We start from the raw sequence: 57,671 nt of genomic DNA, 5'->3' as shown, positions 1-57,671 counted from the left end.
AAGGCGGCCGGCAAGCCGGCTTGACTAGCAGCCGCTGGCTCGTCAATCCGCCACTTGCGAAATCACGGCATCAAGATTGTTTTCATTGAGCCAGCACGGCTCTTATGGGCCGCTGCCGTGCGCCTGGCGCTTGGCTGCCCGAAAGTCCCAGGGGGCAATCGGAGTGGCATCTCTCCAAAGACCTCGGTGGTTCAAGCGAGCGTCTGCTTCCGCCGCTGCGTACGAGACCTGCTGTTCGGCTGATTGCTCCCGCGCGTAAGCGGTGTAGTGCCACGCCATCCCGGCTCGCACTTGCTCGAGTCCGGCGTCGACCGCGCCGACCATGACCAAGCCGACTACACGCCCGTAGCGGTCCTTCTTGTGCCAGTGCACCTCCACCGGCTTGCCCATGACGAGCGAGGCGAGATGCGCTTTGGACCGATTGCCGAACGCCTGGGACTTCTCCGGTGCATCAATCCCCGCAACCCGAATCTTGTGCTGCACGAACGACGAGTCCAGGACGGTGACCGTGTCTCCATCCGCCAGGCCGACAACTCGGCCAAGCAAGACTGAATCCGCGATTGCTGCCTGGCAGACCAGCGCCGCAAGAGCGGTGGTGATTGCGTGTGCAAATAGGCGCTTATGGCCTATGGCTGCCTCGCGTAAGGACGCATTGCGCATTTGCGACAGGATGTTACGATGAACTGCGCATAGTCTGCCACCCGAACTGGCGGCAGGTAGTACGTGGTCCGCAGGGCAGGGAGGGAGAGACGAATGGGCCTGACCTTTTCCAAGAGCGTCCGGTTCGGCGCCGTTCGCTTCAACATCTCAGGCTCCGGCATAGGTATGTCGGTCGGCATCCCCGGCCTGCGCATCGGCACAGGCCCCCGTGGTGCCTATATCAGCGGCGGCGTGGGTGGGTTTCGATACCGCCGCAGCCTCAATGACGCACGCCGAGCGCAACCAGCTCGCCTGCAGCCGCAGCCCGCGTTGCCTGGGCACAGTCAGGCGGAGCCGTCGCCCATCATCATCAGTACGCAGGAGCACGACACCCTGAACGTGCTGGAACTGACAGACAGCGACAGTGACGGTCTGCTCCAATCCATGAACGAGCAGCGGCGCAAGACGCCTCTGTGGCCATTCGTAGCCGGCGCGCTCTTTCTCTTGTGGTTCCCCCTTACGAGCGCCACCAAGACGTGGCCCGGGTTCGTTCATCTTTGCATCGCCGCCGTGTTCGCCGCCGTCGTGGGCTGGGTGTACTGGCGGGACAAGATGCGCAAACTCACGGTGCTCTTTTTTGAGCCTGACGCGGCAACTTCGGAGTATTTCGACGCGCTTACACAGGCTCTGTCCAGCGCTGCCTCCATGCGAAAGGTGAGGGCAGTCGTCAGCACCTCTCAATACGCGGACCGCAAATACTCTGCTGGCGCGAGCGAAGGTCTGAGATTCTCCGGTGCCTCGCTGCAGCTCGGGCAAGGGCCTGGGGTCATGGCCAACGTGCAGGTACCCGTACTGAAGACCGGCCGCACGACACTCGCGTTTTATCCTGACCGAGTGCTCGCCTTTCAAGGCAACTCAGTCGGCGCAGTGTCGTACGACACGCTTGTGGCCCAGGAAGAGCGCAGCCGCTTCATCGAGAGTGAGGCGGTGCCTTCAGACGCGAACGTCATCGACCACACTTGGCAGTACGTCAATCGCAATGGCGGGCCGGACCGGCGGTTCAAGAACAACCGCCAACTGCCTATCTGCGCGTACAGCCAATTGAATCTGTCCACGCCTAGCGGGCTGGACATTCGTCTCCTTGGCTCGCGTGAGCGAGGTTTCGCTCCGCTTGCCGGCGCTTTGGCTCAGATGGCCTGAGCCGACGGGACATGGAGCACCTGTGCGCTGACGCACGAAGGAAGTAGAAAGTGGAAGCAAAGCATCAGGTGCCAAGGTGGCAGCGCGACTTTGAGCGGTTTTTGCCGCTCAAGAGTCAGTTTGTCCTCTCTGGAAACGTGCGCGACCTTCAGGTCGTAGAGATTCAGCCCGGGGTGGTGACGGCACAAGCGTTGAACCAATGCGTCGCAGCGGCGCTCAAGCGCGCGGGGTATTCGCAGACGCTGCTGTTCCAGCCGCTCGCTGGCTTCAGCGTCATCTCTTCGCCTGGCGCGCCTGCCGATGGAGGGCAAGCGCTCCTGAATGAACTTGGCTTAGCGCCTGACGCAGGGCAGGGGCGAGCGGGAGCGGAATTGCTCGCCGGCGGGTTGTCGCAGGTCGTGAGGCGCCAAGGCGAGCCCATCGCGCTGGTGGTCGACTTTGCGGCACGTCTTCTGACCCGGCCGACCGACCCTACGGCTGCCGAGCACCACCTATTCACGCAAGCGCTGCTCCTTTCCCAGCAGGCCACGCCCCGCCCCGCCGGAGCTGACCGCAAGCCGTTCTTCAACACTGTCATTTGGATTGTGGAGAAGGAAGGGGACCTGCCGGACTGGTTCATCGTGGGTAACCCGCGCCTTCGGCACATCCCAGTTCCCAAGCCGGACAACCGTGCCAGGCGCTCTCTAGCGCCTGGGCTGCTGAAGCCTCTAGCTGGTGCCGCGCAGGCTAGCCCTGAGACTCTGAAGAAAGCGCAGGACGACTTCGTCGACGGCACCGAAGGCATGCTGCTTGCGGACGTCTACGCCATCTCCGTTCTTGCCCGAGTCGAAGGCGTTAGCGTCGACAAGATTGCGGACGCGGTGCGCCGCTACAAGGTCGGCGTCACCGAAGACCCGTGGCTGCAAATCGACCGCGAGAAAATCAAGAACGCCGAAAGCTTCATCCGCCAGCGCGTCAAGGGTCAGCCGGATGCTGTCGTGCACATGCTGGACATCGTCAAGCGGGCAGTCACTGGCGTTGGAGCTGGCCGCAGGGGTGGACGCCCACGTGGCGTGGCATTCCTGGCCGGACCTACTGGTGTTGGCAAGACCGAACTGGCGAAGACCGTCACGAGCTTGCTCTTCGGCGATGAGAGCGCCTACATCCGCTTCGACATGTCTGAGTTCAGCGCGGAGCATGCCGACCAGCGACTGCTTGGAGCTCCTCCCGGCTACATCGGCTACGACGCCGGCGGCGAGCTGACAAACGCTATCCGCGAGAAGCCGTTCAGCGTTGTTCTCTTCGACGAGATTGAGAAGGCTCACCCAAGGGTGCTGGACAAGTTCCTGCAGATTCTCGACGACGGCGTCTTGACCTCAGGCCGGGGCGACCGCGTGTATTTCTCCGAAGCGCTCATCGTCTTTACCTCGAACTTGGGTATCTACAAGCTCACCGAGTCGGGCGAGCGAGAGCTGAACGTAGCGCCGAGCGAGCCCTATACGGTGGTCAAGCAGAAGGTCGAGGCAGAAATCGAGCGCCACTTCAAATTCGTCTTGAACCGCCCCGAGATTCTCAACCGCATGGGCGAGAACATCATCGTCTTCGACTTCATCCGCGAGGACATCGCGGACCAAATCTTCGAGCAGATGGTCAACAGCACCCTAGACGACCTGCGCTCCCAGGAACTGCGCGTCACCATGACGCGAGAGGCTAAAGACAGCCTCAAGGCGTTGTGCCTGGCCGACCTCTCCAACGGCGGCCGAGGCATCCGCAATCAGGTGGAGGCAAACCTTCTGAACCCTCTGGCAAGGGCGCTGTTCGACGCCGATGCGGTGCCTGGTAAAAGCTACTTCGTCACGGCCTTGCAAGCCGGGCAGCTCACCTTGGAAGTTGGCGAGTGATGCACATCTCGCTGTCGCGCGCGCACTTTCCGGTCACCACGCTCGGTCCCGGCCGGCGCGTCGGCATCTGGCTGCAGGGGTGCTCCATTCGCTGCCCGGGCTGCATCTCGTCGGACACCTGGGCCACTAAGGCGCCGCAGACCACTGTTCGCGAGCTGCTCGAGCGAGTCCACCCGTGGCTGCAGGAGTGCGACGGCGTGACTATCTCTGGCGGAGAGCCATTCGAGCAGCCGGACGCCCTGGAGCAACTGCTGCGCGGCGTTCGCGCACTGACCGCTACGAGCGTACTTGTCTATAGCGGGAAGTCTTTCGCACAGTTGACGCAAGAGCCCAGCGTGCGCGAGGGCCTTATCGACTGCCTGATTTCTGAACCCTTCGACCAGAGCGCACCCCAGACGAAGTACCTCATGGGAAGTGATAACCAGCGCATGAACCTTCTCACCCCATTGGGGCGTGAGGTCTTCGGGCCCCTCATTCGCGTGAGTGGAGATGCCGACCGCCGTCTCGACGTGATGTTCGACGAGGACGGAGCAGTTTGGCTGGCAGGCATCCCAAGCCGCGGTGACATGGCGCGCCTGCAGCTTCTTCTGGAAGGCGAGGGCACCTACTTGCGCACGACGGAGGCACGGGCATGACTGAGCTCGTTCGCTACTGTCCCAGCTGCCACACGGAGCGTTCCGTCGCCGAGGTCACCTGTGAAGGCGAGGTCGGTGGGCACAGCTGTGACTTTCCGCTGCTCGAAGTCCAGATTACGCCAGCCGGATGGCGGCCTGCGACAGTCGTTCCCGCGCAGTCGAACGGCGCACCGGCCGCGCCCGCGGCCCTACTTTGCACGAATGGCCATCCGCTTGAGCCAGGTGACTTCATCTGCAGCACTTGCGGGGCGGATGCAGCCACCCCCGAGCCTGCGCAACCCGACTTCGTGGACACGCAGCCGGGCGCGACTGAGACCATCATCGCCGGCTGGCGCGTGCTGCGGGAGGTCAGCTCTACCGCGGGCCGCAGAGACAGGTACCTGGTACAGGAGGAAGCTGGCGAGCGCGAAGCCATCCTGACGCTCTACCACCATGGCTGGGAGCCCGACCCCACCGTCTATGACGCGCTGCGGCGAGTCTCGCTTGAGCACGTGCCACAGATTCTGGCCACCGGGCGCTGGCAAGACAGGGCGTACGAAGTTGCCGAGTCGCTCACCGGCGGAACCTTGGCGGACCTAGGCATCGTCGCCACGGATTCAGAGTCCGTGCGACGTATCGCTTATGAGCTCGGAAAGGCGCTGGATGCGTTGGCGGAGGTTGGCCTGAGGCACCGCGACATTCGCCCAGGCACGCTGCTGGTTCGCAACCGCAATCCTGTGGACTTGGTCATCGGAGGCTTCGGCTCGGCACGCCTGTCCGAGTACGACCTGGACATCGTCTCGCCGTTGGAGGTGACGCGCTACACAGCACCAGAGGCAGTCGCCGGCGGCGTCGCCGCCGCTTCGGACTGGTGGAGCCTCGGAATCGTTCTGCTCGAGCAGGTCACCGGTGGGAAATGCTTCGAAGGCATCGACCAGCAGGCATTTCTCATTCACGTCCTCGCCAACGGCGTTCCCATCCCGTCCGACGTCCCATCGGATGTCGCACTGCTCCTGCGCGGGCTGCTCGCTCGCGACCGGCACAAACGTTGGAGGTGGAAGGAGGTTCAGGCTTGGCTGGACGGACAGTCGCCAGAGGCTCCTGAGGCTGCAGGTGAGGGGGGAGCCAGCACCGGCCCTTCCATCACGCTCGGTGGCAAGAAGTACGCCAGTCTCAGCTCCTACTCGTTTGCTGCCGCTTCGGCGCTGCTCTGGGAGGAAGCTCGGGAACAGCTGCTGCGAGGAGTCATTACCGACTGGGCGCAGGCTCGTAGCGCGCCGGCAGCCCAAATCGCGGCGTTGCGTCGCATCGTCAAAGACGAGTCCATCTCAGACGACTGGCGGCTGCTGCTGGCGCTGAAGGTCCTGAACCCGGACATGCCGCCCGTCCTCAAGGGCCATATCGTCAGCCCGAAGTGGCTGCTGGAGAACCCTCTCGAAGGCTACGAGCTCATTTGCGGACCCGTGCCAGACCTTCTCCATGAATTGGAGCAAGACAACTGGCTTCTGCGCCTCAAGGTACGAGTTGCGACGGTCAGGGAACGGGCGGAGCACCTGAACATCGACCTGGACGAGGACACGTTGCGGGTCTACCTGCTGAGCACGTCAAGAGCTAAGTTGAGCGCTGAGTGGAACACGCGCCGGCGAGTCTTCCCAGATTCGGAGCACTTGGGCCTGCTGAACCTTCTGGAGCGCCGCAGCCTCGCCGAGGAGGACCTCATCGTCGTCCTGAGCGCTGCACCCACACAGTTCCGCTCGTGCGATGCCATAGTCGAAGAAGCCCGCCAGCTCGCCCTCAGCGGCGGCATTCCGACGTTTGATGCCATCTCGGCAGCGGACACCGTAACCTGGCCTCGAGGAGAGATTCTCGAGGCGGTGACCGAACGCATCGAGGGCTTCGCCAAGTGCGGCTACCCGGTCGTCAACGAGTGGGCTGACCGGTACCGGTTGGACAGGCGCATGCCGCTGTCACAAGCGCTCGTGCTGCTGTCTGTGCCGGAGGAGCAGTGGCAGGAGCCGCACAGGCAGCAGTACGTGTCGCACCTGCTGTCGTTCTTCGAGAAGAAGGTCGTGAACACTGTCATGCGTGGCCCCCTGGTACGCATGACTATCGGCAAGAGCACTCCCCGGGTCGACCTGCGTGAACTGCATACGAAACGGATGGACGCCGGCGGGCTGCTGGACCACCTGCTCAAGCGCAATGCGACGTCCTTGACCCTTGACCCGTCGGCTCTTGACCCGATGTCGACGACCGGGTTCAGGCTTCAAGCGCTGGACCGAAGCAGTGAGCTGTACAAGCGCGACACGGGTATTGACGGCATGTACCTGGGGTTCCCGTTCCTCCTCACCAAGGAGAACAAGTCCGGAGCTAGAACCCGCATTGCACCGGTCCTGCTGTGGCCAGTGCGCGTGCGCCACGAAGTCGGCGCGCGCAACAACGTCCAGGTGTCCTTCGACAGCGAACGGGAAGAGGTTCGGCTGAACCCGGCTCTGGAGACGCTTGTCGGCCAGGAGACCGTCAAGAAGTGGGCCAAAGTGACCGAGGAGCTCCTCGGGCGCTCCGCCCTGCGGGCCGCGGATGTCATTGACGCCTTTGGCACGCTCGCGACCCCTCGCTCGCGAGAGCTCTCGCCTTTGCCGAATCCCAAGATTGACGTGCCGGCCAACAGCATGCAGCTGGAATGCGCTGCGGTGCTGTTCCACATGACCTTCATGGGGCAGGCCATTGGCGAAGAAATCCGCAATCTCAAGTCGCTCCCGCCGGCGGGCACTGGGCTGGAAACCGCACTTCGCCTGCGCACGGGCGAGGCTCCAGCGGCGGCGGCATCCGCCCGGCCGAAAGAGCTTGAGCGCTATTTCACCGTGTTCAGCGACCCTTCTCAGGAGTCGGCCGTGCTGCAGGCCAGGCTGGCCCCCGGCTTGCTGGTGGAGGGCCCGCCCGGGACCGGCAAGAGCCAGACCATCGTGAACATGGTGGGCGATGCCATCGGGCGCGGCAAGAGCGTCCTTATCGTCTGCCAGAAGCACGCCGCGCTCGAAGTCGTCCACAAGCGTCTGGTGGCCGAGGGTCTTGGCGAACGCGTCGTGATGGTCAATGACGTTAACAAGGACCGCCAGCCCATCATCCGGGCCATCCGAGAGCAGCTCGAGTCTGTAGTTCGCCGTCCAACAGATGCCGCGGCGCAGATTCAACGCAAGAGAGAGGCTGTTGCCGCTCGCATTGAGTCCAATGAAGCGACTCTGGACAAGCACCACGCCGCTTTGCACCAGGTGGACGAGGCTGTCGGCTTGAGCTACCGCGTCCTCCTGGGCGAACTCATCAAACTCGAGCAGGCTGTCAGCACTCCGGAGGTGCCGGCGCTTCGGGCGATGCTCCAGCGCCTGAATATCGGCCAGCTCGCGACACTCGAGGAAGAAGTCGCGCCGGCGGTGCGTCATTGGCTGCCAGCCAAGTACGAGAACAGCGCTCTTTCAGCGCTGCAGCCGTTCGCCGCGGACTTGGCCACCTTGAACGACTTCCGTGAGGCGTTTGACCGTTTCGCCGCGGCTGAGGGCAGCCGGCACGAGGTGCTCACCACCCGGCCGTCGAGCTTTGAGGTGGACGACCCCAAGCCGCACCGCACCTGGCTCTCCTCTTACGGGAACGAGTTCCTCACGCTGCCTGAGGAGCAGCGCGCACTGCTTGCCAAGTGGCTACCCCTGTTCCGCGGAGCAGGCAATGCGGACCCCCTGGGACTTCGCATCATTGACGACTTGCGAAAGCTGCGGGACGCGCTCTCAAGCTGCCGCAGCCAAGACAATGACGCGAAGCTCTCGAGTGTCCTCACCCGCATGCCGGACGAAGCGCTCGAGACCCTGCGAGCCTTGACCACGGAAGCAATCGAGCCTTTGAGCTTCTTCGGTCGATTGAACATCTTGCGCATGCTCCGCAAGGGCAAGGTGTCCAAGTTCCTACAGTCGGCAGGGGACATGGCGACCCAGGAGCGGATGGTCAAGCTTCTCGCCGCAGTGCGCCTTGAGCAGGCATGGCGTCCACACCGCAAGACGGCGGGACAGCTGATGGCGCAGCTTTCCCTGCCCGAACTGGACTTAGACGCGGGGCCAACAATGCTGCCGGCGGTCTCCAAGACGCTGACGTCCCTTCAGGGCGTTGCAACCCATGCGGCCCACCTGCAGGCAGCGCCTTGGGCCAGCCGAATGGATGCCGCGGCGCAGACTGGGAATCGCGACGCGTTCCTGAAGCTCTTCGCGGAGTTCGACTCCGCGTTTGCCCGACATGAGGTGCGCACCGCCAGTCTGCTTGCCCTAAACGACCTTAAGCCCTGGATGCAGTTCTCATGGCTGCAGGAATGCCAACAGGCCGTCATCCGCAATGAAGGCAACGGTCAGCGGGTCACACCCATCGGTGCTGCCATGCCAACGCTTGCTGCCTACCAGCTGTTCCGCGGTCGCGCGGCCAAGCTGTCGCAGCAGGCTATCCAGGTGTTCGCGACGTTGCGAACAAAGGAAGGGGTGCTCACGGCGGTGCCAGCGGCTGACTTGGAGGACGTTGCGCGGCGCATCTTGAACCGCGAGGCACGCCTGGCGTGGAAGCAGGCGATGGAGCAGAGCACTCCTGAGCTCTCTATGGAGCGGCGCGAGCTTGCCCAGAAAGTCTCAGTGCTTGAGCAGCTGGACAAGGAAATGCGGCTCCTGAATCGCCAACTGCTTCAGGTGAACTTCGACTTGGCGGCCATTCGGCCCGTGCGTGAGTGGGAAGACATCACCCGGCTGATTGGGGCGCGAGCTCGCCGGCTTCGCGAATTCATCGAGCTGGGAACGGGCCTAGGCCTGATGAAGCTGCGTCCTGTGTGGCTGATGAACCCGGACGTCGCAAGCCGTGTGCTACCGCTCAAGCCGGGCCTCTTCGACACTGTCATCTACGACGAAGCCTCGCAGATGCCGGTGGAGTTCGCCTTGCCCACACTATTTCGCGGCAAGGTCACTGTGGTCAGCGGGGATGAGAAGCAGATGCCGCCCACGGCGTTCTTCGCCAGTAAGGTGGAGAGCGACGAAGGGCATGTTTTCGACGGCGAACTGCCAGATGAGGACGCGACGGCCGAGGAGAAGGACGCGTTCGAGGAGACCTGGAACCGGCGTGAAATCAAGGATTGCCCGGACCTGCTGCAACTTGCTCGCTCGAACCTGCCGAACTCCCGCTTGCAGATTCACTACCGGTCTTCCTACCGGGAGCTCATTGGTTACTCGAACGCGGCTTTCTACGCGAACGACCTGAGTGTGCCCGTGCGGCACCCGGAAGAAATCGTGCGTGCCGAGCGTCCTATCGAGCTCGTGCGTGTCGACGGCGTCTACACGGAGCAGACCAACCCCGAGGAGGCGCAGAAGGTTGTTGAAATCCTGGCGCAGCTCTGGAGCGCTCCGCAAGGACAACGCCCATCCGTTGGCATCGTAACGTTCAACCGCAAACAGGCTGACCTCATCGAGGACGCCCTTGAGGCACGAGCCGAGGAGGACGCTGCCTTCCGTGCAGCGTACACGCAGGAGAGCGAGCGCTACGAAGACGGGGAGGACATGAGCGTCTTCGTCAAGAACGTCGAGAACGTGCAGGGTGACGAGCGCGATGTCATCGTGTTCTCCTCCACCTTTGGACGCAACGCCCAAGGCTCATTCCTGCGGTTCTTCGGGGTGCTTGGTCAGAAGGGCGGAGAGCGGCGCTTGAACGTAGCCGTGACGCGCTCGCGCAAGAAGGTCTACATGGTCACGTCCATGCCCATCCCGGAAATCAGCGACCTGCTGAGCACCCGCCGTGCGCCGGCGACGCCGCGAGACTTCCTGCAAGGCTACATGGAGTACGCCAGGCTCATCTCCTCCGGGGAGTTTGACTCCGCGAAGGCGCTCCTTGCGCGAATCACTGCGCGCAGAGGCGACGTAGTGCGAGCGGGGTCGCGCGGGGAGAGCGCAGACGATGCGTTTTATCGCTCCGTCGGCGACTACCTGCGCTCACTAGGCTACGAGGTCAAAGCCTCAGAGGACGCCGATGCATTCGGCCTGGATTACGCCATCGAGCACCCCGAGACCGGCCTCTTCGCCATCGGCATCGAGTGTGATTCGCCAAGGCATCCGCTGCTCGCCCACGCGAGAGCGCGGGAAGTGTGGCGACCGCAGGTTCTTCAGCGCTCGCTGCCCGTACTGCACAGGGTGTCCTGCCATGGCTGGTTCCATGACGGGGAGCAGGAGAGGGTTAGGCTGCTGAACGCCGTGAAGATGGCGCTCGATGTGAGGCAAGCTGCATGAGTGGTCCGAAGGTTGTTCGAGTCGTCACGAGGGAAGAGCTTGTGGCCGCAGGCACGGCGCTATTGGCTCGTCTTGATGCGGCCGTCGCTCAGTGGACGCGTGACTGCGGCAATTTGCTCAAGCCGGCGGACGTGGAAGTGACCACGAAGCGCCGCAACGAGTTGGCCGCAATTCTGGCGGCCGACCGATTTGGTGAGTTTGGGCAAGCAGCCGCCAAGGAAATCGACTTCCTAGAGGCTGATGCCAGCCAGCGCCGGGAGCGAGCCGCGCAGGCCCGCGCCATGGAGCGCATGCGCCAGGCGCGCGGTCAAGAGTTGGCCAAGACTCTCCTGCGGGCAGGAGGGAATTTAGCGCCGCAATTGCGCACAGAGCTCGAGAAGGCGTCAGCAGGACAACTCTCCGTTGCTGCGATGGACACCGCGCTGTCCCAAGCGCGCCAGGCACTCTTCCAGGTCGCTCCGGAAGCTGCTACTCCCGCGCAGAACGCTCTCGCTCAGCGACTCGGCGCAGCGGAAAGCGAGTCGTCGTTCGAGGCATGGAGTGCCAAAGCAGCCAAGCCCGATGTGCGGCTGCAGTCCGCGTTCAGTCAACTGGAGGAGCTCGACTCCTTGGGCTTCGCGGCAGAAGCGGGAACACTGGAGGCACAGCTTCGCGCGGCGCAGGCGCTTGAGGAGGGAGCCACCCGCGACATGCGTCTGGACACATTGGTGTTAGCGCTGCGCAAGGCCAAGGACGGTGCTCTGGCAAAGGTGAAGCTTCTGAGGCAAGTCGAACTCGTTCGCGCAGAGCTTTCTGCAGCTGCTGGGCAGACGGAAGCCATGACCAAGCTTGGAAGCGCCAGTGTTCACCTCAGCGAGGAGCAATTGCAGGCGCTCACCGAGCTTGGACGTGAGGAGCTTGGCAAGGCGCAGGCCGCTGCGGCTGCGGCTGCCCGTCGCAAGGCAGTTCTGGACGGCTTGCAAAGGCTTGGCTATCAGGTGCAGGACGGCCTGTCGACTCTGACGCCAGAATCAGGCCGCCTGGTGGTTCGCCGCCCTAGTGATAGCACCTACGGTGTCGAGCTTGTCACAGGCGCCAATCAGAAGGTGCAGGTGCGCACCGTCGCATTTGAGCCAGGCCGGGACTCTTCTCAGGACGTCGCCGAAGAGCAGAGGTGGTGCGGTGATTTTGGGAAGCTGCAGGCCGACCTGAAAGCAAGTGGTTGCGAGGTGGTGGTGGAACGAGCAATGGGTGTGGGGACGACTGCCGTGCGTGTCATAGAGGCACAGCAGGCCCGAAGTCGCGACCGTGGCACCCAAAGGCCTAGCGCAGCAAGCTGACCGCCGCCTCAGACCTCTGATGCACGAAGGTGCTGCGCTGCCTCCATCACTGCTGCCGCGTCTAGGTCGACCAGCGCGCGGGCGATTGGCCCCTAAGCCTTGGCTCGGTGCGCTGAACCACTCGGCGATATACCACCCGTTGTGGATTGGAGCCAAGTGGCGTACCACAACGCTCACAGAGGCCTTGAAGCTTGTGACGTCAGTGTCGAACTGAAATCTCGGCAGCCATGCTTCGCCTGAACAGAAGAACGACACTAGCTCGCCGTCGCCAAGCCACTCGCGCACCGACAGCGCGCCAGCGCCGCAGAGAGCCGCCCGGGCGTACACCTCGGATGCCCGACTCAGTCCGCCAAGGGGTCTGTACGCGTTGAGCAGTGCGACAACCGAAGGTGCTCCATCAGGCACGGTGCATCGGGCGAGCCTCGAGCATTCGTGGCGCGGCACCGAGACTATGCGGTCCGCGCCCGGCGCTTGGCGGCGACCGAACTCGCGGTGAACGGCAACACTCCGGCGGCCTGCAAAGCTGTTGCCGATGGCCTTCGCAAGGCATACCCCAGCTATGGAATCCCGGGCGGCTAGCCCGACATGATTGATGTGTCTGTAGACGGGCTCTGGAGCTCGCCGCCCCAGGGCAGATGCCGACGAGATGACAGGCTGAGCCCAGTTGGCTTCTGGTACGTAGTGTAGCGTGTAGCGCAACACAATACAGGTCGGCTAAACTGGGCCCATGTCGAGCGTCCAGCACCCAGGCGTCTTCATTAAAGATGAGGTTCTCGCGCCGCGCGGGCTGACGGTCTCTTCCGCGGCAAAGGTGCTTGCTGTCGGGCGGCCGGCGTTCTCTGCAGTTTTGAACGGGCGCGCGTCCGTGTCTGCAGCGATGGCGAAGCGGCTTGAGGTGGCTTTCGGCGTGAGCGCGCAGAAGCTGCTGGAATTGCAGTCGGAGTTTGACGCGGCTAACGAAACTGCGACTCAGACTGCAGCCACGGCCAAGCGCTGGGTCGTGCCGCTCCAGCAGCACACCGCCTCCGAAATCGAGCGGTGGGCCTCGCGCAACCTAAAGGCTCGGAGCCGCTTTCCCGTCCTCTTGCGCACGCTGGTGAACTCCACATGTGCGGTCAACCGCGTGGACTTCCCTGGCAACGACGACGCAGAGCGCGCGGGGTGGGACGGATGGACCGAATCGGCGACTCCAACGCCTTGGATTCCGTCCGGCAAGGCTGGCTGGGAACTAGGCACGACGGAGAAGGTGCGCCAGAAGGCGGACCAGGACTACGACAAGAGCGTCAAGGCCCACACACCTTCAGAACTTGCAGACATCACCTTCATCTTCGTCACGCCGAGGCACTGGCCTGGCAAGTTGGAGTGGGTTCGCGAGCGCAAGGCCGAGAGAAAGTGGAGAGACGTTCGCGCGTATGACTCCTCTGACCTCGAGCAATGGGTCGAGCAGTCTGTTCCGGCCCAGGTCTGGCTTGCTTCAGAGCTGAACAAGGCCGCCGATGGCGCGATGTCGCTTGACGATGCTTGGCGGGAGTGGGCTGATGTGACCGCCCCGCCAATGCCGGCGTCGCTCTTTGACTCCGCGCTCGGCAAGGCCCAAGCCGACATGGTCGCCTGGCTGAAAGCCTCACCGGACAAGCCTTACATCCTGGCAAGCGACTCGACGGAGGAGGCCATGGCGTTTCTCGCCACAGTGTTCCAAGGGCCTCAGGAGGAGCTGGCCGCGGCAAGGGGCCGCGCAGTCGTCTTCAAGCAGCCAGGCGTGTTCCCTCGGCTGGGTGAAAGTTTGAAAGGGGCAGTCGTGGTGGCCGCTACACGGGAGGTGGAGCGGGAGCTAGCGCCGTTCATTCGGACCCTTCACGCGATAGTCATCCAACCGCGCAACGCGACGAACGCCACCGCAAAGGTGACGCTGGAGCCGCTAGCCGGTGAGGCGTTCCGCAAGGCGTTCGAGGGCAGCGAACTCGGGGCGGACCAAGTGCAGCGACTTGCAAGAGAGTCTGGTCGGTCGCTGACTGTGTTGAGGCGCCGCCTTGCGGACAGTCCGGCAATCAGAACGCCTCGGTGGGCAGACGAGCAGCAGCGCATGACTGCTCTTGCGCCACTGGTCTTGGCGGGAACCTGGAACTCCAACAACAAAGCCGACACCGCGCAACTGTGCGAGTTGGCGGGTGAAGCGGACTACGAGCTGCTCGAGCGCCGTGTCTCAGAAGCTGCTTCGCTACAGGACCCGCCGTTCTGGATGGTGTCCACATACCGTGGCGTGACCTCCAAGATTGACTTCCTGTTCGCTGCGCCGGGCGCGTTCACGCGGCAGCTGCTCACCCGGTTCTTGCAAACGGCCAAGAAGGTGCTGTCCGAGGATGACCCGCGCCTGGATTTGCCGGATGACGAGCGCTGGGCGGCGGCCATTCACAACAAGGCGCGCGCCTACTCGCACGCTCTGCGCGACAGCATTGCCGAGACTCTGGTCCTGCTGGCACTACACGGCGAGCACCTGTTTCATGCCGCCACCGGATTCGACGGCAAAGCGGAGGCCGACCAGCTGGTGCGCGAGCTACTGACGCCGCTGACGCCGAGGCGCTTGGAGGCAAATGCGCGCGACCTGATGGCGTACGCCGAAGCAGCACCTGACGTCTTCCTGAGTGTTTTGGAGAAAGACGTCAAGCAGGCGCAGCCGGCCAGCTTTGCGCTGCTGCGACCGGCAGGCACCATGTTCGGCGGATGTCCTCGCTCTGAACTCCTTTGGGCACTGGAAGGCCTTGCTTGGAGCGAGAGCACCTTGCATCGCAGCGCGCTCATTCTGGCCAAGCTTGCCACCGTCGAAATCAAGGACAACTGGAGCAACAAGCCGATTGCGACGCTGACGTCCATCTTCCGTCCGTGGATGCCTCAGACAGCTGCCGACCACGATGCGCGGGTCAATGTTCTGAAACTCATCATCCAGCGAGAACCTGAGGTGGCGTGGAGACTCCTGATGTCCCTGCTGCCACGCGGTCCTCAGGTGGGACACTACAACCACAAGCCGCGCTGGCGGAACGAAGGCTACGGTTACGGAGAGCCGATTCCTAAGAGAGGGCCGGTTGCGAGTTTCATGACGGCCGTTGCGGACTTGGCGCTTGACTGGCCGGAAGGCTACGACGAATCGAGGCTGTGCGACCTACTCGAGGCTAGCGCTGTTATGGATACGGCGTACCTGGAGAAAATCTGGGGTCACGTGGAGCGCTGGGCTCCCACTGCTGGCGACGCGCAGCGCGCGGTGGTCCGCGAGAAGATTCGTGTGACCATGTTCGGCCGTCGAGCGAAGCTCGATGGAGGCAAGCGAGCCGACTGGGGCAAGCGCCAGCAAGGCGCGAAGAGCGCTTACGAACTGCTGCTACCCACCGACTTGGTCTCGAAGCACGCGTGGCTATTTAAGGACATTTGGCTCCACGATTTCGGCATCGAGGGTGAGGAGCCGGATTTTCAGGCGCGAGATGCACGCTTGCGCCAACTGCGTAGCGCGGCGCTGGCCGAAATCTACGCCGCACTTGGCCTAGACGGCCTTCTTAGCGCGGCCAAAGGCGGCAAAGCGGCCCGCGTGGTTGGCGCGATTGCGGCCGAGCATGTTCTCGACGAGCCGCAGCTGCAGGCACTCGTCGCTCTGACCATCCAATCCGACGCCGTCGGCTCTGCTGAAAAAGAAGTCGTGTCTGGCGCGCTGACTGCATTGCCGGCGCAAGGTCGAGAGCAAGTACTCGTCGCGTTACGGCAGGCGTTGCCGGTAGCCACGTACTGCGAGGTGCTCAAGCTTTGCTCATTTACACGCGAAACTTGGCTGCGCGTTGACCAACTGCCCGAGACTGAGCGGCAGCGCTACTGGCAGGAAATCAGCCCTTGGTACGCTCAAGAAGAAGAGGCCGAGGAAGCAGTTCAGCGCTTGGCCGAAGCAGGGCGTCCGCGCGCTGCGTTCGCTGTCACGCAGCACCACCTCAAACGACTTGAACCCGCAGTCTTGTACGGGCTGCTGTCCCAAATCGCACGTGCTCCAGAGCCCGAGCCTGGCGGCTACCAGCTGGAGCAGCACTCTCTGATAGACGCCTTCGAACGGCTCAATGCCGCTACCGAGCTGTCTGTGGAGGAGAAGGCATTCCTTGAGTTCGCCTATATCGAGGCGCTTTGGGTAATGCGTGATGGTGGGCGCGACACGCACCTTGTACCGAACCTCGAACGCTATCTGGAGGACCACCCTGAGTTTTACGTCCAGGCGCTTGCGTGGGCGTTCAAGAGGCGCGACGAAGGCGTCGACCCGGAGGAGCTCCGGGCGCCGCCTGGCGCTGCGACGTCGAATCTCGCTTTGCGCTGCTACAAGCTCCTGGAGTCGATGACAAGGCTGCCTGCGTACAGAGGAGCGTCGGCTCCCACGTATGACAACCTCAGCGCCTGGATTTCCCAAGTGCGTGCTCGCGCCGCGGAAATCGCACGTCTCGAGGTTGCTGACATGACACTGGGCAAGCTCCTATCGGCTGCGCCCGCCGGCGATGACGGTGTCTGGCCAGGCGACCTGGCACGGCGAGCCATCGAAGAGATTGGTACCGAGGATGTTGCCGAAGGAGTTCGAGTCGCTGCCTTCAACTCTAGGGGAGTGATTTGGCGGGGCCGCGGAGGAGACCAGGAGCGCGAACTCGCCGCGAAGTACCGCACCTGGGCTCAGGCTCTACGCTACACGCATCCGTTTGTCTCTTCTGAGGTGCTCGAGGCCCTGGCCGACAACTATGACCGCATGGCGAAGCGCGAAGACGAGCAGGAGGTGCTTCGCGAGCGGGTGAGGGACTAGCGGCACTCGCCTTGCTCGGGAAGCGCAGGGATGCGGTGCCCTGCCTCCTTCAGTTACAGGGAGCGCCGCAAGTGCAAGCTGGCCGCGGCCGCCGCGGCATTGACCTGGGCAGGCTGGTCATACGTAGGCTCCTGGTTGGCTGCAAAGCTGGTGTGCGGCCAATCGGAGCCCCACACCAGCTTCTCTCCGAAAAGCTTGACCCATGCGCCGGCTGCAGAGAGCTTCTCTAGCTCCGACCGATAGGTGTGTCCGCGCGCCGCTTCTTCTGTCATCCCTGCCAGGTGGTTCAGGACAAAAGGCAGTCGGCATCGCACCTGCATCTGAGCTACTCGTTGCAGGTCGTCTGCGTGGATGTACCACTGCACATGCCATCTCAGAGCGCTGAGCGTGAGACACGCCTGTGTACGATGGCCTGGGGGCAGAAGGGAAGGCCGCATTGCTGTCCGCGGCCGCACAGCAGCTCCCGGTCAAGCACGTGGGCAAACCGGCCGACATCGCTTCGGCAATCCTGATGCTCATGGGCAACGAGTTCGCCACCGGCACTGTCATCGACATCGACGGCGGCGGGATTCTTACCTGACGCCGCGCCTAGCGGTCAGACCGAAGCCGGGCTGCTTCTGAGCAGCGGGTCCCCGTAGACCATCATTGCCAGCGACCTTTGCGGTTGGTACGCGTGCAGTGAGGCTACATGTCGGTTGGCAGCATGGCAGGCTTCGAGCGCGCTCTTGCCGGCGGCCCACGCATCCAGGAACGCTGGGAGCCACCAGCCTGGTACCAGAGACTCCAGCGGCCAAGGTGACGCGATGACGGTTCTGCATCCCCTGTCCAGAAGCATCTTGGGCAAACCCACCGTGGTGCTCATGTTGGGGTGACTGTCGACTCTGCCGCCGCTGCAGACAAAGAGGATTGCGAGCTCGACGCCAGTCAAGGCGTTGGCCAGGTGCAGGGGAGACTCCTTCAGCGTTCCCTCGTCGACCACACGATGGATAAAACGGCCCTCTGCGCCAAGCTGCCCGTGCGCCGTAACGATGGCCATCTGCGCGCCCTGGAAGTCTTCAGGAAGTTCTGCGGCAGTGTTCAGCGCGACCGCATGCTGCGCAAGCGTGGCCTGTGTCATCAGGTGTACGGCTTGCATGGCATCAAGCGCACCGGTGTTACCGCCGCCCGACAGCCAGGCCAGGCGGCGTCCATCACCTCCTGACGGACGCTGGCGGACGGCTGCGAGCCAGGACAGTGATGGAACCATCGCCAGCGCTGTGTCGTAGCCGGCGAGTTCTCGGTTCTTGAGAACCAGGTTGAAGGTCAATTGAGCGAGTTCAGGCTCGGCCACAACCAACACACGGTCAGCCGCGGGCAAAGGGACGTCGATTGACTTCATCGAGGCGTAGAACTCCGAGTCGTCCTCTTCCTTCCATCTCTGGGAGCGCTCGTCGAACTTCTTCTCTCCAGGAGAGATGTCGCCGTACTTGTATGGGTAGGTGCGCGACCAAGCTTGCAAGCGAGCCTTGGCCGTTTGCGCCCCAACAGCTGGCCTCACGACATTCGCCGCTCCCGGCGCGGCGCAAGCCGTTATGACTTCGCCCTCATCGTCGAACGCCACCATCAGAACGGCCACGTTCTCGTTCTTGACAAGGTCGGCTGCGAAGTCCAGCGGCCACGCCGCCGTGAGCGCGGCAGCGTTACCTGGTGGCTTGACACCGCGCTCGGCTAGAAGCTCGCATCCAAGGAACGCGACATGTACTGGCAGTTCCGGGGTGGCCGGGCGCAGCAAGCGGTGGGCGGCGATTTGCACTGCAGTCGCATCGTTCGGGGCGTCGGATGCGTAGCGTGAGCCTCCAGCCCAGTTGTGCAGCTCGACCAAGTCCTGCAGCGCCGGTCTGGCTGTTGAAAGTGCTCGCAGGTATGTCGCCATCTCAGCGTCGAACTCACCCAACGCGCGTTGCTTGAGCTCGACTGCCTCCTGTGGAACCGTGCCGCCGGCAAGCTCCACATAGGCAGCGAGTTGCCCGAAGAGAAAGGCCGATGCGAAAAGCTCATCTGACAGCCTGATGGCTTCTTCAAGGAGGTCATGAGCCTCCTGCAGCATTGAAAGCAATGCTGCCTGATTCGTGCGGCGGGCCTGCTTCAGGCGCAGTGTGAGTCCGATGACGCCAAGCCTGTTGCGCTGAGGGTCGGTCATCCCGATTGCTTCTTGGAGCTGCCGATACTTCTCCAAAAGGGGCGCGGCCTGGTCGACGAACCCGATGTCTCGAATGGCCCGGAACTGCGTGTAGACCTCATAGGCGAGGTCAGACTTGGGAAGTTCGGCCTGAGTGGCGCTGGCGCAGATGATGCCTATAAGGGCGTCCGGAGTACTTGCCGCGCGCAGATAGATGTCGGCATAGGCGCCCCACGCCAGGCGCCTGCGAGCCGGCGAGTCGCCAGCCACCTGCAGTATCGACTCAGCTAGGTCTCGGGCGCGCTGGTTGTCACCAAGAAGGGAGTACCGGCCCGCCAAGGCGCGCAGCGCATGAATGTCGCATGTCTCACCAGGAACATGCCGTGCCACTGCTGGCAGCAAGGTAGCCTGGAAATCCAAGCCTTGAAGCTCGGCTGAGCTATTCTGTTCGAAAAGCTCTTGCTCCAAACTCTCCGCCAGCAGGCGCGCCAAGCCAGCGGCGTTCGTCCCGACGACGTCGGCCGGCAGAGACCTGCGCATATCGAAGACCTTGTTTTGCGCGTGCCACGCGCCGAACCGGTTGAGGAAGTCCTTGAACTCACTTTCCTCCGCTAGGGCCGGCTTGACGGCTTCCGCCGTCGATTTCGCGTCTGGGCGCACGACGTCGAGCGCCAGGGCGATGAGCAACGTGTAACCGACGCTCCCTGACCGCTCAACCTCCAGCGTATTCAGCAGCGTCCCTCGCGTCCAACCATCATCAGGATGGTCGGCCAGATGCATCAGGACAGCTTCAATAGGTATGCGATAGACATCCAGCTGCTCGCGGCCGACTGCATCGACCAGCAAGAGAGATTGCATCACCCGCAGGGTTAGCTGCGCTGCTGCACGCGAGAAGCGGCTATCCGGTATCAGCTCACTGGCGAGCACCCACGCCGCGGCGGCCGCCTCGACAGCTTCCGCGTGTCGCGCGAAGCAGATGCACGCGAGCTCGCGCTGTTCAGGCCAATTGTTCTCGACGTGGCGAAGTGGCTGTGAGTAGTCAAACTCAACACCGCGACCAACTTGTCCAGCGATGTAGTCGTGGACTGGCAAGAACCCGATGCGCGAGATGGCGCTCGCTTTCTGCGGGTTCTTCGCCAAAGCGCAGATTTGCAGCAGTCGCTGCTCACAGTCTAGGTGCAACGTGGAACTGCCGCCAAAGAGCGTCGTGAGTCGGTTCCACGCACGCTCGACGAGCTCGGAGTCCATCGACTGCGTTGCGATGCGCAGTGCCTCCCGTAGTTCGCGTTCATCCGTCAGCGCATCCAGGCTTGCGGCTATAAGCTCACTGGCCGTCTTGCTGTCATCTCCCTTGAGGCAGATGCCAGCCCACTGGACCGCGGCGCCACCTGTGACCGTCATCTCCTGGCGCAGTTCGCGCACGAGGGCGGCAGCCTGCTCGTGGTCGCCTCCGTATGCGGCGATTTGCATGCGCGCCTGCTTCTTCTCCAGCGCCGGCAGGTTCTCTGCTTCCAGTTCGGTCAACGCTTGCGCTGTCCGCCCGGATGCCGCCGCGGTCGTCCAAACGGCGAGCTTGTCCACGACTTTATCCTGGGTCTTCTGGCGCAAGCCGTAGACGTTGAAGTTCTCCGCGCTCAATAGAAGCTGACTGTTCGCGTCCGTTGAGGGGGCACTCTCTGCAGTCGTCATCAGAATGAAGCAGCCTCTCTCATTAGCGACTGCAGTGAGCCGGCGTGCGAGTTCAGCGGTGTGTGACACCCATGCGTCTTCGTGAAGCCGGATTCTCGGTTGGTCTTGCGTTCTGGACTGCGCTGGGTCTCTGTAGATGGTTGCGTATGGCAAGAAGACGAACTGGGTCTCTCCTGCTTTCTCGATGGCAAGAGCTACGCTCGCAACCGAAGCTTCGGCCATCCGAAAAAACTTGAACTTGTCGCGCAGCTCCGAGCGTTCTCGCTCGTCGACCGTTCGGCCTCGAACTTCAGATATTCCAGTCAGCAGGAGTTCGAAGGTCTCTTCCTCGGATTGCGCCCAGACTAGCTCCGGCGGCGCGATGAAGGTGAGAGTCTTGTAGAAAAGTTGCTTGTCTTTGGGGTCGACCAGCATGAAGGCGGCGACCGCGCAACGCCGTAGCACGACTTGCTGACTGGGATGGATGAGAAGTAGGGCTGACCCGGGAGCCGGTATGTATTTGTCGTTGAAAACGCCTGCGGGATTGAAGTCCTCGAGCTGTCGCACCACGTCTGGCATTGCCGCGTCTCCCCGTCCTTTTCTGAGCACCAGACTTTAACTGGCGCAAGTTCGGTCATCGGTCGCAAGAAGAGGTTCTGTCTCGTATAGGTGGGCCAACACTTATCGGCTTTCCGATAGCAAAGTCGTGTACGCTGGCACATCCACTATCCGCCAAGGTAATGCCGCGGAAGGCTCCCGACCTCCAAGACTTCGCATTCATTGAGGACGCAGCTGCTTCAGCAGCCGCAGGTGCAGCCACCTCTGTGCCGAGCGAGGACCTGAGCTTGGGCCCGTATGTCGAAGCTCTCGTACTGCGCAAGACCATCGGCGCTCTGTCCTTTGACAGGCGCGGCGGTGAGCGGCATGAACTGCTCTCCAAGGCGGCTAAGAACGATGTGGCAGCTGCATACTCACCTGGCCTGGGCGCCTTCTTCCTCGGCGAAGCTGGAGTCAAGGCGGCGAACAACTCCCTGCTGTTCGGTGAGTCACTTGCTCGCGCGGTGTCTGAAGCCGGCCTGACGGGAGCTGCGAGTTCTCTGCTCAAGGGCGCCACGGTCGAATTGCTTACGAACGTGCACGAGCACGCAGGGCCAAACGCCCGTGGCATCGGCCTGTATGAGGTCTTCGAGGGTGGGGTCGCGGTGTGCGTTGCTGACGCCGGGCAGGGCATCGTGGCAGGCTATGTGTCGGCCAACCCGGGTTTGTCCGGCCTGACCGCGGAGCAGGCACTCATCAAAGCGCTTGTGGAGCACAAGTCTCGCCTGCCTGACCAAGGGCGCGGCACCGGATACAAGACAGTCGCGAATGCGATGAGGTCGCTTGACGCCACCTTGAGAGTGCGCAGTGGTGATGCCAGCCTGGAGATTGAGGGCCACCCCGACGATGCGGAGTGGCTATCCCGCGAACAAGTCGAACTGCGAGGCTTCGTCGTCAGTCTCGCACTGCGCTGGGCCTGAAGCAGCCAGGGCAAGGAATTCGAGCTCACCCTGGGCAGGCCGCTGCAGCGTGCCCATGTGCAGGGCTGCCTTCAGGCTGGTGTTGTGTGTGAGCAGCTCTCGCATCTGCGCCGCACTTGCGGTTCGGTGCTTGCGGGCGCGCAGCGCCCCAGAGTGCTCGAGGGTCAGGCGCTGCCTCTTGACCGTCTTGAAGTACGGGTCAGAGTCGATGGTAACCACCTGGGCGAAGTAGTTCTTCAGCTCGTCTTCGAAGCTCTGGCCGCCCCGCCGCACGAGCACGAGGTCTCTGCGACCACTGAGCTGGACGAACCGAATGAGTCGCTGCACGTACCGCGCGCCGTCTTCCAGAGGCTTTGCCCCAGTGAGGAACTCGAATGCCACAGCCTTGAGATTGACTTGGCGCTTGGCGAACTCGGCCCAACGCTCGAAGTCATGGTCCGTGCGGCCGTTCAAGTGCAGCGCTGTCGGCAGACCTGCATTCACCATGTGGTACCAAGTCCACGCGATGCGTTTGATGGCGTGCAGGTTGTCGTGACGCGGAACGTCGGCGTACGTGCTGTAGTTCGGACTTGTGGCGAAGATGACGCCGGCCCTGTGCATCAGGGCGAAAGCTTTCTTCCACTCGGGCAGGCGCCAGATGCGCTCGACCTTGGGGTCGCGTTCCACGCCACTTGCAATCCAGCCTTTGATTGGCTGAGCGCCGAAGGACCTGCGCAGCTCCGCAGCGTTCTTCGCCCGGTCAAGTTGTCTGCCTCCGCGCAACGCCATGGAGAGCGGAAAGGCGACGTGGTTCAAGTCGCGAATCGCGCGCTTGCCAACCACGTTGCCCTCCCACAGAGGAATGAAGCCGGGAAGGGGCGGCAGTGGTACTGCAGGCGCCAGAGGGATGTCGTCCAGCTCAAAGCCACCCACCTCCCACACTCGATGCGCGTACCGCACGGGCGCTTTCGGGCAGACCGTGTGGCAGCGTTCGGGGTCTTCGCACCTGCACATGGACATGCAGCTTATTGCGTCCGCGCCACCATTGGCTGTGTGCAGTCCACCGCAGGTGGGCCTGTCCAGGCACGTACCGCAGCCCAATAGCGGCTGGCCGCTGCTCTGGTCCTTGATTGCCCAGACTTGCTGATGGTGGCGCGGCTCGAGCATCAGTCCTCCAGTTGCAGTTCCACGCTATTGGTTTGGCAGTTCACGCGCCGAACCTTCCCCGGAGCGACGTTGTGGTGCTCTTTCAGCGTGGCCACCAGGGCTGCGGACGGCCGTTCGACCGTTGCGACCTGATGCACCCCGTCGCTTGCCACAACCTTGCCGCCTTGGATGAGCCGCAGCAGAACCGGCTGCTGCGGCACAAGCGACAGCTGCGGCTCGCTCTTGGCCCTGATGACGCGGCGCACCTTGGGAGCAGGAGCGAACATGTCGTTCGCAGCGTTTGCCAGGTTGCGGCGCCAGGCCTTCTCGTGCCGCTCGCGCTTGTTCCGCAGGAAATCAGTTCCCATACGCCAGTCCTTTCACCGTGAGGGAGTACAGCTTGGTTTTTCCCACCTTGCGTTCCTGCAGCAGGCGCAGCGAGGCGAGGTTAGACAGCCTGTTGTTCCAGGCCGTGACGCCGGCAGCCGATTCCGCGGCTTGGCTTGCAGTTTTGGCATCGGCCTCTTCGAGCTGGGAGACCACCTCTAAGGTCTCGCGCTGAGTGGGCTCTAGCGTGCCGATAACGAAAGCGCCCGTCAGACTTCCTTGCTCGTCGGTGGAGGCAACGACGACGGGTTGCTTCAATGCTTCTGCAGCGAACCTCAGTTCGTCCAAGGTTGCAGCATTGACGTTCACGAAGACGGGGAGGGCGCCCGCTTGCGAGATGACCTCGCTGAGCTTCAGGAGGCTTTCGCGGGCTGCACTTGCTGTCACCAGCTCCATTCCGGACATGTCCAGCAGGAGAGCCGGCGCATCAACCCGCGTGGGCGCAGCTTTGCCCAGCCGCTCGAGTGCAGCACGCCCGGCCGCGATGCCCAGCAGCTCTGCCGCACCGAGCACGCTTTTGAGGTGGAGACTTGGAAGATTCATCGTTCACTCATTTGTCTGAGTGAGTGAATTGTAGTGCCGCACGGCGCCTCGTCAAGCGCTGTGCATGGTGTCCCTATTCAAGGGACAATCGTCCCTACTTAGAGGACACTTGTCCCTACCAAATGGACAGAAATCGAGCTCAGTCCCTATAATGTGGACAAACATCCCCACCTTAGGGACATGAGCTCCGCCGACTTCCTCTTTACTCCGACCGTCCAGAAGGTGCTTGGCGCTGTGCTGTCGCAGCCAGAGAGGTCATTCACCTTGCGGGAACTGCTAGAGCTGGCGGCAAGCGGCCGGGGCGGAGCGCAGCTGCAGGTTGAACGTCTTCTGGATGCTGGTGTGCTCATCGAAGAGCCGCGCAGAGGGCGGCAGAGGAGCATCCGGGCCAATAAGGAGTTCTTCCTGTACCCAGAGCTCTTGAGCATCGTGCGCAAGTCATTTGGGGTGAAGGAGCCCTTGGTTCGAGCTCTCCAGCCATTCGAGGACGACATCGAAGAGGCCTTTGTCTTCGGCTCAGTCGCTTCCGGCGAGGACAGCTCCAGGAGCGACATTGATGTCGCCGTGATTGGTCACGCTCCGTACGGCGAGCTCCTGAGTGCTCTTCACGCAGTGGAGAAGGACCTTGGCCGGCCAGTCCACTTGAATCTGTACGACCCCGAGGAATGGCGCGAACTCGTTGCTTCGGACCCTGTGGTCTCAAAGATTGCCAAGAGCCAGAAGCTGGAGCTCATGAAGCATGCCGAGACCGCCTGAATACGAGAACCTCATTCGCACAGGCGCATTCGGGCCCGTCACGCGAACCGACGGTGCCGTCGAAGGCTTCCTGAAGAATGCACGCGAGGACTTGGAAGTCGCCAAGGGCATCGACGTCGCACGTGCCAAGCAGAGGTTCACACTCGCATACGAAGGCTTCTACGGCCTGGTGCAGGCGGTCCTCGAGTTCTACGAGGTGCGCACAAAGGATTCTGGCCGGCAGTTGGCCATCCAGCGCGTCGCCGCCGACCTCAAGCTCAATCCCGACCAGCAGCGTCTGGTCAGCCAGGCGCACGCGCGTCGCAACGAGACGATTTACCGGTCGCCGTTCCCGCCCATCTCGCGTGCAGAGGCGCTCGCGATGATTGAGATTCTCGAGAAGGCGCTTCCGGTTGCCCACGCTCTCACGGGCGTTGCAGCGCCGGCTTGAGCTCCGGTACTCCGCATCGCGGCAGCGTAGGACACGCGCGTGAACGAATTCGACCTGCTGAAGAACGCACTTTCCGAAGCCAAGTATGTGCCGCATGAGCATCTGCCAGTCGGCCCGGAGGAGCTTCATGCCACTGGACTCGCCTTCGCGCGCGTGGATGAGGTTGGGAGCCTGGGCTTCACACCGGCTGGACGCACCTGTATCCACCGCCTCGCGTCGGTCCTCCACGAACGAGACGAGCGCTTTCGACGAGGGGCGTCTCTCGCCGCCTTTCGCGAAAAGGTAGCGAGCGCCGCGCTGGATTACTACGACCAGCGCGCCAACCTTGCTCACGCTGACGTCGCCGGTCTGAAGAACAAGCTGGAGCAGTGGTTCCAAGGCCACACGAAAGCAGAAACGCACCTTGTCCCATGCGCTCTGCTCCCACAGGACGCGCGCTCCTTTGATGTTGGGCCAGTGCGCTTCATCAGCGCTGGGCAACTTGAGGCCGAGGGAATCAAGACCGCGGCCTTCGGCGATTGGCTCTCGAACTTTGCAAACTCCAGGAATGCGCGGTGGTTCGCACGTGTGGAGGTGCGTGGAGAAGACGCGAGGCGCAGGGAGCTTGCCAATGCCGCTGTCGACCTTGCGTTGGCGAGCCTACACCTAGTACTACCCCTGGACCCTCCGATGCACAGGGTCTCAAACCGTGCGGTGCCAGATTGGGTCATGAGCTTCACGCTGGACGACAGCGGTGAGGTCTGGCCGGGGCAAACCACAAGCAACACTCCGGCCGACGCGCTCTCGAGCGAGTACTTCGACCAGGCGATTGATGCCAACGCGACGCTGCTGAAGTCCTGCGGCGCCCGGATTCAGGCATTCCTCTCAGTCGACGAAGCCCTCGATGGCATGTCGCATGCCTGGTGCGACGCAGCTTACTGGTATTTCGAGGCGGCAAGCGACGAGCTCGACACCGCGGCACTTGCCAAGCTCGAGGCTTGTCTTGAGAACCTCACTTCCAGCACCAAAGGACACAAGAGCAACAGCCGGCTGCGGGGTCTGGTGCAGAGGGTGCTCGGCGTGCCACTTACAAGGCCTCTTTCCAACAACGCGCCTCTTACCTATGGCGGCTTCGTGGAGGAGCTTGTCGAAGCGCGCTCACGCGTGCTGCATGGCACGGCATCAACTCTGACTGGAGGCGCCAAGCTGACACGTGCTGAAGCAACCAAAGAAGCGGCTCGCTTGTTGAAGGCAACGAGTTGTCTGATGGACCGCTACCGCGAGGTCTGCCCCGCCTCCGACCTCTCGCTGGACGCATTCCAGGACTGGACCCATCGCGAGCGAGAGAAAGCAAGAGCAGCAGCGCAGCAGAACACGCCGCCCCACGAGCCCGCCCCGGGCGAGACGTTGGCCAATGATGGTGGCGCATGAATGACTTGAAGACTCTTAGAGAGCAGGTGCCAGCAACATCGCTGCAGCGTGTGCACGAGGAGCTTGCGCGCCACCGGCTCCCCGAAACGCCTTTACAGAGGCTCCAGCATGAAGTGCAGCGGTACGAGTCGGCGACCACCGCTGTGCAGCGTGCATCGCAGCAACGGGAAGCGTCTTGGGTCGCCAAGTCGTTTGGCCTGCATCTGCCCGGCGCGGAAAGCTTCAAGCCTGTGAGCTCCGCCTCTGAGGTGCGCCAACTCGTCGAGAAGTCACTCGAGCGTACAAGCCCAGAGCAACTGCAAGCCTGGGCGCGGCAGATTCGCGAACGGCCGCAGTACTACGAGCGCCTCATCGAAACGGTTGTAGGGCCCAGGCTCGCCACAACCCTCGTACAGCAGTTCATCAAGATTCCGGACGCTGAGGAGGGGGCTCTCCCCACGGCATCTGCGGCCACAGCTCACGCGGCTCTATTCGTCTTGGACGCGCCTACCTTGGAGGGCGCTTACCGAGCGTTGGCGAAAGTCTTGAGCAGCCTAGACCCCGTCCAGCAGCTCTTCCTCACCGTGTTCATCGGTCCGCTCCTCGTGGGTCTGGTGTACGCATTCGTGAACCCGATTGCCGAACACTGGTTGAAGAAGAAGTGGCTCGATGACGATAGCCCGCAAGGTCGCAAGAAGAGGGCGAGGCAAGAGGCGGTAGCAGCCGTCGGGGGGACCTCCGTCCTGGCCGAGTTCAGGATGGTCAGCACCCAGAACTTGGTGGTCCGCGCCTCGGCCGCCGCCAAGGGCAAGAAAGTCGCGGCGCTTTCGTTCGGGACCGCTATACGCGTGCTGCGTCGCGCCGGCGCGTTCACGCTCATCGAATGGAGCAGTGGTGACGGGAGCGTTACTGGCTGGGTCTACACGCGCTATCTGAAGCGCTTCGACTAGCGACGCGCCTGGTCACTCCTCCCGGGCCGGCAGCAGTCCATAGGCTTCGAATTCCGCAGGCCGCAGCACCTTGGCCTCGAGCAGCACGCGCCGGTACAGCGCAATGAACTGACCGACGGCGCCCCACCTCTTGGACGCAGGTTTGTTCGTCAAGAGGGCAGCCAGGCACCACAGAAGGCGCGTGAGGTCTCGCTCCACGATGGCCCGAATCTCTGCCAAGGTCTCGCCCATGAGGTACGACTGGCCGTCCTCAGCGTAGAGGAGCTTGTTGCGGTAATCGGCCCGCTGCGTGATGAAGGTCTTAACCCTGTTCTCCCCGTCGTCGGGCAGTCGCGCGAAGAAGTCGTCATAGAGATGCTGGACAACCTCGTCATCAGACGCTTCGTCCCTGCTGATGGAGACGTCCAGCGGGTTGACGTCGATGAGGAACTTCCCGTCGTGCGCAAACAATGTCAGCACTGCTTTTCCGTCCTTCACAGCAGGAACAACTCGCCAGGTCGTGACGCCTTCCAGGCCCGCCGGGGCCAGTCCATTCTTCAGGAAGTCTTCGAAGACGGTCGCCATCTCGGAGAGAACCGGCGTGAACGCAAGCTTCACCAGGTGGTTCTTCTTCTTGCTGACGAAGTCGCGATGCTCAGGGAAGTGGTCCGCGTTCAGCTTCAGCAGCTCGAAGATGGCCACGACCAGTTCCTCCTCTGCGGCGATGAGCCGGATGACGCCCATCTCTTCGTCGAACCCCTCCAGTCGGATTGCTTTCTGCAGGTGATGCGCCGCCTTGGCAACCCGGGTCTGCACCTTGAGCGGCGCAGAGCTGAGGATTGCTACGACAACGTCCTCACCGACCAAACGCTCCAGCTCTGAGGTGTCGATGGTGATGAGTTCGTTGTCGGGCTCGGTCATGGTTCTCTTCGTCAGGGGCGGCCGGAAGCGTGCCGCAGGTACATAGGTGGCTCCTGGTGCCAATGTACTCGGGGCATCAGCGCGGGCGAGGAAGGGCGACGCCCATGGTTCTGCGCTCTCTGGCCGGCCAGAGCCAGTTCGACGGCGTGAATGCCGGCCAGGTTCTCCTAGAAGTCGCCCGGTGCAGCATTGAGCAGGTCCGAAAGGGAGGAGAGACCCGTAAAGGCGCTCAGGTAAGAATCGTTGTCTCCCTGGCTTCGTAGGTACTTAAAAGACGGCGCTCTCAACGGTTTACGGTCGTCGCATTGAGTGCAAAGGCGCGCCTAAAGCCTGCATGGGAAAGACGTCGGCACTTTAGCGTTGACCTTCCTCTCTCCTCTGAAGGCTGCTTCACGGTATAGGACTGTAGAACCAACCCAGAACGTTCTCTCTTAAAGAGTGCGCTATCTAAACAACCTACAGTGGAAGAATGCAAGCTTCTAAAATGAGGCGAATACATGCAAAGCGTTTTAGACTAGCTAAGAGCTTTAGAGGGCGGTAGATTGCATCGCGGTTGAAGACTGCGCCGAGAAATCAGACACTACCTAGCACTGGGCAATCAGTAGATACGGCCCACGAACTGAAAGGAGCGTCTGAATGAGCGAGCGCAATGGTGCGGGAGTGACTCTCCCCAAGGCTCCCGGAGAGCTGTACAGGTGGGCTGGCCACCCCAAGCCGGCACCTTGGCCGAAGCAGCAGGCTTCTACGTTGCTTTTCCTCGTGCGCACCACGGGCATGCGGCTCGGAGAAGTCCTGAGTCTCAGGACGGTGCCGGTTGGCCCCCTGAGGAATGACTGGCTTCGCATCCGTCGCAGTGCCCACCAGCACCACGGCTGATGAAGACGGAATCAGCCGCTCGAGAAGACGCCGTTCTCCCGCTCTGGGTCATCAAGCGCACGCAGGACGCCGAGGGTGATTCGACGAGCCCGCTACCAGTTGGGTTCTCGTACATCATCGACGAGCTCAGCGGTCAGCTGTTCGAACCCGGGCTGCTCTTTTTGGCGACCACACAAACCAACAGAGATGGCGGGTTCAAGAAGAACACCGTCGACGCCTACGCGAGCGACCTGCTCGATTGGACGCGGTACCTAACCCGCCGCCGCGTGCCCTGGAACAAGGCGACTTGGGAAGACCTCGCGCTGTACGTCTCAAGCATGGACAGGTTCGTCTCTCCCCATCATGGCCGGTACTACACCGAACGCACGAAGACTCGGCGCCTTGTGCCCATCACGGCCATGTACAAGTGGGCGCCGCAACATATTCCGGCGTTGTGTGAGCACTCGCCGTACGGAACGCTCTTCGACGCGAGGAAGGCGGCCGAGTTTCTGGACGAGCGGCGAAGAAGCAGGCGCAGCAAGGTGCCTGTTACCAGAGACGACGCCGACGACGAGGAAATCCCCCTGTACATGAACGAGAACGAGGTCAAGGAGACGTTGAAGGCAATGGGCCCTGAGCCGCGTGCCTCTGGCTGTGATGAGGACGAAGAATCGGCCACGTCCTCGATTGGCCATCTGGGAATGGAGTTGGGTTTGCAAGCCGGCCTGCGGGTCAGCGAGGTCGTGGGGTTGCAGGTGCGCTTGTTCAAGCGGTACTTGAACCAGAAACTCATCCCGGGCGCGTTCTACCGTGTGGGCAAGTTCCGGCGCAAAGGCGGCGAGCGTAAAACTGTACGCATGCACGGCGTGTTGGTGCAGAAGGTCGTCAACTACATCAAGTGTGAACGCGCTGAGGTGATGCGTGGCGTGCAGGCGGACCACGGCGTGCTCCTCGTGCACAAAACGGGGCAACACCGAGGTGAGCCGCTTCGCACAGGAACCTTGCAGCGGCGCTTCGCGAAGGCTTGTATGGCCGCCCAGGTGACGATGACCGTCTCGAAGCTCGCGCCCGTCGATGGTGACTGGACGAACCTCGTCGTGGAAGAACTGCTGCGGCCCAAGTACACCTTCCACAACCTGCGTCACACGTTTGCGGTGTGGAGGTACTACGCACGCAAGCGTGACGGTGACACCGACCCCTGGAAGCACGTGCAGGAGGAGCTTGGGCACAAGGATGCGGCAACGACCATGAAGTTCTACTTGCCGGTGACGCAGGACTTTGAAGCCAGCGTGACCGACGAGTTCATTGCAACCTTGAATGCTGATGCTGGCGTGTACGGCATGGAGGACGACGAAGAGCTTGATGAGGAGCTGGCTGATGCGCTGTGAAGAGCAGGGAGGCGGCGTGCAATTGGTGGTGGGAAATCAGCCGCCCTCGCGTCACAAGAACGCGGGGGCAGCGTCAAGCCCCGATACGGCGGGTGGCGAAATCTGATGGGCCGCAGTACCGTACTCACGAGGCGCCCCGACAGGTTCCAGCAGCTCACTGCAGCGCAGGACGCTGAATTTCAGGGGAAGACGGGCGACCTCGTCCTGACCGGAAAGCTGCGCTCGTACAACGGAAAGCCTGAGAACGCGCCGCACTTCAAGGCTGCCTTGAAAGGCTTCAAGGCGGACGTCGCGAAGTTCGAATCCGCCGTAGCCTTGACTGACGGGTTCGTTCTGGTGTGCAACGAGCCAGGCCGCAGGAGCCCGCGAGCTTTCGAGACGCTGCGCTCTCAGTTGAACAACGGGCTGCTCGAGTTCGCGCGCGCTAAGCGACTCCAGGCGAAACCCCTGAAGGAATGGCCAGCAGACCTCGGGCACCGCGTGGTGGCGTGGCTTCGCAAGGAAGCTCTCAAAGACAATGGGGAGCTGTACTTTCCTGAAACTTTGCGCAAGTACTACGGGGCGTTCTGCAGCCTGTTTGCCTGCATGAAGGAAACACCGAAGCTGGCAGCCTTACTGCCCCAGCTTGAGGATTTCCCGCGAAATCCCTTTTCTGGCCTGCGCGGCTCGGGCAACACAACGCAGTCGATGGGGCAGTCGGCGCTCATCGACACGCTCAACGCTGCCCGAGACGAGTTCCTCGAAGTGGTGCACAAGGTCCGGTATGCGCAGCAGCTTTTCGCCGGCCCGGAAGTTCCGCCGGACACCACCAAGCGTGGAGAGGGCCAGTTCCGCAATCTCGATGCGGTGCTCTGGTATCTCAAGACCAGCTACCGCGGCAAGCTGCCGATGTACACGACGCTTGCCGAATCGGACGTTGTGGAAGAGCGAGCGGTGTATGAGGCCATCAGCCGCTTCCATGGCGGTTGGCGCAACGTCTCAGAGTACCTGCAGCCCGCGCCGGAGAGCTGTGTCGCGCCCATGTTGCTGCTGACCATCTATGGCCACTTCAACACCGACGCGCTGCGCACTCTCGGCCAGAAAAACCTGAAAAGGAAGGACGTCCTGAACAACGGCCGGCTCGAGGTTCGCCTCACGGTGCGGCCTGGCAAGCAGCGGGGAAGTACCTATGCGCGTAGTTTCCCAATCGACGACGCCGACCCTTGTTCGCCCAACTCCATCTTGGAGCTGATGGTTGCGTGGACTGAAAGAATTCGCAGCGAAGCGGGCAAGTACAAGGACTGCATCTTCATCCATGTCACCAATGAGAACGCAGTCAAGGCCTTCGCATCCGCCAAGCTCGATGGGCGCGGTGGCGACACGAAGTGGCTGCACCATCTGGCCGAGTTCTGCGAGCGGCACAAGCTGGACCGCTTCAATCTGAGGGAGCTGCGCATGACCTCGCTGGACTACGGCATGTGGATGTTTGCAGATGACATCCGTGCTTCCTTCGCTCTCAAAGGAGGCAAATCCGAGTCGGTGCTTCGTGACCACTACATCGGGGAGTCGGCACGCCAACGTAGCAACGCTCGAGTCGCTGAACTCCAGTCGAACAAGGAGCGGTATGTCCGGACCGGGGGGAAGGTCCACCACTTGGGGTCAGATAGCAAGGACATCAGCGCCGCGACGCCCGGCTGCAAGTGCGTGGACACCTTCGACTCGCCCATACCTGGAGAGGTGAAGGGGCGCCAGTGCGGGGCGTTCGGCCGCTGCCCGGGCTGCCCGCTCGGGTCACCGGAACTCACCGCCTACGGGCTGGCCAGGATGCTGCAGCTGCGCGAGCAGCTCAAAGAAGCCAGGAAGACGATGCCCCTCGAGCGCTGGAAGGCCTGCTGGGACGGCGTGCTCAAGACGCTTGAGCGCAAGTGGATTCCCCTCTTCAAGAACAAGCCTCAGCTCTGGGAGCGGGTCAAGCGCATGTCACTTCCGCCAATTGGAGTCATTGAATGACAATGGCCGCCGCAGCTTCCGCCTCCGCTGCTGTCCCACAGGGCAGCCCTCAGGTGCCCGAGGAGGCTTTCGTTGACCTGGACAAGCCGGACTTCAAGACCTTCTGGAACGCATTCGTCTGGCGGTTCCTCAATCGCAATCCGGCACGACCGACGATTGCCATCAACTGGCAATTTGTCTTGCCAACAGGGGGACTCTCTACCGACCCGCAGCACATCATCCTGCTCGAGAGCTTCAAGACGGTCGTGTGGGGAATGCTGACCAACGACGCCTACGGAAAAAAGCTGAAGGTGGGCACGCTTGGCTCCATCAGCGGAGGTATCCGGGAGGCATTCCGTTGGTTCGTCTGGAATGGAATCAAGGACTTCTCGCAACTGACGCCTGCCGTGCAGGAGCGGTACCACAACGTGCTTGCTCAGCTCATTCTGAAGCGCGAGGAGGTCTACCCGGACTTCGTCGCGGAGGGCTATGGCTTTGGCTATCACAGCCCCTCGCTGCGCTCGGTCCTCGAGGAGGACTTGGAAGAAGAGGACGAGGCGAAGGTGGACGACCAGGCTGAGGATGACGGCTTCACCTATTCGCAGGTTGCCAATCGCATCAACATCATCTACTACATCTACGCGCAACGAGTCCTGCTCCAAAAGCGCAAGCTGCCTGCCCTCTCAAGGGCGCCATTCAAGGGAAGAAGCGGCGGCGAGGTCACCTCAGGCATCGTCGCGCATGCCATCAACCGCATTCCTGCACTGCCCCAGGCAGTGAGCATCCCCATGCTCGCAGAAGTATTCCGGTGGGTCGACGAAGTCGGGCCGGAGATTCGGCGCGCCCATTTCGCATTCCAGAACTCCAAGGACGGCGGCCGCCGGGCAGTGATGTCAGCTTTCGCGAAGCTGGACGCCGCGGGGTTCAGCTCAGAGCGCCTGGCAGCCCTGCCCTGGAGGGAACGCAATGAGGGGCGCATCGAAGGCGCTGAGGACCCACTTGCGTTCGGCTACCACCGCATGCGTCTGGCGGTGCTGATGCTGCGGGACGCCTGCGTTCTCGCGGTGCAGTACCTGGCCGGCCTGCGCATCTCCGAGGTCTGTTCAGCCAAGGTCCTCAAAGACAAGGTCAATGGCCTGCCCTCGTGTGTGTACAAGATGCAGTCCCCAGACGGCATGATGGACCTGTACTTCCTCAAGGGGGTACTCACCAAAGGCCAAGCCGAGCCCAAGGCGAACGACTGGGTCATCGGCTGCGCGCCATATCGCAGCAAGGAGCTGCCGGTCATCGTTCGAGCGCTGAATCTGCTGCACGACGTGGTGACGCCGTTCCTTGACGACGACAAGGAGGCGCCGCTCTTCGTGCACTTCAAGAACCGGTGGGGCATGCCCGCGAGCGCGGATAGCGTGCACCAGGCCACCGGCACAGACCTGCAGCGCGGCTGCCGGCGCTTCATCCGGTGCTTCGTTGACTTGTCCACCCTGCCGGATTTCGACCGCCACGGCAACAGCCTGGTGCGCTACCGGCGAACGCGTGGCCAGTGCATCAGGACGCACCAGGGGCGTAAGACGTTCGCGGATTTCTGCCTGAAGACGAGGAAGACCGCGCTTCATGCCCTCAGCCTTCACTTTGGGCACCTGACCGACTCAATCACGTACCGGGGCTACTACGAGCCAGTGCAGCGTCTGCACGATGACGTTGAGATGTTCGGCCACTCCGCAACAGTCGATTTCTTCGTGAGCCGCAGTGAAGGCAAGGTCGTCTTCGGCACGATGGCTGCAGCCGTGAATGACTTCTTGAAGGAATTCAAGCTCGAAGGCATCAAAGACCCTGCGGAGCTTCGCGACAAGGTCACGGACATCGTTATCACCCACGACCTGCGCATCTACTTCAACGACAACGGCAATTGTCTTATCAGCATGGCGCCTCTGAAATCACGGTGCCAGGCTGCCGCAGGTGGCCCGTCGTGGATGCACACGCGCCCCAACGAGAAGACACGCACCGTCTCGATGTGTGGCGGCTGTGACTGCCTTGCACTTGGTCGCGAGCATCTTCCCTTCTATGAGACGCGAGCCGCGGCATGGAAGGAAGCCGCCCAAGACAGGGCAAACCGGGTAGCAGTCAGAAGCTATGAGCAGTCACGAAAAATTGTGCGCATCTTGAAGGCACCAGCCTATGACGCCTCTCAGCCTTGTTGAAGACCTGCTCGCCAAGTTCGAGCCCGTGGACCCGAGGGAGGAAAAGTTCGCACAGACCCTGCGTGAGCTACTTGAAAAGCGCAAGTTCGACGACAAGGGCAAGCTGACCGGACCAACTCTCAACCTCACCGTCATCGCGCATCACGCGGGGTTGAAGCTCAAGCTCGTAAGCCACGAGGGCTGCGCGCTGCCCGCAGCGAGGGAACTGCTGCTCGCAGCAATGGAGCGACTGTCTGAGTACAGTCTGCAGGTCAAATGTGACTTCCTCGACCAGGAAGTCAAGCGCCTGCGAGCTCGCCTAGACCGGTACGACTCCATCTACGCCAATCGCGTCGTACAGCTGCACAAGAAGAAGACTCAGATTGAGCCTACGCCAGCCAACAAGTACACGCCGGACGACGTCCGCATGGCGGCCCAGGTCTTGCCGATGGATGAACTCTGACCGTGCTCTAGGCTTCGAAGAGGCTTGCTTGAGCGTCCGGAGGCAGCGAGCCGGGCACTCTGAACAGCGCCGTGTCCAAAGCGTCGTGCCGGCGTAGCAGTCCAAGCCGTCGCACAGCCATCTCAAACCGCTGCCGAAGCAAAGCGGCGTATTGCCCAGTCCCCCGCATCCGCGTGCCGAAGTTGGAGTCGTAGTCGGCGCCCCCGCGCATCTGGCGCACGAGGCTCATGACGTGCGCTGCGCGGTCGGGGAAGTGCTCGTTCAACCACTCCACGAAGAGGTCGCGCACCTCCAGTGGAAGCCTGAGAACAATCATGCTCGCCGAGGTCGCGCCGGCGCCCGCGGCCGCCTCCAGGATGGACTCGAGCTCCCGGTCGTTGACCGCAGGAATCATGGGTGAGGCGAAAACGGAGACGGGAACGCCGGCTTGGGACAGTTCGGTGATTGCCCGCAGGCGCCGGTGCGGCGCGTTCGCACGCGGGTCCATGATTCGGGCAAGGGTAGGGTTGACCGTGGCCAAGGACATGTTGACGCGGGCAAGGCCCTTCGCAGCCATCTTGGCGAGGATGTCGAGGTCTCGGGTCACCAGGGCCGACTTGGTCGTGATGCTCACCGGCGCATTGAAGTCCGCCAGCACCTCCAGGACAGACCTTGTGATGCGCAACTCGCGCTCGGCCGGCTGGTAGGGGTCGGTGTTCGCGCCGAGGGCGATGAGGCTAGGGCGGTACGCCGGCCGAGAGAGCTCTTTGCGCAGGAGGGCGGCAGCGTTTGTCTTGGCCTGAATCTTGGTCTCGAAGTCCAAGCCTGGCGACATCCCCAGGTACGCGTGCGAGGGCCGGGCATAGCAGTACACGCAACCGTGCTCACACCCTTGGTAGGGGTTGATGCTCTGCTCGAACCCGAGGTCAGGCGAGTCGTTGTAGCTGAGGATGGAGCGCGCTTCGACCAGCCGGACTTCTGTTGCCCTGCGCGGGATTAGCTCCTCGGGCTCCTCGGAGGTGCGCTGCTGCTCGTGGTGGTCGAGGTCCTTCTCCCGGCCCCAGGAGTCAAACCGTGACCGGGCGTTAGAGCCAACGCCCCGGCCCTTCACGAACTGAACAATGGTCTGGCCTTCAGCCAAGGCTCCTCCACGGCGCGAGGGCTGGCATGCCGAAAAGGCGACCAGCCTACTGTATGGATTAACAGTATACGCCAGCCAGATTCCCGGGTGTGGCACGTGGGGCACCCCTCCTTAGAAGGTGCAGGCCTACCCCTAGCAGGTGGCTTCCATCATTGGCTACGCCTCTCGGGAGTAGTTTTCCAACAAACATAAGCATGGGCTGCATCTACTGCTACGCGCGGCCCACGCACAGCTACCTGAACATGTCGCCCGGGCTGGACTTCGAGACGAAGCTGATCGCCAAGCGCGGCGTGGCGGAGGTGCTGCGCAAGGAGATCTCGCGCCGGAACTACGAGCCCAGGATGATCGCCATCGGCACCGCCACCGACTGCTACCAGCCGGTGGAGCGCGAGCTGCGGCTGACGCGGTCGGTGATCGAAGTACTGCATGAGACCGACCACGCGTTTTCGCTGGTCACCAAGTCCAGCGGCGTGGAGCGCGACCTGGACCTGATCGCGCCCATGGCCGCAAAGAAGCTGGCGGCGGTGTACGTGACCATCACCACGCTGGACGCCGGCCTGGCGCGCAAACTGGAACCGCGCGCCGCAGCGCCGCATCGCCGGCTGCGCATCCTGAAGAACCTGGCCGAAGCGGGCGTGCCTTGCGGCGTGAGCCTGGCGCCGCAGATCCCCTTCCTCACCGACGACATGGAACAGGTGCTGGAAGCGGCGTGGGAGGCCGGCGCGCGCAGCGCCTTCTATCACGTGGTGCGCCTGCCCTGGGAGGTGGCGCCGCTGTTCCGCCAGTGGCTGCAGATGCATTACCCGCAGCGGGCGGAAAGGGTGATGGCGCGCATCCAGGACATGCGCGGCGGCAAGGACTACGACGCCGACTTCGCTTCGCGCATGAAAGGCAAGGGGCCGTGGGCCGACCTGATCGGCCAGCGGTTCCGCAAGGCGGTGCAGCGCATCGGCTTCAACCGCGAGCGGGTGGCGATGGACAGTTCGCTGTTCCGGCCGCCTTCGCGCGACGGCCAGGGCTCGCTGTTCTGAGCTTCAGGCCAGGCGGCCCAGGGCGAAGAAGCCGGCGGCGGCCAGCAGGCCCCACCAGATGGCGCCCCATACGTTGACGCTCATCTGCGCGGGACCGGAAAGGCGGCGCAGCTGCAGGTTCCACAGCCACAGCACGGGCAGGCCGCCCAGCACCACCAGCAGCGTCGGCACCTGCCAGCGGAACAGCGTGGCCCAGGGCGGCAGCATGGAAGCGATGCGGAAGGTGTCGTCCGAAAGCGCCTGCGCCGGCACCCCGTTGACCCAGGCGCCACCCGCCAGCAGCGCGGCCACCAGCAGCACGAAGGTGGCCGCCAGCTTGAAGGTGCGCCGCCAGCCGAACACGCTGAGCAGGCAGGCGGTGGCGCCGGCCACGCCCACGGCGGAGGCCAGCGCGGGCAGGAAACCGGAACCGCCCGTGAGCATCACGTGCCACAGCCAGACGTTGCACACAAAGCCCACCCAGCCGCCCACCGCCGCCACCGCCCAGCCCGGGTGCAGCGCCAGGCGCGCCTCGCCCGGAGCCAGGATGGAGTGGTAGCCGGTGGAGCGGAACAACTTCAGCGACATCGCGCCATTGTGGTCCGGCCGCGTTGGCACGCCAACCAGACTGTCGCGTTGGGGGGACAACCCGTGAGGAAACGTAGCTGCGCGAAAGCCTCGATTCCGGCCTTCGCGGGATTGACACCGGGGCGAGTTGGTGGGGCGCGCCAATGAAAAAAGGGCGGTGTCCCCACCGCCCGTCGTTCACGCGCTGAAGAAGTTCTTCAGCTTGTCGCTCCAGCTTTCCTCGCTGGGCGAGTGCCGGGAGCCGCCTTTCTTCAGCGACTCGTCCAGCTCCTTGAGCAGCTTGCGCTGGTGCTCGGTCAGCTTGACCGGCGTCTCCACGCTGATGTGGCAGTACAGGTCGCCCGGGTAGCTGGAGCGCACGCCCTTGATGCCCTTGCCGCGCAGGCGGAACTGCTTGCCGGCCTGGGTGCCTTCGGGGATGTCGATGGCGGCCTTGCCCTGCAGGGTGGGCACCTCGATCTCGCCGCCCAGCGCCGCGCGCGTGAACGAGATGGGCACCACGCAGTGCAGGTCGTCGCCGTCGCGCTCGAAGATCGGGTGCTTCTTCAGCCGGATCTCGATGTACAGGTCGCCCGGCGGCCCGCCGTTGTGGCCAGGCTCGCCGTTGCCGGCGCTGCGGATGCGCATGCCGTCGTCGATGCCGGCGGGAATCTTCACCTCCAGCGTCTTCTGCTTCTTCACCTTGCCCTGGCCGTGGCAGGTGGGGCAGGGCTCGGGGATGATCTTGCCGGTGCCGCGGCAGGTGGGGCAGGTCTGCTGGACGGAGAAGAAGCCCTGGCGCATCTGCACCACGCCCTGCCCGTGGCAGGTGCCGCACTGCTTGGCCTGGGTGCCGGGCTTGGCGCCGCTGCCGTGGCAGGTCTCGCAGGGGTCCCAGCTGGGGATGCGGATCTGCGCTTCCTTGCCCAGCGCCGCTTCTTCCAGCGTGACCTCCATCGCGTACGACAGGTCGTTGCCGCGGTAGACCTGGCGGCCGCCGCGGCCCTGGCCACCGCGGCCCTGTCCGAAGATGTCGCCGAAGATGTCGCCGAAGGCCTCGGCAAAGCCGCCGAAGCCTTCCTGGCCGGCGCCCATGCCGCCGCGCATGTTGGGGTCCACGCCCGCGTGGCCGTACTGGTCGTACGCGGCGCGCTTGTCGGCTTCGGAGAGCATCTCGTATGCCTCCTTGGCCTCCTTGAACTTGGCTTCGGCATCCTTGGCCGCGTCTCCCTGGTTGCGGTCAGGGTGGAACTTCATCGCCAGCTTGCGATAAGCCTTCTTGATCTCCTCCTCGGAGGCGTTCTTCGGCACGCCGAGGACGTCGTAGTAATCGCGTTTGGTGGCCATTCGTTCGTTTCTTTTCAGCACGAACGCCGCGTTGGCTCCTCACCAACGCGGCGCGCGTTCGTCATCAAGGCCGGCGCCCCGCTCAGCCCTTCTTCACTTCCTTCACCTCGGCGTCCACGACGTTGTCGTCGTGCGATGCCTGGCTCGCGCCGCCGCTGCCGCCCGCCGCGGCTTCCGGGCCGGCGCCCGCGTCGGCCGCGCCGCCCGCGGCCTGGGCCGCTTGCGCCGCCTGCATGTCGGCGTACATCTTCTCGCCCAGCTTCTGGCTGGCGGTCATCAGCGCGTTGGTCTTGGCTTCGATGGCGGCCTTGTCCTCGCCCTTGAGCGATTCCTCGACGTCCTTGATCGCGGCTTCGATCTTTTCCTTCTCGCCGGCTTCCAGCTTGTCGCCGTACTCGCCCAGGCTCTTACGCACCGAGTGCACCAGCGCCTCGCCCTGGTTGCGGGCCTGCACCACCTCGAGCTTTTTCTTGTCCTCGGCGGCGTTGAGCTCGGCGTCCTTCACCATCTTCTGGATTTCGTCCTCCGACAGGCCCGAGTTCGCCTTGATGGTGATCTTGTTCTCCTTGCCCGTGCCCTTGTCCTTGGCCGACACGTGCAGGATGCCGTTGGCGTCGATGTCGAACGTCACCTCGATCTGGGGCAGGCCGCGCGGGGCCGGCGGGATGCCCTCGAGGTTGAACTCGCCCAGCAGCTTGTTGCCGCTGGCCATCTCGCGCTCGCCCTGGAAGACCTTGATGGTCACGGCCGGCTGGTTGTCGTCGGCGGTGGAGAAGGTCTGCGCGAACTTGGTCGGGATGGTCGTGTTCTTGGCGATCATCTTGGTCATCACGCCGCCCAGCGTCTCGATGCCCAGCGACAGCGGCGACACGTCCAGCAGCAGCACGTCCTTGCGGTCGCCCGAGAGCACGGAGCCCTGGATGGCGGCGCCGACGGCCACGGCTTCGTCGGGGTTCACGTCCTTGCGCGGCTCCTTGCCGAAGAACTCCCTGACCTTCTCCTGCACCTTGGGCATGCGGGTCATGCCGCCCACCAGGATGACGTCGTGCACGTCGCCCACGCTGACGCCGGCGTCCTTGATCGCCGTGCGGCAGGGCGCGATGGTGCGCTCGACCAGTTCCTCGACCAGGCTTTCCAGCTTGGCGCGGGTGAGCTTCAGGTTCAGGTGCTTGGGGCCCGACGCGTCGGCCGTGATGTACGGCAGGTTGATGTCGGTGGCCGCCGAGGACGACAGCTCGATCTTGGCCTTCTCGGCCGCTTCCTTCAGGCGCTGCAGCGCGAGCACGTCCTTGGACAGGTCGACGCCCTGGTCCTTTTTGAACTCCGCGATGATGTAGTCGATGATGCGCTGGTCGAAGTCCTCGCCGCCCAGGAAGGTGTCGCCGTTGGTGGACAGCACCTCGAACTGCATCTCGCCGTCGACGTCGGCGATCTCGATGATCGAGATGTCGAACGTGCCGCCGCCCAGGTCGTACACGGCGATCTTGCGGTCGCCCTTTTCCTGCTTGTCCAGGCCGAAGGCCAGTGCCGCCGCGGTGGGCTCGTTGATGATGCGCTTGACTTCCAGGCCGGCGATGCGGCCGGCGTCCTTGGTGGCCTGGCGCTGGGCGTCGTTGAAGTACGCCGGCACCGTGATCACGGCTTCCGTGACGGGCTCGCCCAGGTAGTCCTCGGCGGTCTTCTTCATCTTGCGCAGCACTTCGGCGCTGACCTGCGGCGGCGCCAGCTTCTTGCCGCGCACTTCCACCCACGCGTCGCCGTTGTCGGCCTTCGCGATGGTGTAGGGCATCAGGTTGATGTCCTTCTGGACTTCCTTTTCCTCGAACTTGCGGCCGATCAGGCGCTTGACCGCGTACAGCGTGTTCTTCGGATTGGTGACGGCCTGGCGCTTGGCCGAGGCGCCGACGAGGACTTCGCTGTCCTCCTGGTAGGCCACGATGGAAGGCGTGGTGCGCGCGCCTTCGCTGTTCTCGATGACTTTCGGGGTGGTGCCTTCGACGATGGCCACGCACGAGTTGGTGGTGCCGAGGTCGATGCCGATGATCTTGCCCATGACTGTTTCTCTCCTGTTTTCCGTGCCGGACGGTCCGCCCGGGCTCTATGGCCTAGTTGTGGATAACTCTGGTCGTTTCAAGCGGCTTCACTGCGGCGCGGCCACCGTCACCAGGGCGGGGCGCAGCACGCGGTCGGCGATGAGGTAGCCCTTCTGCAGGACCGTGACGACGGTGTTGGCTTCCTGCCCGGGGGCCGGAACCATCGAGATGGCCTGGTGCTGGTGGGGGTCGAACTTCGTGCCGGCGGCCGGGTTGATCTCCAGCACCTTGTTGCGCTCCAGTGCCTGCTTCAGCTGGCGCAGGGTCGCTTCCGCGCCTTCGCGGATCTGCTCGGGCGTGGCGTCCTGGATGGCCAGGCCCGCTTCCAGGCTGTCGGTGACCGGCAGCAGGCTTTCGGCGAAGCTTTCGATGGCGAACTTGCGCGCCTTGGCCATCTCGTCTTCCGCGCGGCGGCGGGTGTTCTGCATGTCGGCCTGGGCGCGCAGGAACTGCTCCGACAGCTCGGCGTTCTTCGCGCGCAGCGTCTCCAGTTCCGCCAGCGACGCCGCCAGGTCCGCTTCGTTGGCGGCGGCGGTGGCTTCGCGTTCCTCGGGCGGGCGGACGTCCGCGGGGCCGGGGGCGCCGTCCAGGGTGGGTTCGATCTTCGTATCGTCTGCGTTCATCGGGTCTTCTATGGGGAGGCAGCGGTGAAACTGCGGTGCACCTTGGGGCAGCGTAGCCCTTTTCAAGCAGGGGGATTGGCGTTTTCCGCAAAAAAGCGCTGAGCTAGTCCGCCCGGGCCAGGGCTTCAGCGCGACCGCGCGCCCGGATGGGCTGGGCCCGCACGGCCTACAGTACGGTTTTGGCCAGGAGGGCGCGCATGGGCAGGCAATGGATCAGTTCAGGGTCGAAGTTCGAAGCCGAGATCGGCTACTCGCGGGCCGTGGTGGACGGCGACTGGGTGTTCGTGTCGGGCACCACCGGCTTCGATTACTCGTCCATGACCATCTCGGAGGACGTGGCGGCGCAGTGCGAGCAGTGCATGAAGAACATCGCCACTGCGCTGCAGCAGGCCGGTGCGGGCGTCGATGACGTGGTGCGGGTGAACTACGTCCTGCCCGACGGGCGCGACTTCGAGGCCTGCTGGCCCGTGCTGCGCAAGTGGTTCGGCAAGGCGAAACCGGCCGCGATGATGATCCAGGCCGGCCTGCTGGACCCGCGGATGAAGATCGAGATCGAGGTGACGGCGCGCAAGCATTGAGCGCCGAAGAATGCGGGCTCCCTTACGCGGAGCACGCAGAGGTTGCGCAGAGTTCGCAGAGAAAATTCACAGAATTTTCTGAATCTCCGCGTCCTCTGCGAAACTTCTGCGTGCTCCGCGTAAGGGGGGCCGCTTTCAGGCTCAGTGCGCCTCCAGCAGCTCCACGTCGAACTTCAGCGTGGCGTTCGGCGGGATCACGCCGCCGGCGCCGCGCGCGCCGTAGCCGAGTTGCGGCGGGATGATCAGCGTGCGCTTGCCGCCCACCTTCATGCCTGCCACGCCTTCGTCCCAGCCCTTGATGACCATGCCGGCGCCCAGCGAGAACGCGAACGGGTCGTTGCGGTCGCGGCTGGAATCGAACTTGGCGCCTTGCTCGCCGTTGTCGAACAGCCAGCCGGTGTAGTGCACGTGCACGTGCTGGCCGGGTTTGGCTTCGGCGCCGGTGCCGGGGGTGGTGTCCTCGTACTTCAGGCCGGACGGGGTGGTGATCATCGGGAGCTTTCCTTTCTTGTTCAGTCGGCGGGGGCCAGCAGGCCTCGCCGGGCCAGGTCCTTCATCAGCGCGCCCGTGCCGTAGGTCCAGGGCGGGATGCGGTCGCTGGTGTTGACGCGATTGGCCAGTGTACCGAGCGACGGTGTCGCCACCGTAACAACGTCACCGGCCACGTGGGTGAACCCTTGACCCGGGCCGTGCCGGTCCTGCACCGGCGCGAACATCGTGCCCAGGAACAGCACGAAGCCGTCCGGGTACTGGTGCGTCGCGCCGCGCGCCTGCTGCACCAGGTCCAGCGGGTCGCGGCTGATCTTCGCGAGCGAGCTCGAGCCTTCCATCACGAAGCCCTCGGGCCCGGTCACGCGCATGGCCAGCTCGCACTTGCGCACGGTGCCGATGCCGAACTGCGCGTCGAACAGGCGGATGAAAGGGCCGATGGCGCAGCTGCCGTTGTTGTCCTTGGCCTTGCCCAGCAGCAGCGCGCTGCGGCCTTCGAAGTCGCGCAGGTTCACGTCGTTGCCCAATGCCGCGCCTTTCACGCGGCCGCGGCTGTCCACGGCCAGCACGATCTCGGGCTCGGGGTTGTTCCACTCGCTTTTCGGGTGCAGGCCGACTTCGGCGCCGGTGCCCACGGCGCTCATGGGCTGCGACTTGGTGAATACCTCGGCGTCGGGGCCGATGCCCACCTCCAGGTACTGCGACCACATGCCGCGCGCGATGAGCACTTCCTTCAGCTTCGCCGCTTCGGGCGAACCGGGCTTCACCGCCGACAGGTTGTCGCCGATCACCGAGACGACTTCGGCGCGCACGGCTTCGGCCTTGGACAGGTCGCCGCGCGCCTGCTCCTCGATCACGCGTTCGAGCATCGAGGCGACGAAGGTGACGCCCGCGGCCTTGATCGCCTGCAGGTCGCAGGGCGCCATCAGCCAGGGCAGCGAGGGATCGCGCGCGTCCCACGCGCTGTTGGCCAGCACGGCGGCGGCGCTGCCGATGCGCGGCGCGGTGAAACCGCGCACGGCGGACGCGGGGTCTTCCAGTTCGAGCAGTTCGCTCATGGTGGGCGCCAGGCGCGAGAGGTCGAACACGGCCTCGGGCGTGATGCGCACGAGCACCGCGCCCTGGTCTTCGACCCAGGCGCGGCCGACGAGCGTGGCGGTGGCCGCATCTTGCGGCAGGGCGGCTCCCGGCCGCAGGGCGTTGGCGAGTTCGTTCATGGCGTGGTGCTGGGGTGGTTCTTCTTCTTGCCCTGCATCGCCGCCCACCTGGCGGCGAAGGCGGGCAGGTCGGACAGGCGCCGCAGCAGGTCGGCGCCGGCGGCGGTGATGCAGTAGCCGTCGGGCCCGTGGCCCATGAGGCCGGCCTCGCGCATCTCCTTGATACGGGTGTTCAGCGTGTTGGGCGTGATGCCGCCCACGCTGTCCTGCAGCAGGCGGAAGGTCTGCGGGTGGCCGTCGCGCAACGCCCAGAGCACGCGGATGGCATAGCGCGCTTCCAGCAGGGCCAGCAGCTGGTGGATGGCGGCGTTGTCCTTGGCGCTCATGCTTGTTGTTCTGGTCGGCCCCGCGCGCGGGGAGGGGCAGTGTACGCATCCCGCGCTACACAAACAATAGCGGCGGGTCTTCCTTCGACAAGCTCAGGACAGGCCTTTTCTTCAGCTCAGGGCGTGCCTTCTTCAGCGCAGGACAGGCCGCACGGCCGGGTTAGCATCGCCGCCCATGTGCTCGAACTACGTGCCGGTCACCGGCAGCGGCCGCCTGCTGGAGTTCTTCGGCGTGGAGCGCGGCCGTGACGGCGAGCCCACCGACACCTGGCCGCTGGGCCTGGCGCCTTTCATCCGTCTGGCGCAGGACGGCTCGGGCTTCGAACGCGTGGTGGACGACGGCTTCTTCGGCCTGCTGCCGGACTTCGCCACCGAGATCGCTTTCGGCCGCCACACCTACAACGCGCGCAGCGAGACCGTGCACCGCCTGCCGAGCTTCCGCGACGCCTGGGCGCGCGGCTGGCGTTGCGTCATCCCGTGCGAAGCCATCTACGAACCGTGCTGGGAAACCGGCCAGGCCGTGCGCTGGGCGATCGCGCAGGAAGACGGCAAGCCCTTCGGCGTGGCCGGCCTGTGGCGGCCGTGGCGGCACCCGGACGGCCGCGAGGTGCTGAGCTTCGCCATGCTCACGGTCAACGCCGACGGCCATCCGCTGATGCAGCGCTTCCACAGGCCCGAAGACGAGAAGCGCATGGTGGTGATCCTCGATCCCGAGGACTACGGCAACTGGCTCACCTGCCGAGTGCAGGACGCGCCGAACTACTTCCGCACCTGGGACAAGCCGCTGGCCGCGTACCCGTCGCCCTTGCCGCCGCGCGCGCCCAAGGCCGGCAGCGTGCGCACCTTGCGGCCGCCCCCGGCACCGCCGCCGCAAGCCAGCCTGTTCTGACCGCGTTCACACCAGCTTGCGGATCGGCCCGCGCTGCCACACGCCGTGAAAGTACAGCGCCTGCAGCACCAGGCCGGTGCCGTAGGTCGCGGGATAGGCCAGCCAGATCCAGCGCAGCCCCAGCGTGCGGTCGAACAGCCAGCCCAGCGGGAACATCAGCAGCGCCAGGCAGCTGAGCGAAATGATGGTGGGCACGCGCACGGTGCCGGCCGCGCGCATGACGCCGCTGAACACGCTGGCCATGCCGAACAGCATGCTGCCCCACACGGTGACATACAGCACCTTGCTCGCCAGTTCGATCACCGCCGGGTCGACGATGAACAGCTGCACCACCCACGGCGCGCCCAGCGCCATGACGAGCGCCAGCCCGCCGGTCAGCGCCAGGTTCATGCCCAGGCCGATGCGCGTGACGTGGCCCACTTCATCGAGCCGGTCGCCGCCGATCGCCTGTGCCGCGAACACCGATGTGGCGATGGAGATCGACACTGCCGGGAACTGCACGTAGGCCATCACCTGGTTCACCGCGCCCCAGGCCGCGGTGGCCTGCACCCCGTGCGCATTCACCAGCGACAGCAGCGCGATGTCGGCGAGCGAGCCGGTGATGAAGAACAGGCCCGTCGGCGTGCCCAGGCGCACCACCTGCCGCAGCAGCGCGCCGTCGAAGCGCAGGTGCGGCGACACCGCCGGCCAGGCGAACACATGGCCGCGGCGCGTGAGGTGCCAGGCCACCCAGCCCAGGCTGGCCAAATGGCCCGCCACCACGGCCCACGCGGCGCTTTTCACGCCGAGCGGCCCGACGCCGGGCAGGCCGCGGATCAGGAAGGGCGTCAGCAGCATGGTGAAGGCGGTGATCACCAGCAGCATCCGCAGCGGCGTGACGGTGTCGCCCACGCCGCGCAGCAGCGAAGAAGCGACGATGGCCAGGAACACCAGCGGCAACGCCAGCAGCATGACGTGCGCGTATGCCACCGCTTGCGGCAGCACCGCGGGCGACGTGCGCAGCGCCGCCAGCATCCAGTCGACGCCCAGGAAACCCAGCACCGCGATGGCCACGCCCAGCACCGCCGCGCCCGCGAGCGAAGTGCCCGCCACGCGCAGCACCACCTCGGTCTTTTTCGCGCCCCAGGCCTGGCCCACCAGGATGGAGCTGCCCGTGCCCAGGCCGATCACCAGCGCGATCAGGAACATCAGCAGCGGGAAGAACGCCACCGCCGCGGCCAGCGCTTCGGTGCCGAGCATGCGCCCCAGGTAGATGTTGTTCAGCGTGCCCGACAGGGCCTGCAGCACGTTGGTGGCGATCAGCGGCGCGAGGAAGGCGAGGAACTTCCTCCACAGCGGCGGCGCGGCGCCCTGCATCAGCCCGGCGGGCGCTTGACCGGCTGCGTCTTGTCGAACTGCGGCTGGCGCTGCACCGGCTGCGTCCTTTCGAATGACGCGGGATCCAGCGCCGTCATCGGCTGCGTCTTCTCGAAGCCCATGGGCTGGGTCTTGCTGAAGCCGCCGTCGTCGCCGCTGAAGTCGGCGTCGCGCTCGCCCAGCAGGCGCTCGAGCTCCGCGCGCTTGTCCTCGCCGCTTTTCTCGATGCGCGTGGGGCCGCTGATCACGTCGCCCTGGCCCAGCGGCGCGGCCGCCACGGGCGCAGGCGCGGTGGCGGCGGCCACGGCTTCCGGCGGCGCGGAAGTCCAGCTGCCCGGATGCGGCAGCGGCGGGCACAGCGAGGTGTCTTCCAGCGCGAACTGCCACGACAGGCCCATCAGCCACTGCTCGGCTTCGGGGTCCAGCGCGAGGATGCGCTTTTCCACATGGTCCTGCAGCGAGACGGAATGCAGCATCAGGCGCGAGTCCCAGTGCTGCACCACCAGGCGCACGTGCACGCCGGCATCGCGGCCGGCCTGGGCGGTGGTGAGGGGCTCCGCGCGGATCCAGGTGGCGGGGATGCCGTTGTGCAGCAGCGTGTCGCGCACCGACACGCGCACCAGTTCCTTGCGGACAGTCTGCTGGGAATTGGCGGCGCCGCGGGTGGACGCAGGGCCGTTGGCACCGGGCTGCAAGCTGCGCGGGCCCGCGGCCGTGGCGGGCTTGGCAGCGGGACGGCCGAACAGGCGGTCCATCAGTCCCATGTTGTCCTCCGGTGGCCCGCGACGGGCTCATTTGTTGTGCGACTGCCGAGTATGCGCCCCGGGCGAACTTTTGGGCAAAGCGTTGTCGTTTTCCCTACACGCGCGCGGGCGCGGGCGGTTGGCGCGCCATGAAGTCCGCGCGCAGAGCACCTCGCAGGCCGCCGCCACGCGCAGCAGCAACGCTTGCGCGCCGTGCGTGGCCACCAGCTGCATGCTCATCGGCCAGCCGGGTCGGGTGTCGCATGCACGCGACTGCGCGATCAGTTCTTCGGGGGCCGCGCGAGACGATCGCATTGGCCGCCGGGTTCAACCTTTCGAGTCGCGCCAGGTGCGCGCGCATGATTTCTTCGCACGAAAGTTCACGCGAATGCACGGCGCGCGGCAGCTCGCGCGCGGATCGGCCGGTCCATCCGTCCATCGGAGCGGCCTTGGCAAGCCTGACGCGATGCGTGCGTTCTGGTTTTGCCGCGTTGGCTTGCGGCTGAGCCTGCGGCATCATCGCGCGGCCCCGCAGGGAGCGGGGCGGAAAGGGACAGGGAGCAGGGCGCATGCCCAAGTGGGAATACTTCGCCACGGAACCCTCGCGCGGCAACGCATCGCGCATCGCATGGTGGCTTGCGGGATTCGCGCTCGCCTCGGGCGGCGTCGTGGGCGTGGCATTGTGGGCGTTGCGCGGCGAAGCGCTTCGCACCGGCGAGCAGCTCACGCGCGCGCTGTCGGGCATCATCGCCGAGCAGACCATCCGCACCGTGCAGGCCGTCGACGAGCGCCTGCAATTCGCCGCGCACAAGCTCAACGACGGCACCGTCGAGAGGCTCGGCGCCGAAGCCGGCCAGGCCATGCTGCGCGACGAGATGGCGGATCTGCCATACGTCAGCGCGCTGTGGGTCGTCGACGCGCACGGCCACCTCGCCTTCGCCACCGACCCCGGCGCGCAGCACCTCACCGACCTGGCCGACCGCGGCTACTACCGCAGCCACCTCGGCGAGCGCACCCCGGCCGCCTACGTCGGCCCGCTGCAGCGCAGCCGCGCCAACGGCCGCTGGCAGATGACGATCTCGCGCGCGATCCGCGCGCCCGGCGGCGAGCTGCGCGGCGTCGTGGTGGCGTCGCTGGAGCCGAGCTACTTCCAGTCGGTGTGGCGCGGCCTGGACGTGGGCCGCGGCGGCGTGGTGTCCCTGCTCAACCGCAACGGGCAGCTGATGATGCGCAGCCCCGCGGAGCAGTCCGCGCTGGGCCGCGACTATTCGGCGTCGGAGCTGTTCCGCGAATGGCTGCCGCAGTCGCCCGCCGGCCTGTTCCTCAACCGCAGCGTGCTGGACGGTGTGGACCGCGTCATCGCCTACCGCTCGCTGCCGGAGTACCCGCAGCTGGTGGTGCTGGTGGGCTCGTCCTATTCGGAGCTGCTGGCGCCCTGGCGGCAATTCGCCACGCTCACCGGCGCGGTGTGGCTGCTGTCGCTGGGCACGGCCGGCGCCATCGCGCTGCAGACGCGCCGCCACCGGCGCCGGCGCCAGCACATGGAACGGCGCTTCGCCGACCTGGCGCATGCGATGCCGCAGGTGGTGTTCATCACCGACGGCCAGGGCGTCGTGCAGTTCATGAACGAGCGCTGGTCCGACGCCACCGGCCGCGCCCCGCGCGAAGCCATCGGCCAGCCCTGGCACGAGCTGGCCGCGCCCGAGGACGTGGACCGCATCCGCCGGCAGGTTTCGGCGCAGGGCCAGCCCGAGCCGCTGCAACTGGAGATGCGCCTGCGCCATCGCGACGGGCTGCACCGCTGGCAGCTGGTGCGCGTGCTGCCCAACCGGAATGCCGAAGGGCAGGTGGTGTCCTGGTACGGCACCGCCACCGACGTGCATGACCTGAAGCACGCGCAGCAGCGGCTGGAGCGGCAGGCCGACAGCCTGCGCATGGCCAGCCGGCTGGCGCGCATGGGCGGGTGGGAGATCGACCTGGCGACGCAGCGCGTGCACCTGTCCGGCGAAGCCGCGGCCATCCTGGACCTGCCCGCCGACGAGACGCAGGCCGCCACCGACGTGATGGCCATGCTGCGGCCCGCTTCGCGCGAGCCGGCCGAGCGGGCGCTGGACCGTGCCGTGCAGCATGGCGAGGCGTTCGACATCGAAGTGGAACTGGCCACCGCCGCCGGGCGCCGCGTCTGGCTGCGTTCCATCGGCTACCCGGTGCGCGAGGAGGGCGGCAGCGTGGTCCGCATCCAGGGCGCGCAGCAGGACATCACCGCCCGCGTGCGCCTGCTGGCCGAGCTGCGCGACCTGAACGCCACGCTGGAAGAACGCATCGCGCAGCGCACGCGCGAGCTGGAAAAGCGCGAGGCGGAACTGCGGCTGGCCAACGAGCAGTTGCGCTCGTTCTCGTATTCGGTCTCGCACGACCTGCAGTCGCCCATCCAGCGCATCGTGTCGTTCACCGACGCGATGCGGGGCGAGCTGGCGGGCGCGGTGCGGGGTCGCGCCGCGCACTACCTGGACCGCATCCGCGCCAACGCCGACGACATGGTGCAGCTGGTGGAGGGCTGGCTGGTGCTGGCGCGCGTGTCGCAGGGCGAAGTGGCGCGCCAGGCCGTGGACGTCAGCGCGATCGCGCGGGGCATCCTCGAGCAGTTGCAGCAGCAGTCGCCCCAGCGCCAGGTGGCGTGGAAGGTCGCGCCGGGACTGGTGGTGGAAGGCGACCCGCGCCTGATGCGGCTGGTGATGGACAACCTGCTGGGCAACGCGTGGAAGTTCTCGTCCAGGCGCGGGCAGGCCGAGATCGAAGTGGGCGGCGCCGCGGGCACGGGCCAGGTGTTCGTGCACGACAACGGCGCCGGTTTCGACATGGCGCACGTCGACAAGCTGTTCGGCACCTTCCAGCGGCTGCACGGGTCCGACGAGTTTCCCGGCACCGGCGTGGGCCTGGCCGCGGTGGCGCGCGCGCTGACGCGGCAGGGCGGAAGCATCCGCGCCGAATCGGTGTCCGGCCAGGGCGCCACCTTCCGCTTCACCATGCCCGCGCCGCCGCGCGGATGAGCGCGGCGCCCACGGCGGCACGGCAGCGCGGGTACATTGGGGCGGCCATGCGTTCCGTTCCCGTCATCACCAGCCTGCTCGACAACGACCTGTACAAGTTCACGATGTGGCAGGCCATGCTGCATCGCCATCCGCAGACGGTGGCCGAGTACGAGTTCCTGTGCCGCAACACGCCCGCCTTCCCGCTGGTGGACCTTCTGGATGAATTGAACGAGCAGCTGGACCACCTGTGCACGCTGCGCTTCACCGAGCACGAGCTGGCTTACCTGGCGGGGCTGCGATTCATCAAGCCGGATTTCGTCGACTTCCTGCGGCTCTTCCAGTTCCAGCGCCGCTTCATCCGCGCATGGGCCGAAGGCAACGTGCTGCACGTAAGCGCCGTTGGCCCGCAGGTGCACGTCACCGCTTTCGAAATCCACGTGCTGGCCACGGTGAACGAGCTCTACTTCCGCCGCTTCGAGCAGGAGAAGGCAATGGACACCGGCCGCCAGCGGCTGCAAGCCAAGATCGATTTGCTGCGCGCGGTGGACGTCGCGCCGCGCCGCACCCACCCGCTGGAGATTTCCGACTTCGGCCTGCGCCGGCGCTTTTCCGGAGCGTGGCAGCGCGAAGTGGTGGCCACGCTGCGCGACGAGCTGCCGGAATTTTTCCGCGGCACTTCCAACGTGCTGCTCGCGCGCGATCTGGACCTGGTGCCCATCGGCACCATGGCGCACGAGTACCTGCAGGCCTACCAGGGCCTGGGCGTGCGGCTGCGCGATTTCCAGCGCGCCGCGCTGGAAGACTGGGTGCAGGAATACCGCGGCGACCTGGGCATCGCGCTCACCGACGTGGTGGGCATGGACGCCTTCCTCGCCGACTTCGACCTGTACTTCGCCAAGCTGTTCGACGGCCTGCGGCAGGACTCGGGCGATCCCATCGCCTGGGGCGAGAAGGCGATCGCGCACTACGAGAAGCTGCGCATCGACCCGCACAGCAAGCGGCTGGTGTTCTCCGACGCGCTGGACGTCCCCAAGGTGCTGGCCATCTACGATCACTTTGCCGACCGCGCGCAGGTGGGCTTCGGCGTGGGCACCAACCTCACCAACGACGTCGGCTGCGACACGCTCAACATCGTGATGAAGATGGTGTCCGCCAACGGCCAGCCGGTGGCCAAGATCTCCGACACGCCCGGCAAGACGCTGGTGAAGGACGGGACCTTCCTCGCCTACCTGAAGCAGGTCTTCGGCGTGCGCTGACCGTTCACTTGCCGAACAGGCCCACCGCGCCGATCACGATGAGGTAGATCGCGACGATGTAGTTGAGCAGGCGCGGCATCACCAGGATCAGGATGCCGGCGACCAGCGCGGCGACGGGGCCGATGTGAGCCGAGATGTTCATGAGGGCCTTTCTTTGCGCGCCCATGGTGGCTCAGCCATGCGCGCTGCGCCATGGCCCGTTCGGAAGGGGGAAGCGGCGGGTCAGTTGCCCTGCTGGCGCAGCGTGCGCAGCACGCGCGGCTGCTCCAGCCGCCGCAGCAGCGCCGAGATGTCGAACGGCTTCATCCAGATGCCGTCCACGCCGCAGGCCTGGGCCTGCGTCTTCTCGTGCGGCGTGAACCAGGTGCCGGTCAGCAGCACCTGCGTGGCGTCGAACCGCGGGTTGGCGCGCAGCACGCGCGCGATGTGCAGGCCGCCCGCTTCGGGCAGGCGCGCGTCCACCAGCACCGCGCGCGGCGTGGCCTGCCGCAGCCACACCAGCGCTTCCTCACCACGGCGCGCAGCGCACACCTGCCAGCCGGAAAGCTCCAGCGCAAGCGCCAATGTCTCGCCGCAATCGGCGTGGCCGTCGGCGATGAGCACCAGGGGCGGGGAGGCAGGCACAGCAGCCAGTCTGCGCCGCCTTCGCGATGCTGGCAACGGGGACATTCGCGCCGGTTTGCGCGTTTGTTGGGCAAACCAGCCAAGTCCTTGTGTGTCGCGGGCCGCTCGCGGGTGAACACCGGTTTCGCACAGGGTTGTCCACAGCACCTGTGAACTTTCCGTGACATCCCGGCGCCTCGCGAAGGTGCGCGCGCTCACGTCGATGGGTTGACAGTCAGCTTCGACCAGCGTTCCGTGCCCAGCCAGTCGCGCAGGGTCGCCGCGCCGCGCGGCGTCAGTTCCAGCGCGCGCGTGCCCGGCTTCTGCAGCAGCCACCCCATCTGCAGGCAATGCGAGCAGATCAATGCGCCGAGGCGGCCGGCCAGGTGCATGCGGCGCTCGCCCCAATCCAGGCAGGGGCGGCAGGGCGGGCGGCGGCCTTCGCCCGCCGCGTGCACCACGGCCGACTTCAGGCCCAGGCCTTCGAGCACCGCGCCGGCGCGATCGGTGACGACGGCGGTGTCTTCTTCGACGACGACGGCGCCGTCTTCCACCAGCCGCTCGGCGATGGCGACCGCGATGCCGCCGGCCAGGTGGTCATAGCAGGTGCGCGCCAGGCGCATCGACGCGTCGCGCGGCCCGGTGGCGATGCGCCGCGATGCCGGCTGCGACTGCGAAGCCAGCTGCATGATCCCTTCCAGCACGCGCGCCACGTCGGGCGAAGCCAGCCGGTGGTAGCGGTGGCGCCCTTGCTTCTCCACGCGCAGCAGCCCCGACTCCACCAGCAGCGCGAGATGCCGGCTCGCCGTGGCGGCCGACACGTTGCCCGCGCCGGCCAGTTCGTTCGCGGTGAGCGCGCGGCCGTCCATCAGCGCCACCAGCATGCCGGTGCGGGCGGGCTCGCCCACCAGCGAGGCGACGCGGGCGATCTGGTTGGTGTTCATGGCGCCAGTGTGCAGCAGCGTCCGCCACCCACGCTTCGCGCCGGAACGAAGCGTCCGCGTTGCCTTGCCGCGACGGCTGCTGAGCTTTGGTTACACGGCTCACCGTTCTTCTCAGCCGCGGGCGGGCGGTTGCACTTTCGTCATGCGCGTGCCGCCGCCGACCGGCAAATTGAAGCCCAGCCATTCGAACAGACGGGGAGAGCCGCCATGACCATCGCCGCACGCACGTTGCTGGCCACCAGCATCGCCTTCGCCGGCGCCGCGCCCGCGCAGGACACCGTGTACCCGCCGCAGGTGTTCAAGTGCGGCCGCAGCTACTCGCAGACGCCCTGCGAAGGCGGCGGGCCGATCATCGGCGCCAGCCGCGTGTCGCAGACCTTCGACGCGCCGGACCAGTCGCGCGCCAGGCAGATGGCGCGCGCGCAACTGCCGCCCGAAACGCGCGAGCAGTGCGAGGTGCTGGAGCGCTCGATCCAGCGCGAGGAATCGCGACTGCGCGGCAAGCCCTCGCCGGCCACCGAAGCCGAGCTGGGCGACCTGGCGATCCAGCGCGTGCACTACCGCGAGATGCGCTGCTAGGCGCGGCTTCCCATTTCGCGCGCTTGCTCCCTCTCCCTCCGGGAGAGGGCTGGGGTGAGGGTACGCACCACGCTTCGCTCCGCAACGAACGATCGCCGCGCCCACACACGTGACCATACGGACTTCCCCACCCGGAGTCCCGCATGCTCACCTGCTTCATCCGCTACCAGATCGACCCGTTCCAGCGAGACGCCTTCCGCGACTACGCGCGGCACTGGGGCCGCATCATTCCGCGCTGCGGCGGCCGGCTGCTCGGCTACTTCCTGCCGCACGAAGGCACGAACGACGTCGCCTGGGGCCTGATCGCGTTCGACAGCCTCGCGGCTTACGAGGCCTACCGCGTGCGCCTGAAGGCCGACCCCGAAGGCCGCGAGAACTTCCAGCGCGCGCAGTCGCAGCGCTTCATCCTGCGCGAGGAGCGAACCTTCTGCGAGATCGTCGACGGCACCTGTCCGTTGCCGGCCGTGGACTGACTTCGCGCATCACGGTCGTGCTGGGCAGCGCGGTGGCGCGGTCCTGGCGACCGGCGGGATGCCCAGCGGCGGCGCCGTCCTACGGTGCCACCGCACCGCACCTCAGTAGATTGGACGGGCCCGGCCGCGGGGCCGCGCGCCCGCCGATGAAGCTTCCGCGATTCCGACCGCACAACCTCAACCAGGCGCTGTGGCGCCTGCTGGCGGCCGTGCTCGCGCCTTTGCTCGTGGGCACCTTCGGCCTGCTCGCGCTGCAGACGGTGCAGGAGAACCGCCTCGCGCAGACGCGCCTGTCCGCCCTCGCGCAGACGCTGGTGCAGGCCATCGACGCCGAGTTCGGTCGCGCCCATGCGCAGCTGGAAGTGCTGGCCGCCTCGCCGCTCATCGACGAGGCCGACTGGTTCCACCTGCAGGAGTTCGCCGGCGAGATCACGCGCAAGGTGCCCGGCAGCCTGATCGTGCTGGTGGACAGCGACGGCCAGGTGATGCTCAACACCGCCGTGCCGCGTGGCGAGCCGCTGCCCAACCTGTGGCGCCTGGGCTCGGAAAGCCGCGAGGTGGAATGGGAAGGGCGCAGGTTGCCGCTCAGCTCGGGCAACCTGTCGCGTCAGGTTTTCCAGAGCGGGCGCACCGTGTACAGCGACCTGTACTACGGCGTGAACGTGGAGCGGCCGGCGCTGTCGCTCGCCATCCCGGTGCAGCGCGGCGGCACGACCCACTTCGCGCTCATCTTTTCCTTCCCGCCCTCGCTGATGCAGGAGCGCCTTCAGGGTGCCGTGCGCGTGGAGGACATCCGCGCCGCGCTGGTCGACCGGAACGGGCTGGTGGTGGCCTCCAACGCGGCGTCTTCGACGAGCGTGGCCGACCGCGCGACCGAGGTGCCCATGAAAGCCGGCGAACAGAGCGGCTACTACCGCTTCACTTCCCGAGACGGCGTCGACCTGATGGGCGCGTGGGTCACCTCGCCGGTCAACGGCTTTTCCGTGCGCGTGTCGCAGCCGCACGGCGGCAGCGTCCTGCCTTCGCGCCTGACGTCCATCGCCTTCATCGTGCTGCTGCTCACCGCCATGGTGGCCAGCGCCGTGCTGGCGAGCGTGCTCAGCCGCAAGCTGGCGCGTCCGCTGCGCGAGCTGGGCGACGACGTGCTGGCCGGCCGCGCGCCGCCGGCGGACCGCGAGACCGGCATCGCGGAGATCGACCTGCTGGCGAACGCGCTGCGCGACGGCGCCGATGCCGAGCACCGGCGCGCGGAAGAGCAGACGCGGCGCCGCGTGGCCGAACACCAGGAGCAGCTGCTGCGCCTGGCCGACCGCCAGAAAGACGAGTTCCTCGCCACGCTGGCGCACGAGCTGCGCAATCCGCTGGCGCCGATCCGCACGGCGGTGGAGCTGATCCGGCTGCGCGCGCCGGACGACCCGGTGGTGGAGCGGGCGCGCGGCGCCATCGAGCGTCAGACGATGCACCTGTCGCACCTGGTGGACGACCTGCTGGACGTGTCGCGCATCACGCTGGGCCGCATCCAGCTGCGGCAGGAACCGGTGGACCTGGCCGAAGTCGCTTCGTCGGCGGTCGATGCGGTGACGCCCGCCGCGACGAAGGCCGGGCTGACGGTCACGCGCGACATCGATCCGCCCGCGCCTTGGGTGCAGGGCGATCCCACGCGCCTGACGCAGTGCGTGGTGAACCTGCTGAACAACGCGGTGAAGTTCACCCGGCCCGGCGGGCAGCTGAAAGTGCGCGTCATGCGCCACGGTGGCCGCGCCGTCGTGGAGGTGCAGGACACCGGCGTCGGCATAGCGCCGGAAAACCTGGAGCGCATCTTCGACCTGTTCGTGCAGGAAAGGCACAGCGGCCATGGCGGCAACACGGGGCTGGGCATCGGCCTGGCGCTGACGCGCAGGCTGGTGGAACTGCATGGCGGCCACATCAGCGCGCACAGCCACGGCCTGGGCCAGGGCAGCAGCTTCCGCATCGAGCTGCCCGCGATCGAGGCGCCGGCCGCGGCCAGGCCCGTGCGCCGACAGGCGCCCGCGCACCAGGCGGGCGCGCGCGTGCTGGTGGTGGACGACAACCGCGACGCGGCCGAGACGCTGGGCGAGCTGCTGGGCATGAGCGGCTACCAGGTCTCGCTGGCGCACGACGGCGAATCGGCCGTGCGCGCCGCGCTGGACCAGCACCCCGACGTGGCGCTGCTGGACATCGGCCTGCCCGACATCGACGGCTACGAAGCCTGCCGCCGCATCCGCGCGCGGGCGGGCGCGAAGCAGCCGCTGCTGGTGGCCGTGACCGGCTGGGGGCAGGGCAGCGACAAGGACAGCGCGCGCGAGGCGGGTTTCGACGCGCACCTGACCAAGCCGGTCGCGCCCGAGCAGCTGATGGCGCTGCTGGACGAGAAGCTGGCGCGCTGAAGCACGCCTGCGCGGGCACTACACGGACGGGCGGACGTTCTGGTTCATCCGGAAGAAGTTGGACGGGTCGTACTTCGCCTTGAGCGCCGCGAGACGCGCATGGTTCTCGCCGTAGGCGGCACGCACCCGGTCCTCGCCTTCGTCGCCGAGGTTGTTGGCATAGACGCCGCCTGTCGAGAAGGGCCGGACGGCGGTCCACACGTCGCGCGCCCAGCGGATGGCCGCATCGTCTTCGGACCGGGCATCCCAGATCGAGACCGGGAAGCAGTCGTAGCGCGCATCGCGATTCACGTAGGGCGTCGCGGACGCGGGAACACGCGCGATGGCGCCGCCGACGTGCTGCAACACCAGGAGCGACGCGGCCGAAGGCGCGCGTGCGTACACGTCGAGCAAGGCGTCGATCGCGCCGTCGTCGAGCGAGCGCAGGAACTGCGCCTTCCAGTAGTAGCGGCGCCCCCGCGGAAACAGGCTGTCCCCGCCGGACTGGATCTGCAGGTAGGGAACCGGGGTCAGCTTGCTTTCGACGGGCTGACCATGGTTGAGCACGGGACGGAGGACGCGCTCGCCGGACCCGGCATCGCCGCAG

The 57,671-nt window shown here is 65.0% G+C and carries 44 protein-coding genes and 1 pseudogene (2 of these 45 cut by a window edge); 25 read left to right on the top strand and 20 right to left on the bottom strand.

Annotated elements, in window-relative coordinates; translation table 11 throughout:
• Positions 1-24, top strand: the 3' portion of a protein-coding gene (locus tag EZ216_RS07340; RefSeq protein ID WP_167772844.1) for a KAP family P-loop NTPase fold protein. Its footprint begins 1,563 nt before the window's first position; only the last 24 of its 1,587 coding nucleotides appear in the window; its start codon lies off the left edge, out of view; it ends in the stop codon at positions 22-24.
• Positions 25-102: 78 nt separating this feature from the next.
• On the opposite strand, the gene EZ216_RS07335 is transcribed toward EZ216_RS07340, so the two are convergent.
• The gene (locus EZ216_RS07335; protein ID WP_135249033.1) at positions 103-660 is read right to left on the bottom strand and encodes a thermonuclease family protein; all 558 of its coding nucleotides are present in this window, start codon (positions 658-660) and stop codon (positions 103-105) included.
• A 93-nt stretch (positions 661-753) separates the two neighbouring features.
• Here EZ216_RS07335 and EZ216_RS07330 point away from each other — a divergent pair, with 93 nt between their 5' ends.
• The 7 genes from EZ216_RS07330 to EZ216_RS07300 all read left to right on the top strand — a co-directional run bounded on the left by EZ216_RS07330 (position 754) and on the right by EZ216_RS07300 (position 17,338).
• The gene (locus EZ216_RS07330) at positions 754-1,839 is read left to right on the top strand and encodes a DUF4236 domain-containing protein (protein WP_135249032.1); all 1,086 of its coding nucleotides are present in this window, start codon (positions 754-756) and stop codon (positions 1,837-1,839) included.
• 50 nt (positions 1,840-1,889) lie between these two features.
• Positions 1,890-3,719: an AAA family ATPase gene (locus EZ216_RS07325; RefSeq protein WP_135249031.1), complete on the top strand. Its 1,830-nt coding sequence runs from the start codon at positions 1,890-1,892 to the stop codon at positions 3,717-3,719.
• Complete coding sequence (locus EZ216_RS07320) at positions 3,719-4,354, top strand: 4Fe-4S single cluster domain-containing protein (protein WP_135249030.1); 636 nt, start codon at positions 3,719-3,721, stop codon at positions 4,352-4,354. The genes EZ216_RS07325 and EZ216_RS07320 overlap by 1 nt, the downstream gene beginning before the upstream one ends.
• Positions 4,351-10,626 (top strand): protein kinase domain-containing protein, encoded by a 6,276-nt coding sequence (locus tag EZ216_RS07315; protein ID WP_135249029.1) that lies wholly within the window; start codon positions 4,351-4,353, stop codon positions 10,624-10,626. Before EZ216_RS07320 ends, EZ216_RS07315 begins: the two co-directional genes overlap by 4 nt.
• A complete protein-coding gene (locus EZ216_RS07310) occupies positions 10,623-11,945 on the top strand; it encodes a hypothetical protein (RefSeq protein WP_135249028.1) in 1,323 nt (440 codons plus the stop codon). Before EZ216_RS07315 ends, EZ216_RS07310 begins: the two co-directional genes overlap by 4 nt.
• A 727-nt stretch (positions 11,946-12,672) precedes the next feature.
• Positions 12,673-16,758: a HigA family addiction module antitoxin gene (locus EZ216_RS07305; RefSeq protein ID WP_135249027.1), complete on the top strand. Its 4,086-nt coding sequence runs from the start codon at positions 12,673-12,675 to the stop codon at positions 16,756-16,758.
• A gap of 400 nt (positions 16,759-17,158) precedes the next feature.
• Positions 17,159-17,338 carry an SDR family oxidoreductase gene (locus tag EZ216_RS07300; protein ID WP_135249026.1) on the top strand — a complete coding sequence of 60 codons (180 nt, stop codon included), beginning with the start codon at positions 17,159-17,161 and terminating at the stop codon, positions 17,336-17,338.
• Positions 17,339-17,353: 15 nt separating this feature from the next.
• On the opposite strand, the gene EZ216_RS07295 is transcribed toward EZ216_RS07300, so the two are convergent.
• Positions 17,354-21,163 carry a CHAT domain-containing protein gene (locus EZ216_RS07295; protein ID WP_135249025.1) on the bottom strand — a complete coding sequence of 1,270 codons (3,810 nt, stop codon included), beginning with the start codon at positions 21,161-21,163 and terminating at the stop codon, positions 17,354-17,356.
• Positions 21,164-21,429: 266 nt separating this feature from the next.
• Between EZ216_RS07295 and EZ216_RS07290 the strand changes: the two genes are divergently transcribed.
• A complete protein-coding gene (locus EZ216_RS07290) occupies positions 21,430-22,101 on the top strand; it encodes a hypothetical protein (protein ID WP_135249024.1) in 672 nt (223 codons plus the stop codon).
• Here EZ216_RS07290 and EZ216_RS07285 read toward each other — a convergent pair.
• The 3 genes from EZ216_RS07285 to EZ216_RS07275 are packed head-to-tail and all read right to left on the bottom strand — an operon-like array spanning position 22,039 to position 24,156.
• Entirely contained in the window at positions 22,039-23,247 is a 1,209-nt protein-coding gene (locus EZ216_RS07285; RefSeq protein ID WP_135249023.1) for a DUF4417 domain-containing protein, read from the bottom strand. The genes EZ216_RS07290 and EZ216_RS07285 overlap by 63 nt on opposite strands.
• Complete coding sequence (locus EZ216_RS07280; protein ID WP_135249022.1) at positions 23,247-23,594, bottom strand: hypothetical protein; 348 nt, start codon at positions 23,592-23,594, stop codon at positions 23,247-23,249. The genes EZ216_RS07285 and EZ216_RS07280 overlap by 1 nt, the downstream gene beginning before the upstream one ends.
• Positions 23,584-24,156, bottom strand: a complete 573-nt coding sequence (locus EZ216_RS07275) for a hypothetical protein (RefSeq protein ID WP_135249021.1) — start codon at positions 24,154-24,156, stop codon at positions 23,584-23,586. Before EZ216_RS07275 ends, EZ216_RS07280 begins: the two co-directional genes overlap by 11 nt.
• 180 nt (positions 24,157-24,336) lie before the next feature.
• On the opposite strand from EZ216_RS07275, the gene EZ216_RS07270 reads away from it, so the two are divergent.
• From EZ216_RS07270 to EZ216_RS07255, 4 genes are read left to right on the top strand one after another with little or no spacing between them, the layout of a single operon-like run.
• Positions 24,337-24,912 carry a nucleotidyltransferase domain-containing protein gene (locus tag EZ216_RS07270; RefSeq protein ID WP_135249020.1) on the top strand — a complete coding sequence of 192 codons (576 nt, stop codon included), beginning with the start codon at positions 24,337-24,339 and terminating at the stop codon, positions 24,910-24,912.
• Positions 24,896-25,342, top strand: a complete 447-nt coding sequence (locus EZ216_RS07265) for a hypothetical protein (RefSeq protein ID WP_135249019.1) — start codon at positions 24,896-24,898, stop codon at positions 25,340-25,342. Before EZ216_RS07270 ends, EZ216_RS07265 begins: the two co-directional genes overlap by 17 nt.
• Before the next feature lie 39 nt (positions 25,343-25,381).
• Positions 25,382-26,752 carry a hypothetical protein gene (locus EZ216_RS07260; RefSeq protein WP_135249018.1) on the top strand — a complete coding sequence of 457 codons (1,371 nt, stop codon included), beginning with the start codon at positions 25,382-25,384 and terminating at the stop codon, positions 26,750-26,752.
• Complete coding sequence (locus EZ216_RS07255) at positions 26,749-27,681, top strand: SH3 domain-containing protein (protein WP_135249017.1); 933 nt, start codon at positions 26,749-26,751, stop codon at positions 27,679-27,681. Before EZ216_RS07260 ends, EZ216_RS07255 begins: the two co-directional genes overlap by 4 nt.
• A gap of 12 nt (positions 27,682-27,693) precedes the next feature.
• Here EZ216_RS07255 and EZ216_RS07250 read toward each other — a convergent pair whose 3' ends face one another.
• Entirely contained in the window at positions 27,694-28,581 is an 888-nt protein-coding gene (locus EZ216_RS07250) for a hypothetical protein (RefSeq protein ID WP_135249016.1), read from the bottom strand.
• Positions 28,582-29,456: 875 nt separating this feature from the next.
• Here EZ216_RS07250 and EZ216_RS07245 point away from each other — a divergent pair.
• The 4 genes from EZ216_RS07245 (at position 29,457) to EZ216_RS07230 (ending at position 35,432) form a co-directional block, all read left to right on the top strand.
• A complete protein-coding gene (locus EZ216_RS07245) occupies positions 29,457-30,824 on the top strand; it encodes a tyrosine-type recombinase/integrase (protein WP_135249015.1) in 1,368 nt (455 codons plus the stop codon).
• A gap of 105 nt (positions 30,825-30,929) precedes the next feature.
• Positions 30,930-32,813 carry a hypothetical protein gene (locus EZ216_RS07240; protein WP_135249014.1) on the top strand — a complete coding sequence of 628 codons (1,884 nt, stop codon included), beginning with the start codon at positions 30,930-30,932 and terminating at the stop codon, positions 32,811-32,813.
• Entirely contained in the window at positions 32,810-34,990 is a 2,181-nt protein-coding gene (locus EZ216_RS07235) for a hypothetical protein (protein ID WP_135249013.1), read from the top strand. Before EZ216_RS07240 ends, EZ216_RS07235 begins: the two co-directional genes overlap by 4 nt.
• Positions 34,968-35,432: a hypothetical protein gene (locus tag EZ216_RS07230; RefSeq protein ID WP_135249012.1), complete on the top strand. Its 465-nt coding sequence runs from the start codon at positions 34,968-34,970 to the stop codon at positions 35,430-35,432. Before EZ216_RS07235 ends, EZ216_RS07230 begins: the two co-directional genes overlap by 23 nt.
• Positions 35,433-35,439: 7 nt before the next feature.
• On the opposite strand, the gene EZ216_RS07225 is transcribed toward EZ216_RS07230, so the two are convergent.
• On the bottom strand, positions 35,440-36,552 hold the full coding sequence (locus tag EZ216_RS07225) for a PA0069 family radical SAM protein (RefSeq protein WP_239024286.1): 1,113 nt from the start codon (positions 36,550-36,552) through the stop codon (positions 35,440-35,442).
• Between the two features lie 197 nt (positions 36,553-36,749).
• On the opposite strand from EZ216_RS07225, the pseudogene EZ216_RS07220 reads away from it, so the two are divergent.
• A pseudogene (locus EZ216_RS07220) lies at positions 36,750-37,583 on the top strand (PA0069 family radical SAM protein); the annotation flags it as partial.
• Between the two features lie 3 nt (positions 37,584-37,586).
• On the opposite strand, the gene EZ216_RS07215 reads toward EZ216_RS07220, so the two are convergent.
• From EZ216_RS07215 to grpE, 4 genes are all read right to left on the bottom strand, one after another.
• Entirely contained in the window at positions 37,587-38,150 is a 564-nt protein-coding gene (locus EZ216_RS07215) for a hypothetical protein (RefSeq protein WP_135249011.1), read from the bottom strand.
• Positions 38,151-38,327: 177 nt separating this feature from the next.
• On the bottom strand, positions 38,328-39,476 hold the full coding sequence (gene dnaJ / locus EZ216_RS07210; protein WP_135249010.1) for a molecular chaperone DnaJ: 1,149 nt from the start codon (positions 39,474-39,476) through the stop codon (positions 38,328-38,330).
• Between the two features lie 82 nt (positions 39,477-39,558).
• On the bottom strand, positions 39,559-41,529 hold the full coding sequence (dnaK, locus tag EZ216_RS07205) for a molecular chaperone DnaK (RefSeq protein WP_135249009.1): 1,971 nt from the start codon (positions 41,527-41,529) through the stop codon (positions 39,559-39,561).
• Positions 41,530-41,616: 87 nt separating this feature from the next.
• Positions 41,617-42,192, bottom strand: coding sequence for a nucleotide exchange factor GrpE (gene grpE / locus EZ216_RS07200; protein WP_135249008.1), 576 nt, complete (start codon positions 42,190-42,192; stop codon positions 41,617-41,619).
• A gap of 197 nt (positions 42,193-42,389) precedes the next feature.
• Here grpE and EZ216_RS07195 point away from each other — a divergent pair, with 197 nt between their 5' ends.
• A complete protein-coding gene (locus EZ216_RS07195) occupies positions 42,390-42,770 on the top strand; it encodes a RidA family protein (protein ID WP_135249007.1) in 381 nt (126 codons plus the stop codon).
• A gap of 141 nt (positions 42,771-42,911) precedes the next feature.
• On the opposite strand, the gene EZ216_RS07190 is transcribed toward EZ216_RS07195, so the two are convergent.
• The 3 genes from EZ216_RS07190 to EZ216_RS07180 are packed head-to-tail and all read right to left on the bottom strand — an operon-like array spanning position 42,912 to position 44,802.
• Positions 42,912-43,262, bottom strand: coding sequence for an FKBP-type peptidyl-prolyl cis-trans isomerase (locus EZ216_RS07190; protein WP_135249006.1), 351 nt, complete (start codon positions 43,260-43,262; stop codon positions 42,912-42,914).
• Between the two features lie 20 nt (positions 43,263-43,282).
• Complete coding sequence (locus EZ216_RS07185; protein WP_135249005.1) at positions 43,283-44,476, bottom strand: fumarylacetoacetate hydrolase family protein; 1,194 nt, start codon at positions 44,474-44,476, stop codon at positions 43,283-43,285.
• Positions 44,473-44,802, bottom strand: coding sequence for a winged helix-turn-helix transcriptional regulator (locus tag EZ216_RS07180; protein ID WP_135249004.1), 330 nt, complete (start codon positions 44,800-44,802; stop codon positions 44,473-44,475). The genes EZ216_RS07185 and EZ216_RS07180 overlap by 4 nt, the downstream gene beginning before the upstream one ends.
• Before the next feature lie 175 nt (positions 44,803-44,977).
• Between EZ216_RS07180 and EZ216_RS07175 the strand changes: the two genes are divergently transcribed.
• The gene (locus EZ216_RS07175) at positions 44,978-45,691 is read left to right on the top strand and encodes an SOS response-associated peptidase (RefSeq protein ID WP_135249003.1); all 714 of its coding nucleotides are present in this window, start codon (positions 44,978-44,980) and stop codon (positions 45,689-45,691) included.
• A gap of 6 nt (positions 45,692-45,697) precedes the next feature.
• Here EZ216_RS07175 and EZ216_RS07170 read toward each other — a convergent pair whose 3' ends face one another.
• Together EZ216_RS07170 and EZ216_RS07165 are read right to left on the bottom strand one after the other, a co-directional pair.
• Positions 45,698-47,047 carry an MATE family efflux transporter gene (locus EZ216_RS07170; protein WP_135249002.1) on the bottom strand — a complete coding sequence of 450 codons (1,350 nt, stop codon included), beginning with the start codon at positions 47,045-47,047 and terminating at the stop codon, positions 45,698-45,700.
• Complete coding sequence (locus tag EZ216_RS07165; RefSeq protein ID WP_135249001.1) at positions 47,047-47,811, bottom strand: hypothetical protein; 765 nt, start codon at positions 47,809-47,811, stop codon at positions 47,047-47,049. Before EZ216_RS07165 ends, EZ216_RS07170 begins: the two co-directional genes overlap by 1 nt.
• Before the next feature lie 548 nt (positions 47,812-48,359).
• On the opposite strand from EZ216_RS07165, the gene EZ216_RS07160 reads away from it, so the two are divergent.
• Positions 48,360-50,840: a sensor histidine kinase gene (locus EZ216_RS07160; protein ID WP_135249000.1), complete on the top strand. Its 2,481-nt coding sequence runs from the start codon at positions 48,360-48,362 to the stop codon at positions 50,838-50,840.
• 47 nt (positions 50,841-50,887) lie between these two features.
• Entirely contained in the window at positions 50,888-52,078 is a 1,191-nt protein-coding gene (pncB, locus tag EZ216_RS07155) for a nicotinate phosphoribosyltransferase (RefSeq protein ID WP_135248999.1), read from the top strand.
• 4 nt (positions 52,079-52,082) lie between these two features.
• Here pncB and EZ216_RS07150 read toward each other — a convergent pair whose 3' ends face one another.
• The 3 genes from EZ216_RS07150 to EZ216_RS07140 all read right to left on the bottom strand — a co-directional run bounded on the left by EZ216_RS07150 (position 52,083) and on the right by EZ216_RS07140 (position 53,625).
• Positions 52,083-52,220, bottom strand: coding sequence for a DUF3096 domain-containing protein (locus tag EZ216_RS07150; RefSeq protein ID WP_135248998.1), 138 nt, complete (start codon positions 52,218-52,220; stop codon positions 52,083-52,085).
• 80 nt (positions 52,221-52,300) lie between these two features.
• Positions 52,301-52,702 carry a response regulator gene (locus tag EZ216_RS07145; RefSeq protein WP_167772843.1) on the bottom strand — a complete coding sequence of 134 codons (402 nt, stop codon included), beginning with the start codon at positions 52,700-52,702 and terminating at the stop codon, positions 52,301-52,303.
• Between the two features lie 194 nt (positions 52,703-52,896).
• Positions 52,897-53,625 carry an ArsR/SmtB family transcription factor gene (locus EZ216_RS07140; RefSeq protein ID WP_135248996.1) on the bottom strand — a complete coding sequence of 243 codons (729 nt, stop codon included), beginning with the start codon at positions 53,623-53,625 and terminating at the stop codon, positions 52,897-52,899.
• Positions 53,626-53,832: 207 nt separating this feature from the next.
• Between EZ216_RS07140 and EZ216_RS07135 the strand changes: the two genes are divergently transcribed.
• From EZ216_RS07135 to EZ216_RS07125, 3 genes are all read left to right on the top strand, one after another.
• On the top strand, positions 53,833-54,204 hold the full coding sequence (locus tag EZ216_RS07135) for a hypothetical protein (protein ID WP_135248995.1): 372 nt from the start codon (positions 53,833-53,835) through the stop codon (positions 54,202-54,204).
• 143 nt (positions 54,205-54,347) lie between these two features.
• The gene (locus tag EZ216_RS07130; protein WP_135248994.1) at positions 54,348-54,677 is read left to right on the top strand and encodes an NIPSNAP family protein; all 330 of its coding nucleotides are present in this window, start codon (positions 54,348-54,350) and stop codon (positions 54,675-54,677) included.
• A gap of 146 nt (positions 54,678-54,823) precedes the next feature.
• Positions 54,824-57,085 (top strand): ATP-binding protein, encoded by a 2,262-nt coding sequence (locus tag EZ216_RS07125; RefSeq protein WP_135248993.1) that lies wholly within the window; start codon positions 54,824-54,826, stop codon positions 57,083-57,085.
• Positions 57,086-57,103: 18 nt separating this feature from the next.
• On the opposite strand, the gene EZ216_RS07120 is transcribed toward EZ216_RS07125, so the two are convergent.
• Positions 57,104-57,671, bottom strand: the 3' end of a protein-coding gene (locus EZ216_RS07120; protein WP_135248992.1) for an FAD-binding oxidoreductase. It continues 815 nt past the right edge of the window; 568 of the gene's 1,383 nt are visible here — the last part of the coding sequence; the start codon falls outside the window, past its right edge; its stop codon occupies positions 57,104-57,106.

The organism is Ramlibacter humi, from assembly GCF_004681975.1.
GTDB classification, from domain to species: Bacteria; Pseudomonadota; Gammaproteobacteria; order Burkholderiales; family Burkholderiaceae_C; genus Ramlibacter; species Ramlibacter humi.
The sequence above is the reverse complement of the archived record's forward strand: the minus strand, read 5'-3'. Positions and strand labels throughout refer to the sequence as shown.

Coding starts and splice junctions, on each gene's coding strand:
- EZ216_RS07335 (WP_135249033.1), bottom strand. CDS start 660: ATGCGCAATGCGTCCTTACGCGAGGCAGCCATAGGCCATAAGCGCCTA.
- EZ216_RS07330 (WP_135249032.1), top strand. CDS start 754: ATGGGCCTGACCTTTTCCAAGAGCGTCCGGTTCGGCGCCGTTCGCTTC.
- EZ216_RS07320 (WP_135249030.1), top strand. CDS start 3,719: ATGCACATCTCGCTGTCGCGCGCGCACTTTCCGGTCACCACGCTCGGT.
- EZ216_RS07315 (WP_135249029.1), top strand. CDS start 4,351: ATGACTGAGCTCGTTCGCTACTGTCCCAGCTGCCACACGGAGCGTTCC.
- EZ216_RS07310 (WP_135249028.1), top strand. CDS start 10,623: ATGAGTGGTCCGAAGGTTGTTCGAGTCGTCACGAGGGAAGAGCTTGTG.
- EZ216_RS07305 (WP_135249027.1), top strand. CDS start 12,673: ATGTCGAGCGTCCAGCACCCAGGCGTCTTCATTAAAGATGAGGTTCTC.
- EZ216_RS07295 (WP_135249025.1), bottom strand. CDS start 21,163: ATGCCAGACGTGGTGCGACAGCTCGAGGACTTCAATCCCGCAGGCGTT.
- EZ216_RS07285 (WP_135249023.1), bottom strand. CDS start 23,247: ATGCTCGAGCCGCGCCACCATCAGCAAGTCTGGGCAATCAAGGACCAG.
- EZ216_RS07280 (WP_135249022.1), bottom strand. CDS start 23,594: ATGGGAACTGATTTCCTGCGGAACAAGCGCGAGCGGCACGAGAAGGCC.
- EZ216_RS07275 (WP_135249021.1), bottom strand. CDS start 24,156: ATGAATCTTCCAAGTCTCCACCTCAAAAGCGTGCTCGGTGCGGCAGAG.
- EZ216_RS07270 (WP_135249020.1), top strand. CDS start 24,337: ATGAGCTCCGCCGACTTCCTCTTTACTCCGACCGTCCAGAAGGTGCTT.
- EZ216_RS07265 (WP_135249019.1), top strand. CDS start 24,896: ATGCCGAGACCGCCTGAATACGAGAACCTCATTCGCACAGGCGCATTC.
- EZ216_RS07255 (WP_135249017.1), top strand. CDS start 26,749: ATGAATGACTTGAAGACTCTTAGAGAGCAGGTGCCAGCAACATCGCTG.
- EZ216_RS07250 (WP_135249016.1), bottom strand. CDS start 28,581: ATGACCGAGCCCGACAACGAACTCATCACCATCGACACCTCAGAGCTG.
- EZ216_RS07245 (WP_135249015.1), top strand. CDS start 29,457: ATGAAGACGGAATCAGCCGCTCGAGAAGACGCCGTTCTCCCGCTCTGG.
- EZ216_RS07240 (WP_135249014.1), top strand. CDS start 30,930: ATGGGCCGCAGTACCGTACTCACGAGGCGCCCCGACAGGTTCCAGCAG.
- EZ216_RS07235 (WP_135249013.1), top strand. CDS start 32,810: ATGACAATGGCCGCCGCAGCTTCCGCCTCCGCTGCTGTCCCACAGGGC.
- EZ216_RS07230 (WP_135249012.1), top strand. CDS start 34,968: ATGACGCCTCTCAGCCTTGTTGAAGACCTGCTCGCCAAGTTCGAGCCC.
- EZ216_RS07215 (WP_135249011.1), bottom strand. CDS start 38,150: ATGTCGCTGAAGTTGTTCCGCTCCACCGGCTACCACTCCATCCTGGCT.
- dnaJ (WP_135249010.1), bottom strand. CDS start 39,476: ATGGCCACCAAACGCGATTACTACGACGTCCTCGGCGTGCCGAAGAAC.
- dnaK (WP_135249009.1), bottom strand. CDS start 41,529: ATGGGCAAGATCATCGGCATCGACCTCGGCACCACCAACTCGTGCGTG.
- grpE (WP_135249008.1), bottom strand. CDS start 42,192: ATGAACGCAGACGATACGAAGATCGAACCCACCCTGGACGGCGCCCCC.
- EZ216_RS07195 (WP_135249007.1), top strand. CDS start 42,390: ATGGGCAGGCAATGGATCAGTTCAGGGTCGAAGTTCGAAGCCGAGATC.
- EZ216_RS07190 (WP_135249006.1), bottom strand. CDS start 43,262: ATGATCACCACCCCGTCCGGCCTGAAGTACGAGGACACCACCCCCGGC.
- EZ216_RS07185 (WP_135249005.1), bottom strand. CDS start 44,476: ATGAACGAACTCGCCAACGCCCTGCGGCCGGGAGCCGCCCTGCCGCAA.
- EZ216_RS07180 (WP_135249004.1), bottom strand. CDS start 44,802: ATGAGCGCCAAGGACAACGCCGCCATCCACCAGCTGCTGGCCCTGCTG.
- EZ216_RS07175 (WP_135249003.1), top strand. CDS start 44,978: ATGTGCTCGAACTACGTGCCGGTCACCGGCAGCGGCCGCCTGCTGGAG.
- EZ216_RS07170 (WP_135249002.1), bottom strand. CDS start 47,047: ATGCAGGGCGCCGCGCCGCCGCTGTGGAGGAAGTTCCTCGCCTTCCTC.
- EZ216_RS07165 (WP_135249001.1), bottom strand. CDS start 47,811: ATGGGACTGATGGACCGCCTGTTCGGCCGTCCCGCTGCCAAGCCCGCC.
- EZ216_RS07160 (WP_135249000.1), top strand. CDS start 48,360: ATGCCCAAGTGGGAATACTTCGCCACGGAACCCTCGCGCGGCAACGCA.
- pncB (WP_135248999.1), top strand. CDS start 50,888: ATGCGTTCCGTTCCCGTCATCACCAGCCTGCTCGACAACGACCTGTAC.
- EZ216_RS07150 (WP_135248998.1), bottom strand. CDS start 52,220: ATGAACATCTCGGCTCACATCGGCCCCGTCGCCGCGCTGGTCGCCGGC.
- EZ216_RS07140 (WP_135248996.1), bottom strand. CDS start 53,625: ATGAACACCAACCAGATCGCCCGCGTCGCCTCGCTGGTGGGCGAGCCC.
- EZ216_RS07135 (WP_135248995.1), top strand. CDS start 53,833: ATGACCATCGCCGCACGCACGTTGCTGGCCACCAGCATCGCCTTCGCC.
- EZ216_RS07130 (WP_135248994.1), top strand. CDS start 54,348: ATGCTCACCTGCTTCATCCGCTACCAGATCGACCCGTTCCAGCGAGAC.
- EZ216_RS07125 (WP_135248993.1), top strand. CDS start 54,824: ATGAAGCTTCCGCGATTCCGACCGCACAACCTCAACCAGGCGCTGTGG.